This is a genomic window from Anaeromonas frigoriresistens (genome assembly GCF_016820655.1).
In the GTDB taxonomy this organism is placed as follows: Bacteria; Bacillota; Clostridia; order Tissierellales; family SIT17; genus Anaeromonas; species Anaeromonas frigoriresistens.
Map to the genome: position 1 here is coordinate 173014 of NZ_WSFT01000036.1, position 57671 is coordinate 230684.

Here is a 57671-nt window from a genome sequence, read left to right on the forward strand (position 1 = left end):
ATTAAGAATGGATGTGTGGCTGTAGGTGTGGGTGGCCAATTAACTGGTGGAGCTAAAACAGGAGATTATGAAAAAGTGACAGAGACTGCTAAAAAATTTGTTGAACAAGTAAAAAAAGCTAGAGCATAGGAGGAATTTAAAATGAGTAAAAAAGTAGTTACTATGGGAGAGATAATGTTAAGATTATCCACTCCAGGATATAAAAGATTTAATCAAGCAGAGAAATTTGACGTAACATATGGTGGAGGAGAGGCAAATGTTGCTGTATCCTTAGCAAATTATGGATTAGATCCATATTTTGTATCAAAATTACCAGGGAATCCTATTGGACAAAGTGCAGTTAATCACTTAAGAAGATTTGGAGTAAACACTGATTACATTTCTCGTGGTGGAGAAAGAGTAGGTATATATTACTTAGAGGCAGGAGCTTCTATGAGACCATCAAAGGTTGTATATGATAGAGCAAATTCTGCTATAGCAGAAGCAACTTTAGAAGATTTTGATTTTGATAGTATTTTTGAAGGTGCAGAATGGTTCCATTTTAGTGGAATAACTCCTGCATTAAGCAAGGAAGCTGCTAAATTAACTGAAGAAGCTTTAAAGGCAGCTAAAAAACATAATGTAACGGTTAGTGTGGATCTAAACTACCGTAAAAAACTTTGGACTCCAGAAGAGGCTAAAGAAACAATGTCAAGATTAATGGAATATGTAGATGTATGCATAGGAAATGAAGAAGATGCAGAAAAAACTCTTGGATTTAAACCAGGAGAAACAGATGTGACAAAAGGCGAATTAGAGCTTGATGGTTATAAGAGTATATTCAAACAAATGAAAGAGAAATTTAATTTTAAATATGTAGTTACTACATTAAGAGAAAGTTACTCTGCATCTGATAATGGATGGTCTGCGTTGATTTATGATGGAAATGAATTCTATCATTCAAGAAAGTATGATATTAGAATAGTAGATAGAGTAGGTGGAGGAGATTCATTTGCTGGAGGACTAATATATAGTTTAGTTGATGGAAAAGATTTTAAAGATGCCTTAGAGTTTGCAGTAGCAGCATCTGCTATGAAACATACTATTTCTGGGGACTTTAACTTAGTTTCTGTGGATGAGGTTATGACCTTAGTAAATGGAGATGCTTCTGGAAGAGTTCAAAGATAATAAATAAGTCAATTTAATATCCTTAATATATTTGGAGTAGATTTTAATCTACTCCTTTTTTTATGGTAAAATAAATTCGAGAGAAGTATTGATCTTAAGGAGTAGATAATATGATAAAGAAAAATGTAAGTCAAGTAGTATTTGATACGATAGAAGGAAAGATAATAAGTGGAGAGTGGAAATCGGGGACTAAGATAACTTCAGAACCTCAATTAGCTAAAGAATTGCAAGTTAGCAGAATGTCAGTAAGAGAAGCTATAGAAAAATTGGTTGCATTAGGAATATTAACAAAGAAAAGAGGAGAAGGTACCTTTGTAAATGAATTAAAGCCTTCCGTATATTTAAATAGCTTAATACCAATGATTACATTAGATAGGGATGATTTTTTAGAGATTCTAGAATTTAGACTTATAGTTGAGGTGGAAAGTATAAGACTTTTTGTGAAGAAAGCTAATAACCAAGATATCATAGAATTGAGAAAATATTATGATGAGATGGTAAAGTATAAAGATGATCCAGTGAAATTTGCAGAATCTGATACTAGTTTTCATATGAAAATAGCTGAAGGAACAAAAAACTCATTGATTAAAAAAGTTAACTCAGTTTTAAAGAAATTATTAGATTATCATCAACAGGGACTATATGAAAATCTAGGACCTAAGGGAGGACTTATAGAACATAAAAAAATTTTAGAATCTATAGAAAAAAGAGATGAAGAATTAAGTGTATTATTTATGAAGCGGCATATAGAAAGAACAATTAATGATTTATATAAAATCAGAGAACAAAAAAAAGAAGGTTGATCAACCTTCTTTTTTTATATATGTTTCATAATATGAAACATATATATTACGATGTGAAAAAATCCTTGACGATAAAAAACACATCTTGTATAATGTAGATGTCAGACAAGTGAAAATGTTTTCTTGAGATTTTTTGTATTGAAACTGTAATTTAAAGAATGGTATAACTGAAAATAACAAAATACATCAGACAACTGCAGAGAAATTATGAGGTGATAATTGTGTTAAAAAGTCAAGAGCTAAGAAAAAAGGCTCCTGAAATGGATCCGTTAAAAATAGGTATGGGATGGAAAATAGAAGATTTATCAAAACCCCAAGTAATTATAGAAAGTACTTATGGGAATAGTCATCCTGGGAGTTCGCATTTAGATTTATTTGTAGAGGCTGCATATAAAGGAATAGAAGAAAAAGGTGGCAAACCTGCGAGGTTCTTTGCTACAGATATATGTGATGGTCAAGCTCAAGGTCATGATGGAATGAATTATTCCCTGCCATCTAGAGAGTTTATAGCAAATATGATAGAGATACATATAGGTGCTACTCCCTATGATGCAGGAGTATTTATAGCTAGTTGTGATAAAGGAATGCCAGCTCATTTAATGGCAATTGCTAGAATGAATATACCATCAGTAGTTGTTACAGGTGGAATAATGAAAGCTGGACCAAATATGCTAACATTGGAACAAATAGGAACTTACAGTGCCAAGTATGAAAGGAAAGAAATAACAGATGAGGAGTTCACATATTTTAAACATAATGCCTGTCCTTCTTGTGGAGCATGTTCTTTTATGGGTACAGCATCAACTATGCAAATAATGGCAGAAGCATTAGGGTTAGCATTGCCGGGAACCTCTTTGATGCCAGCTACAGCTGAAGAACTAAAAGAAATGGCTGAAAAAGCAGGTAATCATGCTATGAAATTAGTAGATATGGATCTAAAACCTTCAGACATATTAACTAAAGAAGCTTTTGAAAATGCAATAATGGTACATGCTGCAATAGCTGGATCTACTAATTCTTTATTACATATTCCAGCTATTTCTAGAGAATTAGGAATTGAAATAGAACCCAATTTATTTGATGAGATCCATAGAAAAATACCATGGTTACTAAATGTAAGACCTAGTGGATTGTACCCAGGAGAATATTTCTGGTATGCTGGTGGAGTTCCAGCCATTATGGAAGAAATAAGAGAACACCTTCATTTGGATGTCATGACAGTTACGGGTAAAACCTTAAAGGAAAACTTAAATGAATTAAAGGATAATGGATACTATGAAAAATGTTATAAATACTTAGATAAATTAAATGTTAAGAAAGAAGAAATAATAAAAACTAAAGATAAACCTCTTCAAGAACAAGGAGCAGTGGCTATATTAAAAGGGAATATTGCACCAGAAGGAGCAGTAACTAAACATTCCGCTATATCAAAGGATATGCATCAAGTTACTCTTATAGCTAAGGTTTTTGATAGAGAAGAAGATGCGATGGAGGCTGTACTAAATAAAGATATTAAACCAGGAAATGCTGTATTTATAAGGTATGAAGGCCCAAAAGGGTCTGGAATGCCAGAAATGTTTTATACAACTGAGGCGATAGCTTCCGATGAAGAATTGATATCAACTACAGCCCTTATTACTGATGGAAGATTCTCAGGAGCTACAAGGGGACCTGCTATAGGTCATGTTTCTCCAGAAGCTAGTGAGGGAGGTCCTATAGCCCTAGTAGAAGATGGGGATTTAATAAGAATAGATATTCCTAATAGATCAATTAATCTTATAGGGATTGATAGAGAAGAAAAGACTGGTGAAGAGATAAAAGATATATTAGAAACTAGAAAAAATGATTGGATGAAACCTGAACCTAAATTTAAAACTGGAGTAATGGGACTTTATACAAGATTAGCAGTATCACCTATGAAGGGTGGATATATGGGATAGTTTCCCTGTGTCTTCTTAGAGTTACAAATAAAAATTAAAGGGGAGAAAAAACATGTCACAAACAGGATTGATATTAGTAACATTGGCATCAATAGGAATTTTATTATTTCTAGTATTAAAATTAAAAATACAAGCATTTATATCACTATTAATAACTAGTATGTTTGTTGGTATTGCAACTGGAATGCCGTTAAATGAAATTATTAGTAGTATTCAAAATGGAATGGGGGGCACCCTAGGATTTGTTGCAACAGTTGTTGGACTAGGTGCTATTTTTGGACAGATATTAGAAGCCTCAGGGGGAGCAGAGTCTTTAGCCAGTGCATTAATTAAGAAGTTTGGTAAGGAGAAGGCTTCATGGGCTTTAGTTTTAGCTGGTTTTTTAGTAGCTATACCGGTATTTTTTGATGTTGGATTTATTATTTTAGTACCAATAGTTTATGCTTTATCCAAAGATACAAAAAAATCAGTATTACATTATGGGATACCCTTACTTGCTGGTTTGGCAGTTACTCATAGTTTTATACCGCCAACACCAGGTCCAGTAGCGGTAGCAGAAATAGTTGGTGCAGACTTAGGATGGGTTATACTTTTTGGTGCTATAGTAGGTGTACCTACAGCAATAATAGCTGGTCCTATATTTGGTAAATATATAGGGGAAAAAATACACTTAGATCCTCCAGAATACATGATAAAAGATGCAGATGAAATGAAGAAAGATATTAAGGAACTACCTTCTTTTGGACTGATAACAAGCATAATAGGAGTACCATTAGTTTTGATTTTATTAAATACATTAACAGACGTATTAACAAAGAAAGGTATCATAGATGAAGGGCTTTTTGTGGAAATATTAGGTTTCTTAGGTCACCCCTTTGTAGCTCTTACAATAGCAACTTTATTGGCAGTATACTTATTAGGAACTAAAAGAGGATTTACAAAAGATGAGTTATTAGAACTTAGTACAAAAGCATTGGGACCGGCGGGATTAATTATACTAGTGACGGGTGCTGGTGGTGTATTTAAACAAATGCTTATAGATAGTGGTGTTGGTAATATGTTAGCTGATAATATTTCAAACTCTAGCTTACCACCAATTATTCTTGCATATATTCTAGCTGTAGTAGTAAGAATTACTCAAGGTTCAGCTACAGTATCTATGATAACAGCTGCAGGTATAATGGCACCAGTTATGGAAGCCTTTAACTTAGGAGGTCCAGACAGAGGACTTATAGTTATTGCTATTGCAGCAGGGGCTACAATATTATCTCATGTTAATGATAGTGGATTCTGGCTAGTAGGAAGGTACTTTGGTATGACCGAAGAACAAACTCTTAAATCCTGGACAATGATGGAAACTATTATATCGGTAGTTGGTTTTGCTATAGCTCTTATATTAAGTTTCATATTCTAAATAAAATATAAAAAATAAAAGAACCCTTAAGGGTTCTTTTATTTTTTGAAGAGAGTGGGGGAATTACTGGCTACTATACTAATTCAGTCAAGGATATCAGGAAAATGGTAGCCTATATATTATCAATATTGTTAATTTCAACTTTATATATATATGATAACATTTATATTTTTATCTTATGTTAAGATTGTGTGAAGTGTTATCAAAATCTATATTAACAGTTTATAAATTACTGAAATTAACAGAAGTATGTTATAAAAGCATAATATAAATGGCATATGCTATTTATATAGTTATAAAATATTAAAGGGTAAGATTAATGGAGAAAGTACAACATATCAATTCTATTATAAAGAGAAGAGGGGGTATAAGTTAACTAATCAAAGAAAGTCTATACTAAATATTTTAATTAACTTTTAAAAGCATATAATGGTTTCAGATATATACAAAAAGGTAAAAAATAAAGGTATAGGCTTAGCCACTATATATAGAACTTTAGAATTATTTGAAGAAATAATGATAATTAAAAAGATAAACATTGATGGGAAAATATACTATGAGATGAAAATTTTTAATGGAGATCCTTTACATATTCATTTTCTATGCAGGAAATGTGGTAGTGTAATAGACATTAATAATGATATAATATACTTTGAAATTAAAAAATATAGAAAAGTAGGATTTTTACCTAAAGTTAATCATTTCGGCCCTTTAGGTGTAGGAAAATGTAATATAGAGAGTTTAAATTTAAAAATCGAAGAATTAGAAGCTATAAGACTTAAAGATATATAAAGTTTGTCTCAAGAAGAATGTGGGAAAAAGAATAATCATTGAAGGTGGACATTATAGACATTCTAAGTGTAAATATAGATGTACCCTGTGCGGTAATTCTTACCATATTGATTTTAAAAATGACGAGGCTAATTGCCCAGAATGCGGATCTGAAAAGGTTAAGTGTAAAAAGAATCTAGAAGTTTGCAGAAAATTTTGTAAAAAACCTCTTGACAAATAATAAGATATAAAATAATATGTATACAAATCAAAAAACGTTATATAAAAAGCGTTGATGAGAAATAGTAAGGATATTATATTCTTTTACAGAGAGTACCCGGTTGCTGAGAGGGACATTAGAAAATATTCTGAACACATCTCTGAGCTAGACGTCGAATCCTTTTGGTAGTAGGTCGTCTTCGGTTTCCTGCACCCGTTATAGTGCTAGAGTATAAGCATTTGCCGTACTCGATAAGGTTGATACTGTAAAGTGTCGATGAATTTAGAGGTGGGACCACGAGATTAATACCCTCGTCCTCTAGCTTAGGCTAGAGGACGGGGTTTTTTTATATATTAAATCTTTTGCGCAGAAGATTGTATTAAAAGGAATTCCTTATTTAAAATATGAATATAAGGAGAGGTTAAAATGAAAAAAATATTAGTAATAGCATTATTATTAATGATGAGTTTAGGAGTATTTGCAGGGTGTGAAAATAATAAAGAAACAAGTGGTGATAGTTTTTCAGATATAAAGGAAAGAGGATATATAGTAATGGGTTTAGATGATACCTTTGCTCCTATGGGCTTTAGAGATGATTCGGGAGATATAGTAGGCTTTGATGTAGATTTGGCAAAAGAAGCCTTTGGGAAAATGGATTTAGAATTAAAACTACAGCCTATTGATTGGTCAATGAAAGAGACGGAGTTGAACTCTGGAAATATTGATTTAATCTGGAATGGTTATACCATTACAGAGGAAAGACAAGAAAAAGTTTCTTTTACTAATCCTTATTTAGCTAATAGGCAAGTGATTATTACTCTTAAAGATTCAGGTATTAATTCAAAAAAAAAGTTAGAAGATAAAAAAGTAGCAGCTCAAATGGGCTCTAGTTCAGTAGATGCAATAAATAATTTTCCAGACCTAGTATCTTCCTTTGATGGAGGAGAACCTATAGTATTTGATACAAATAATGAAGCCTTTATGGATTTAGAAGCAGGTAGAGTTGATGCAGTAGTAGCGGATGAAATACTAGCAAGGTATTATATCAGCAAAAGAGGAAAAGAAAAATTTAATGTGGCTGATGAAGATTTTGGCAAAGAAGAATATGGAATAGGTTTAAGAAAAGAGGATAAAGAGTTTCTTAAAGAATTAAATTCTACCCTAGATGAATTAAAGAAAAGTAATAAGGGGCAGGAGATATCAAGAAAATGGTTTGGAGAAAATATATTGAGATAGTAGGTGGAAAATATGCAAGATGTCTATAATGTTTTACCTTCTCTGTTAGAGGGATTAATAAATACAATTAAAATATTTTTATTAACATTGTCACTATCTATACCTTTAGGGATAATAACAGCCTTAATACGCTTATCTAGTAAGAAAGGGTTAGAGATTACAGTTAGATTATATATTTGGATAATGAGGGGTACGCCCCTCTTGCTCCAAATAGTGTTTATTTATTTTGGGCTTCCTATTATCGGTGTTAGTCTTAATAGGTTCACAGCTGTGATAATAGCTTTTGTCATAAACTATGGAGCATATTTTGCAGAAATTTTCAGGAGTGGTATTTCATCTATAGATAAGGGGCAGTATGAAGGAGCTAGAGTATTAGGACTTAACCCCATACAAACCTTTAGAAGGATTATACTTCCTCAAACAGTGAAAAGAGTTCTACCTCCAGTTGCCAATGAGACAATCACATTAGTAAAGGACACAGCCTTAGTATATGTGGTAGGTATAGGAGAACTTTTAAGAGCTGCAAAAATAGCTTCTAATAGAGATGCTACTTTGATTCCTTTAGTTACGGCAGCCCTTATGTATCTTATATTAACTGCTATTTTGAGCAAAGTATTTGGTAGATATGAAGAAAAATATGCTTATTATAGATAGGAGGTTAAAATGATTTTAGAAGTTAAAAATTTAAAGAAATCTTTTGAAAATAATTTGGTGTTAAATGATGTTTCTTTTACCATAAATCAAGGAGAAATAGTAACGGTTATAGGACCATCTGGAGCAGGGAAAACCACTTTGCTTAGGTGTATTAATGGATTGGAAGATGTTGATAAGGGTGAAATACAAATAACTAATAAGTGCTTAGTAAAGAAATATCAATCTGACTATAGGGCTAAAGGAAAGGAACTAATAGAGATAAGAAAAAATATAGGCATGGTATTTCAAAATTTCAACCTGTTTCCTCATATGTCAGTATTAGAGAATATTATTGAAGCTCCAATGAAAGTATATAATAGGAATGAAAAAGATACTATTGAAGAAGCTTACGATGTGTTATATAAATTAGGGATAAAGGACAAGGCTAATAATTATCCTTATGAATTATCTGGTGGTCAAAAACAAAGGGTTGCTATTGCCAGAGCCCTTATATTAGATCCAAGATTATTATCCTTTGATGAACCCACATCTGCATTAGATCCTGAACTTAGATTAGAAGTGGCATCTATAATTAAATCTTTAGTTACTAAAGAAAGGGCTGTGTTAATAATAACTCATGATATGGAGTTTGCTAAAAGAGTATCTACTAGAATAATATTTATGGATAAAGGATATATAGTTAAGGATGATAATATGAATAATTATTTTAATAGTACTGATAATAAAAGAATTATAGAATTCATAAGATAAGGACAATTTTTATAAATATATGATTAGTAATATCTTCAATACTATTTAGAATAGGTTTAGATTTATTGATTTTTAAAATAACAATTTTAAAATAATAATTATATATAGCATACTAGTATGCTATATTTTTTTAGTTTATAATGTAGGATAGAGGGGAAATGATTTTATATTTTATTAAATTGGGGGATGTATAACATGACAAAACAATTAAAGGCAGATATAGCACTGCTATTAGTCACAATAGGTTGGGGAGCGTCATTTATTTTAACTAAAAATTCATTAGCAGAACTACCTACATATAATTTTCTAGCTATTAGATTTTTTCTAGCCTTTTTTATATCAACAGCTATATATTATAAAAGAATGATAAGAATAGATAAGGATACTTTAAAATATGGACTTATATTAGGTGTATTGCTATATGCCCATTATGCTTTCCAAACAGTAGGATTAAATTATACTACAGCTTCAAAATCAGCATTTATTACTGGATTAAATGTAATACTAGTTCCTATTTTTTCGGCTGTATTATTAAAAAATATTCCTGATAAAAAAGTTAGAATAAGTGCTACTTTAGCTATGATAGGCTTGGCACTACTTACGCTGAATCAAAAACTTGGTGGGATAAATATAGGAGATATTTATACCCTTATATGTGCAGTATTATTTGCTTTTTATATAATACTAGTAGGAAAATATACAAAAGATGTAGACTCTGTAAGTATGGCTATAATTCAATTAGGATTAGTAGGTTTATTTAGTACTATAACTTCTTTTGTGTTAAAGGAAAATCTAACCTTAACTGTAAGTGTTGGAGGGTGGATTAATATTACTATTTTAGCAGTAGTGTGTACATCAGGAGCCTTTATTGTACAAAGTGTAGCCCAGAAATTTACAACTCCTAATCATACAGCCCTTATATACACAGGAGAGCCTGTATTTGCTGGGGTCTTTGGATTTTTGTTTTATGGAGAGAGGTTAGGAATAAAGGGAACTTTGGGAGCTTTATTGATAGTAAGCGGTATGTTAATGGCTGAAGTAGATTTTAAAAAGATATTTAGCAAAAATAAGAAAAATGAATCAACTGAATCAAATGAATCAACTGAATCAAATGAATTAACTGAAGGATAGAATATCTATCCTTTTTTTGTGGATTCATATAGAACTTTTATTAACTATAAGTATATATATATTGTTATAAAATATGAAAAAAATCCATATATAAATCAAACAAAACTAATACAACCATTGGAATTATCGCATAATATTTGTTTAATATATTAAACAAATATTTTATTGACACTAATCATATAATGTTATATATTAATAAAGGAAATATTTCGTTGATTTTTTGGAAAGGGGAGAGATGCAGATGAAAGAACAATTTAAGACCCCATTATTGGATGCTTTAAAAGCATATCATAAGCGTGAAGTTATTCCTTTTGACGTTCCTGGTCATAAGCATGGAAAGGGTATAAAGGAACTAACGGAGTTTTTTGGAGAAAAAATAATGCAAGTTGATGTTAATTCTATGAAACCTTTAGATAATATAAGTAATCCCATAGGAGTTATAAAAGAAGCTGAAGATTTAATGGCTAAGGCCTATGGAACTGATCATGCTTATTTTTTAGTTAATGGGACTACTAGTGCTGTTCAAGCTATGATAATGAGCGTATTAAATCCTAATGAAAAAATATTAATGCCTAGAAATGCTCATAAATCAGCAATAAATGCATTAATATTAAGTGGAGCTATTCCGGTATATTTACAACCAGAAATAGATGATAATTTAGGTTTTGCAGTAAGCGTAAGTGTAGAAGGTATAAAAGAAGCTTTAGATCAAAATGAAGATATAAAAGCAGTGTTTTTAATGAATCCTACCTATTATGGAACAGTATCTGATTTAAAAGAGATAGTGAAAATTTGCCATGATAGAGATATACCATTATTAATTGATGAAGCTCATGGAGCTCACTTTAAATTTCATGAAGATTTACCTTTAAGTGGAGCTGAAATTGGTGCAGATATGGTAGCTGTAAGTTTGCATAAGACAGGAGGAGCATTAACTCAAAGCTCAGCCCTATTAGTGAATGATGGATATCTAGATAAAAATAGAATTAGACATATAATAAATCTTACTCAAACAACTAGCGCAAGTTATTTACTAATGACTAGTTTAGATGTATGTAGAAAAAACCTTATGGTGAATGGGCAAGAAATATTAACTGAAGTAATAGAATTAGTTGAAGATGCTAGAATACGTATTAATAAGATAGATGGACTTTATGCCTTTGGTAAAGAGGTAATAGGTAAGAATTCGGTGATAGACTTTGATGTTACTAAGTTAGGTGTAAATGTAACAGGAATAGGTCTTACTGGATTAAAAGCATATGACATACTGAGAGATGAATATAATATACAGGTAGAATTAGGAGATATGTATAATATATTAGCTATAGTAAGTTTAGGAGACTCAAAGGAATCCTTAAATGCTCTAGTAGAAGCACTAGAAGATATGGCTGATAAATATAGAGATAGAAGTAAAAAGGTGTTGAAGGTATCCCTTAAAAATCCTGAAGTGGTGGTAAGTCCAAGAGAGGCTTTTTATTCAAAGACAGTAAGTTTACCTATTAAAGATGCAATTGGTAAGATTAGTGGAGAAGCAGTAATGGCCTATCCGCCAGGAATACCGATTATTTCTCAAGGGGAAAGAATAACACAAGATACTATACAATATATAGAGTTATTGAAATCTCAGGAAAGTATGCTCACTGGAACCAAAGATCCTTATGTAAATAATATTGAGGTTTTGATATAAATTTTTTTGTCAGTTAGTTTAGTATATATAAATAAATTATTTAAAAAATATAAACAATTTGTGGAGGTATGAAAAATGAAAATAGAACAATTAGGCAGACACATTTTAGTTGAATTTTACAACTGTGATAAAGAAATACTAAATGATCATGGGTTAATTGAAGAATATATGAAAAATGCAGCAATAGAAGCAAAAGCAACAATAGTTCAAAGTGCATTTCACATGTTTAATCCTTGGGGAGTGAGTGGAGCTGTTATAATTCAAGAATCCCATCTTACTATTCATACATGGCCAGAATATGGATATGCAGCAGTAGATTTATTTACTTGTGGAGATACAGTTGATCCATGGGTAGCCTTTGATTATTTAAAGAAAACACTTAAAAGTGATAAAACAGAGACTACAGAAGTAGTAAGAGGAGAAGCTGGTAGAATAAGACATTTCTCTCCTGAAAAATATGATCAAATACATTTCAAACCAGTAGAAGAACAAGAGAAGAAGTGCGTATAAGTTTTGGAGGTGTAAATCATGGAATTTTGGTATACAGAAGATCACACTGATGAGGTAAAATTTTCAATAAAAGTTGATAAGCATATATACTCAGAAAACAGCGATTTTCAAAGATTAGATATTTTTGAAAGTAAAGAGTTTGGTAGATTTTTAACCCTAGATGGTCTTATGATGGTAAATGAGAAAGATGAATTTATTTATCATGATATGATTTCTCATGTTTCCATGGCAGTAAATACTAATATAAAGAAGGTTTTAGTTATAGGTGGAGGAGATGGAGGAACAGTAAGGGAGTTAACAAGGTATAAAACCATTGAAAAAATAGATATGGTAGAGATTGATGAATTAGTAGTTAGAGCCTCTCAAAAATATCTTCATTATACAGCATGTAAATTAGAGGATGAGAGAGTAAATCTATACTTTGAAGACGGAATAGAATTTGTTAAAGGGAAAGAATCTGAGTATGATTTAATTATAGTTGACTCTACAGACCCTATTGGTCCTGGAGAAGGTCTATTTACTACAGAGTTCTATACTAATTGCTATAAGGCATTATCAGAAGAGGGGATCCTTATAAATCAGAATGAAAGTGCATACTATGAAACTAATGCAAGAGAAGCTAAAAGAGCTCATAATAAAATTAAAAATATATTTCCTATAGCTATGGCTTACCAATATCATATACCAACTTACCCAGCAGGTCACTGGTTGTTTGGATTTGCCTCTAAAGCGTTACATCCAATTGATGACTTAAAGGCAGAGGATTGGAATAGTCTAGGACTTAAAACTAAATATTATAATACTGAACTTCATAAGGGGGCTTTTGGGTTACCGAACTATATCAAGGAGTTGTTAGAAAGTGAATAAAAATATAAGTACTTTTATTGGCTTTGATTCAGAATATGAAGAGGCAGATATAGTAGTATTTGGAAGTCCATTTGATGGAACAACTTCTTTTAGGCCGGGAACTAGATTTGCTCCAGAGGCAATGAGGAGAGATTCTTACGGGTTAGAAACATATTCTCCTTACCAAGATAAGGATTTGGAGGATTATAAGATATATGATGGTGGAGATTTAGATTTTCCTTTTGGAAATCCTATAAAAACATTAAATATTATTGAAGAATATACTAAAAAAGTAGTTAATGAAAATAAAATACCCCTAATGATTGGTGGGGAACATTTAGTGTCCTTACCTGCTATAAAGGCAGTTTATAATAAATATAGTGATCTATGTATTATACATTTTGATGCCCATGCAGATTTAAGGGAAGATTATTTAGGAGAGAAACTGTCTCATGCTACAGTTATGAGAAGAGTGTGGGATTTTGTAGGAGATAATAAAATTTTTCAATTCGGAATAAGGTCTGGAGAAAAAGAAGAATTTAACTGGTCTAAAGATCATACTACCTTAAATAAATTTAACCTAGAAGGATTAGATCAAGTTCTAGAAGTTATAGGAGATAAGCCTGTATATATAACAATAGATTTAGATATATTAGATCCATCAATTTTTCCTGGAACTGGAACAATTGAACCGGGAGGAGTATCCTTTAATGAACTTTTAAGAGGGATAACAAAGTTAAGTAAATTAAATATTGTTGGAGCTGATATAGTAGAACTTTCACCCCATTATGATAACAGTGGTACATCTACAGCTGTAGCATGTAAAGTTCTTAGAGAGTTGGCTTTAGTTATAAAATAGAACAGAATATTCTGTTCTATTTTTCATACTATATATTATTAATCATGACTTATATTCGACTTATTATGAACTATATTATATAATATATATGTATAATTCGATTTTATTTCATTGGAGGGGTATAGATGATTTATGATGTAATTATTGTAGGGGCGGGTCCTTCTGGGATATTTACTGCACTAGAATTAATAAGAAAAGGTTATGATAAAAAAATATTATTAATTGAAAAGGGAACTAGAATTGAAAAGAGGAATTGTCCTAAAGATCAGATTTTAGAATGTGTTTCTTGTAAACCTTACTGCCATATAACTACGGGATTTTCAGGAGCTGGAGCATTCTCTGATGGAAAACTATCTTTAAGTTATGAAGTTGGAGGAGACTTACCAAACCTTATTGGCAATAGAGTAGCCCAAGAAATGATAAACTATACCGACGATATATATTTAGAATTTGGTGCAGATTCCAAGGTTGAAGGATTAGAAAACAATGAAGCCATTAAAGAGATAAGAAGAAAATCTATTGAAGCAGGATTGAAATTAGTGGACTGTCCTATTAGACATCTTGGTACAGAAAAAGCTCAAGAAATATACTATAAAATACAAGAATATTTAATAAAAAATGGTGTAGAAATAAGATTTAACACACTTGTAGAAGATTTAATAATAGAAAATAATACTATTAAAGGAATAATGACAATAGACTCTACTAGAAAAAAAGAAAGAGAAGAAATATTATCTAATAAAGTAATAATATCTACTGGTAGAAAAGGGGCAGATTGGTTAAAACGTATGTGTATAAACCACGAAATTAATCATAGTTCTGGTACTGTAGATATTGGAGTAAGAGTAGAAGTAAGAAATGAAGTGATGGAAAAAGTTAATAATGTATTATATGAATCAAAATTGATAGGTTATCCTGCGCCTTTTAGAAATAAGGTAAGAACCTTCTGCCAAAATCCAGGTGGATTTGTAAGTCAAGAAAATTATGATGATGATTTAGCTATAGTGAATGGTCATTCATATAAAGATAAGAAATCTGATAATACAAACTTAGCAATATTAAGCTCTCATAATTTTATAGAACCATTTAATCAACCTATTGAATATGGTAAAAAGGTATCGGAGTTAGTGAATATGCTAGGGGATGGGAAGATATTAGTACAGAGGTATGGTGATATATTAGATGGTAAAAGAACGTGGCAAGAGGAATTAAATAGATCTAATGTTAAACCCACATTACCAGATGCTGTAGCAGGGGATATAACTTCAGCTATACCTTATAGACCTATGTTAAATATACTTAATTTTATTCAATCGTTAAATATAGTGGTTCCTGGTTTTGCTAGTAGGGAGACTCTATTATATGGGCCAGAAGTTAAGTTTTATAGTAACAAAATAAATATAGATCAAAACTTTGAAACAAATATTAAGGGACTACACTCTTTAGGTGATTCTAGTGGCTGGACTAGAGGCCTGATGATGGCGTCAGTAATGGGAGTAATGATGGCGAGAAATATTTCGAAGTAAATGTATAGTTTCAACTATATTAGTTAATAATGGATAAGGATAACGCAAAGGTTATACATATTTGGACATAATTAACCTTGCTATCCCCCACCTAAAAGAAGTGACTCCTACAAAGGGGAGTCACTTCTTTTATTTTATTCTTCATCATAAAAATCTAGATAGGAGTACTTCCTATTATCTTTTTTCCAACCTAATACTCTATCCATATTCACATTCTCTGCTGACTTAAATATAGATTTATCTACATCAATAAAATTTTCTTTTAACTGTTTAATAAGATCTTTTATTTCATGTCTCTTATTTCCGATTTTTTTAGCTGCTACCATACATGCACAGTTCAAAGGCCATATGCCACTAGTTTCTGTAAATCTTTCTATATTTTCTTCTCTGATATAATACATTGGGCGAATAAGATCTATCCCTTCATAATTCTCAGATTTTAGTTTAGGTAGCATTGTCTTAAAGTTTCCAGAATATAAGATGTTCAGCATAGTGGTTTCAATTACATCATTAAAATGGTGTCCTAAGGCTAGCTTGTTACACCCTAACTCTAAAGACTTTCTATATAAAGCACCCCTTCGCATTCTAGCACATAGATAACAAGGGTAATCACTAGCTTTTTCATCAGCTATTTCAAAAATCTTTGATTCAAATATCTTTACCGGAATACCAAGGTATTCACAATTCTCTATTAAGAGTTTTTTTATATCAGGATGATATCCTGGATCCATAGCCAAAAACTCTAAATCGAATTTCACTTTACCATGTTTATGAAGCTCTTGAAACAGTTTGGCTAAGAGTAAGCTATCTTTACCGCCAGATATTGCTACAGCTACCTTATCTCCTTCGTTTAATAGTTCATAATTGCTTATGGCCTTAACAAATGGAGACCAAAGGTATTTTCTATATTTTTTGATAATATTTCTTTCTATTTCTTTTAAAGGTTTCTTATCTTCGGTAGGGATTAACTGATCACAGCCTTCTCCTGCTAATTTACTCATTGTACCACCTCTTTTTCTTTTGCAATAATTCTAGTATATTATAACATTAATCATGTTTACTTGTTAATTATTTATTCCAATGTTTGATCATAATATTTACTGATCTTTCCATTTCTTTAGCAAAATCAGATCCAAATTTTCTTGAATACGCTATTTGTCCTATATTTTTTGCATCAAAGGCATTATTAGGATTAAAATTCTTACTTATATGTTGAAACATATTATCAAAGTCTTCCCCGGAAAGTCTTTTATATTCTTCTTCAAAGACTATATATTCTTTACCAAATCTTGGTTTTGTGGTTTTATCCATTCCATCAGGATAATAACCAAGGGTTAGCATACCAATAGGAAATACTTTATCTGGTAGATTAAGCATTTCTTTATGGATTTCATAGTTTTCCATAATATCCCCTATATAACAGGAACCTATATTTAATGATTCTGCTGCTATTACAGCATTTTGAGCAGCTATTAGGGCATCAGATATTGATAAGAACAAATCACCATTAGTGGGACCATGATATTCCATCTCTTTTTCCTTACAGAATTTTTTAATATCACAATGTTGTAAATAATCAGTCCACCTTTGCATATCAGCTAAAAATATTAATACTAAAGGTGCTTTAGCAATAAAGGGCTGATTATCACAAGATTTACTTAGCTTTTCAATCTTTTCTTGATCCTTTATTACTAATACAGTATAAAGCATCATATTACCGGCAGTTGGTGCTCTCATGGTTGAATAGAGTATCTGCTCTAGATGATCTTCCGAGATAGGTTTATCTTTATATCTTCTTAAAGATATCCTATTATTTAATACATTTAACGTTTCATTCATATAAAAGTCCCCCTTTAATTTAACGTATATATAATACATTATCAATTATATTAAAAGTTCTATAAAAATATAAATTTATCCTTCTAATATTTCTAACATATTTAAGTGTGTTTGAGAGCAAACTAAAATATATATCATAAAAGGAGTGAAATTATGGATAACACTACTGAAAAATCTTTGAATAGTCTACTACAAGGAGAGTATATGGCAGTAGACTCTTTTAATATATTTATTTCTAAACTACAGAATCAAAAATATAGGGATGTATTTCAAGATGTTCAAAAACAACATAGGGATAATATTTCAACCCTAGCAGAATATATTCAAAATATTGGTGGGAAACCAGATGAAAATTTAGGGTTTAAAGGAAATATGGCAGATATTAAAATTAATTTTGATATGTATAAAAAAAATGATAATTATATAAAAAATAAAGCTATAGAAGGAGAAACAAATGGTATAAATATGACTGAAAAAATCATGAGGGGTAACCTTGATAATAAGTCTAGAGATATTGTAGGGGAAATTCTTCACCGAGATAGAAATAGTATTGAAAGATTAAAAGAATTAAATTAAGCCTCGGAATATTCCGAGGCTTAATTTTTGTTTATTATTTTAAATTGTCATACCTTTCATTAATATAATCCCAGTTTACAACGTTCCACCATGCTTCTATGTAATCTGGTCGTCTATTTTGATAATTTAAATAATATGCATGTTCCCATACATCTAATCCGAGTAAAACTTTCTCATTATTCATTACTGGAGAATCTTGGTTTGGTGTTGATGTTATTTTCAAAGAACCATCTTCTTTAAGAATTAACCATGCCCATCCACTACCAAATCTAGTTTTTGCAGCATTAGTAAATTCTTCTTTAAATTTATCGAAGCTGCCGAAGGATTCTTCAATTTTATTTGATAATTCTCCTTTGGGGTTTCCTCCGCCTTTAGGACTCATAGCTTTCCAGAAAATAGAATGGTTATAAAAACCTCCACCATTATTTCTAACTGCTGTTTTTATATCTTCAGGTAAGCTATCTATTGATTTTAATAACTCCTCTATATCTTTTCCTTGAAGATCTTTATGACCCTCTAAAGCATTATTTAACTTCTTAGTATATCCTGCATGATGCTTAGTGTGATGTATTTCCATAGTTTTTTTATCTATATGGGGTTCTAGGGCATCATATGAATAACTTAATTCAGGTAATTTAAATTGCATTCAAAATTCCTCCTTTAAATTTGATCTATATAAATTATACCCATGACTTTTAATGATAATCATTATCATTAAAGAATTTAGAGGGAAATTTTTTATAATGTAGAAAATATATTATAAAGGTTATAAAGGAGTGATAAATATGAGAATTACAACTATACTAAAAGAAATAGAACTACCAAAAGAGATAAACATAAAGGAATTTCATAATTGCTACTTCCCATATATACAAAATATATGTAAAGAAGAAGGTTGGTTAACCTTTGTAGAGAGAGAAGAGAAATCTATGAATGCATTTCTTAATTCAAATATATGTTTAGTGATATTAGATAACAAAAAAGTTATAGGATATTTAAGAGGTATTACTGATAAGCATATATCTACCTATATAGCAGAGTTATTAATTCAGAAGGACTATAGGGGTCAAGGATTAGGTAGTTTATTATTAGAAGTAAGTCATAGAATGTATCCAGAGTGTAGATTAGAGGTTCTAGCAACTTCTGGGTCTAAAGATTATTATGAATATAAAGGATTTAGACCTTTTTATGGAATGAGAAAAGGCTTTATATAAATTGTAGGAGGGATTTGATGATTATAGGGAAAAAAGTAATAATAAGACAGTTAGAGCTAGGAGATGAAGAGTACTTATATAAATGGTGGAATAATGGTGAATTAATGGCTCATGCTACATTTGAATATGGTTTATTACAAAGCAAAGAAGCTATAAAACAAAGTATACATAAAGAATCATCTTCTAACGATTTATTTCCTGCAAAGAAACGGTTTTTGATATGTAGAAAAGAGGATATGATACCTATAGGTGAGATGAGTTATGGTGATTGGGATAAGAGAAGTCAAAAAGCAGAATTTGGAATAAAGATATGCAGAGTTGAGGAGCAAGGTAAAGGATACGGGATGGACGCCTTATTTCATTTTATAGATTTTATGTTTAGGTCCTTAAACCTTAATAAAATCGAGTTAACTTCAATGATAGATAATAAAAGAGCTCATAATCTATATAGAAAATTAGGGTTTAAAGAAATAGGAATAATAAGACAAGGATTTTTTGATAGTAGATGGGGAAATTTTTCTGATGTAATGTATATGGATTTACTAAAAAGGGACTGGATAAAAATAAGAGAACATATTGAGTTGAGTATAACTAAATGATAATAAGAGAATATAGATCCTCAGACTTAAATAGTATGTTAAAGTTATTTTATGACACTGTTCATGAGATAAATATAAAAGACTACTCACGAGAACAAGTAAATGTATGGGCACCAAAACTTTTAGAAAAGGAAAAGTGGAAAGGCTTTTTTGAAGATAACTTTACTTATGTAGCTATTATTGAAGATAGAATTGTTGGATTTTCTGATTTGACTAATGAGGGGTACTTAAATACTATGTATGTACATAAAGACTATCAATCTAAAGGGGTTGGTACTAGGCTTTTAGATAGAATAGAAAAAGAAGCTCATGGATTAGGAATTATTAAGTTAATAACGGAAGCAAGTATTACTTCTAGACCTTTCTTTCAAAAAAGAGGGTTTGCTATAGTTAAAAAGCAAAATAAAAAACATAAAGATGAAGTTTTTATTAACTATATTATGGAAAAAAGTATCTAGTTTTAGGGTAAGCAAGATAGAGGATTAACTATAAGGATAGAATACATTATTTTATTAGGAGGCCTCTTATGAAAATAGTAAATGTAGTATTAGAAACCGATAGATTGTACTTAAAGGTATCAGATATTGATTTTGTAGAGAAAGTCCTTGATTTTCATAGAAGAAATAAAGAGTTCTTATCTAAGTTTGAGCCTATAAAAGAAGACGGATACTATACCTTTAATTATCATAAAAAACTTATACAAGATGAAATAATTAAAACAAGTAGTGACAGTATGAGAAAGTTTTATATATTTAAAAAGAACAATAATGATAAGATAATTGGTAGTATTGCTTTATCCAATATAGTAAGGGGTGGATTTCAATCTTGCTTTCTAGGATATAAAATAGATCAAGAGGAATTGAATAGAGGATATATGACAGAGGCTATAAATGGAGTTATAAAGCATGCTTTTAATGAAATGATGCTGCATAGAATAGAAGCTAATATAATGCCGAGAAATAAAGCTTCATTAAGAGTAGTAGGAAAATTAGGATTTATAGATGAAGGAATCTCCAGAAAATATCTACGAATAAATGGAGTATGGGAAGATCATATACATATGGTTATATTAAATAAGAAATTAGAATAGGTGTGTTTAAATGGAAAAATTATATACAGATAGATTGATTATTATGCCTCTTAAATATGAAATGATAGATATTATTCTAGATAAGAGATCAGCATTTGAAGATAGATACAATCTTAAGCTTTCTAAAGAATGGCCAATGGAAGCGATAAAAGGATTATTACCTAAATATATAAATGTTGTTAGACATAATCCTGAAGAAGCACAATGGGGAGTTTGGATAATGATAGATAAAAAAAGTAATTATATAATAGGAGATTTAGGATTCAAGGGTTCTCCTGATAATAATGGTATTATTGAAGTAGGGTATAGTATAGTAGAAAGTTATAGAAATAGGGGACTCACTTCAGAAGGGGTTGGTGAATTAATTAAATGGGCCTTCTTGAAACAAGAAGTAAATAAAATAACAGCTAGATGTTTAGTAGATAATTATCCTTCTATAAAGGTATTAGAGAGATTAAAATTTAAAAAAGTTGTTCATAAGGCTGATATAATCTATTGGGAAAAAAACAGACTTTAAAAATGATGGTTTCAACCATCATTTTTTTATTGAACATTTATACTAAAAGAAATATAATAATATTATTTGAATAAGATTTACCATCAGGAGGTGGTTATATGATAGAGAAGAAGAAATTAACTGAAGGAAGTATTATGGGTTCCCTTACTGCTTTGGCAGTGCCTATTATGGCTACATCTTTTGGACAGATGGCTTATAATATTACTGATATGTTTTGGATAGGAAGAGTTGGTAGTGATGCTGTTGCAGCTGTAGGAACTGCTGGATTTTTTACGTGGTTTGCTATGGCTTTTATACTGATATCAAAAATTGGAGCAGAAGTTGGGGTGGCTCATTCTATAGGAAAGGATAATACTGTTGAGGCAAAAGGGTATATAAGAACCTCCATTCAGATTAATATAATTTTAGGAATAATATATAGTTTAATATTGATTTTATTTAGAGGGAAACTTATAGGTTTTTTTAATATAGCAGAAGATAATGTAGTAGGTATGGCTAAAGATTACCTGATAATTATATCTTTTGGAATTCCATTTTACTTCATTAATCCAGTTCTTACTGGAATATTTAATGGAACAGGAGATAGTAAAACACCTTTTAAAATAAACATTATAGGATTAATATCTAACATTATATTAGATCCAATCTTGATTCTAGGATTAGTAGGAATGCCTAAATTAGGTGTAACTGGTGCAGCTATTGCTACTATTTTATCTCAGTTTGTAGTTACAATATTATTTATTTACAGTATAAAAGGTAGAATAGATATATTTAATAGAATAAACTTTTTAAAAGGCATAGACAAGATATATTTAAAAAAGATAATAAAAATGGGAATGCCTCCTGCAGTTCAGAGTGGGTTATTTACTGTATTTTCTATGTTGATAGCTAGAATTTTAGCTAATTGGGGTGCTGTTCCAATAGCTGTACAAAAAGTTGGTTCTCAAATTGAAGCCTTATCTTGGATGACAGCAGGGGGGTTTTCTAGTGCATTATCTGCATTTGTGGGACAGAATTATGGGTCTGGTAAATGGGATAGAATATACAAAGGTTACTTTTCTGGACTATTGTTAGTAGGAAGTATTGGAATTGGTGCAACTATTCTTTTTATGTTTGGTGGAGAGTTAATAATGAGACAATTCTTCAGTGAACCTGATGTAATCCATGAAGGAATAATATATTTGAAAATATTGGGAGTATCTCAATTGTTTATGACTATTGAAATAGCTACAGCAGGCGCATTTAATGGTTTAGGAAAAACTTTACCTCCAGCTTTAGTTAGTATAGTACTAACTGGTGCAAGGGTACCTATGGCTTTAGTATTATCATCACCTACCCTTCTAGGACTTAATGGAGTATGGTGGAGCATAAGTCTAAGTAGTGTGTTTAAGGGTATTGTTTTAGTAATATGGTTTATATTTATATTGAAGAAAGTAAATGCTACAAAATCAATGGAAATTGTTGAAGCTGTATAGTAATACAATGTGAAAATATTTATGCAATAAATCAATCTAAGTACTTGTCCAAACAATATTATTGTGATATGTTTAACATAAGTAGAAGGTTGATTTTGTGTCTATTTATAGAATATTCTTACTATTACATATTTATACCTTTTACCCTTGTTCATCTACATAGGGATGTGTATTAGGACAATTATTGCATGAAAGGATTATATTTATAAAATTTGGGTATAATCTATTATGGTATCAAATTAAATAAAAAGGAGTGGTTTTATGAAGTTCAAAATGCCTAGTGCATACAGTATTCTTATTGCAATTATAATAGTTGTAGCAATTTTAACTTACGTTGTTCCTGCTGGTGAGTATGATCTTAATGAAGAAGAAGCACCTATCCCAGGAACATATGAATCTGTGGATTCAACACCACAAGGGCCAGCTGCTGTAATGATGGCACCAATTCAAGGATTCTATGATGCTAAAGATGTGGCTTTATTTATTTTAGTAATTGGTGGATTCTTAGGAGTAGTTATGAAAACTGGAGCTATTGATGCTGGAATAGCCAAAGTAGTAGAAACCTTTAAAGGTAGAGAAAATTGGATGATAATTATCCTTATGGCCTTATTTGCTGTAGGTGGTAGTACTTATGGTATGGCAGAGGAAACTATTGCCTTCTATCCCTTGATTATACCGGTATTTATAGCTGCCGGATATGATGCTGTAACTGCAGTATCTGTTATCCTTTTAGGTGCAGGTCTAGGAGTGTTAGGTTCTACAGTAAACCCTTTTGCTACAGGTATAGCATCTGGATTTGCTGAAGTAGCCTTAGGTAGAGGTATAGGAATAAGACTTTTAATTCTAGTAGCTGGAGAAATAATAGGTATTCTTTATACTATTAGATATGCTAAAAAAGTTAAGGAAGATCCATCTAAGTCTCTTGTAGCTAATATGAGAGAGGAGAATAAGGAGCATTTCCTAGGTAAGCAAGATACAGATTCTTTCCCGGAATTAAATGGTAAGAGAATATTAATTTTAGTATTATTTGCTTTGACTTTTGTAGTTATGATCTATGGAGTATTACCATTAGAAGACTTTGGAGTAGAAGCAATACCAACTCTATGGTGGTGGTTCCCAGAATTAACAGCATTATTCTTAGTAGCATCAATAATCATAGGTGTTATTCATGCCATTGGTGATGATGAATTTGGTGAAGAAGAGTTTGTTGGTTCATTCGTAAATGGAGCTAGAGATTTATTAGGTGTTGCATTAATCGTTGGGGTTTCTCGTGGTATAACAGTAGTGATGAATGCAGGTAATATAACTGCTACAGTATTACACGCTGGAGAGACTACACTATCTCAAGCGGGACGTATACCATTTATAGTATTAACATATTTATTCTATATTCCATTATCATTCTTAATCCCATCTACATCAGGATTAGCTACAGTATCAATGCCTATAATGGCACCATTAGGTGACTTTGCTAATGTAAGTAGAGGATTAGTTATAACTGCATATCAATCAGCATCTGGTATAGTTAATTTAGTAACTCCTACTAGTGCGGTTGTAATGGGTGGTTTAGCTATAGCAAGAGTACCTTATGGAACTTGGATTAAGTATGTATGGAAGTTATTAGTTCTAGTATTTATAATGACTATAGCAGCTTTAGTAATAGGATTATATTTTTAATATATAAAAAAAGGAGCCTAAAAGGCTCCTTTTTATATTCTTCTAATTATACTTTAATAGTAGCAGAATAATACTACTAAAAGAAGGAAGAAGAATAGTAATTCAGAGTTACATCCGTCAAATAATCCACCAATACCTCTTCTATATCCAGACATACATATACCTCCTTTAATAATTGCTGTAGCAGTAACTAAAAAGAATAACTAAAAGAAGGAAGAAGAACAATAACTCAGTGTCACAGCCTCCTAATAATCCTCCAAGTCCTTTAACTTCTGACATATGATTACCTCCTTTTTCAGATTAATAATTCTAAATTAATAAGTAAAAATTCATTCATTTTTTATCTTTAGTCTAGTTTCTACTGCTAATATATTATATGAATTATTATTAAGTTGGTGATTATTCTAAACAGGAAAATTTGTTATGGTTGTATAAAAATTGATATTGGTATAAAATTATTTTAGTAGAATAGAAAGGAGTTTGTTAAGGTGGAAATAGAAGCGTTAATGGAAGAGTTTTCAGACGAAAAAGATTACATTATTGAATCTACCAAAAAGCAATCTCTATATTATAGTAAACATGCTATTGAGAGGATGTGCCAAAGAGGAATAGAAGTTGAAGATGTAGAGAATAGTGCTTCAATAGGTAATCCAATAGAAAAACAATATCATGGTAAAGATGTTAAATTCTTGTTCCAGGAACCAAGATCAGAAAGGCCTCAGTATTATTCAGTCGTAGCTCTAGCTATACCTCCACTGGTGATATCAGTATGTCAATTCAAGGAAGATGTATGGGAGATGGTAGATGGAATTATGAAAAGGAAGAGTGAAGATGGATAATAAATTAAGGTGTTTTTTATGCGGAGAAGAATTAATAGAAGGTACTTCTGATGTTAGAGCTGGGTGGGGAAGGTATAGAGTTAGGTTTTATGGAGTAAGGTCACTAATATGTGAGGGATGTGGAGATACTATATTTAGTAAGTATGATGTATTTATTATTCAAAGTCTTTCTAAATTGTTTTTAGAATTTCCTTTTGCCCAAAGACCTAAAAAGATGGATTTAACTAATGTATATGATTTGTTTATTGAAAATGAACAACTAATTTATAATATAGATATTAAAGAATTAAAATTATATGAAGATAAAGGTATATATAGTTTTAGTAGGGAAGAATTAATAATGTATACAGATAAAAAAATGATGCACGCTTAGTGCATCATTTTTTTAAAAGGTTTTATTCTCTTTGTTCAAAAATTCTATCGGTTATTATCCACTTATTATTTTTATAACTGAATTTTACAGTGAAAGTATATTTGCCTCTTAATTGATCTTCAGTTTTTTGAACTAAATGATATTCTTCATTATCTACTTTTTTTAATTCATAAGGTTTGTCTTCATAGATTCTAGTTGGGCCACCTTTTGCAATGATATACAAACCATCTTCCTGATTCTTATAATAATTATTTACATATGTTTTCACTAAATCTCTATTAGCAATTTGAGATATATGATTGATTAATTCTTCTTTAGAGTTAAAGTCCTTAACCTTCTGACTATCAGCTTCCCTTTGGGGGAAAAGTCTATCCATATATTCATTTTCTATAGATATTGCTTTTTCCTTAGTTAAGTCTGCACCATTATTGTTATCCATATCTATATTGAAAGAATTAACCATTTTATCTAACGTATATTTATTTTTATTGTAGTACTCAATAGAAGTTAAAGATATGAAATGATACTCTCTATTATTATTGATATAGACCATCTCATAATGATACTTATCATCAGTTTCTCCTTTTATAATAGTTGCTTCAATACCAGTATCAAGGATTATATCTTCTTTAATGAGATTTTTCTCGTCTGCATTTTTATAGGGGGTAGAAATATCCTTCATATAGTTTGAACCGTAAATTCTAATGTCTTTTGAATCATCTTTTTTAAAAAATGTTATTCCATCTCCATTTTGTGATTCCTCATAGGGCCATTTTTCAGGGTGCTTTATATTAAATTCAAACCTAGAGTTGTTATATGTTTTCCATGTAATTTCATTATTTTCTTCACTGTCCTTATTCTTGGAGTCTTTCTCTTCTGAGTTATTATCCTTTGGGTCATTATTCTCATCAGGTTGTTCTTCAGTTTGACTATCATCAGGCATATCTACGTCATCTTCAGCATTACAACCAATAGTTATGGATAATAATATTATGAATATAACTGTTAATAATGTTTTTTTATATTTCATCAAATGCCTCCTATATAGTAGTTATATTATTTTCTCTCTTATTCAACTTATACCCAATACAAATTATTTTAAAAATTTATGGGATAATAGGCTTTAATGATATAATAATAAATAATACAAAGGAGAGAGAATATGATAAGAGTAAATGAAATTAAATTAGATATAAACGAATCTATTAATGAATTACCAAAAAAAATTGCTAGAGCGTTAAAAGTTAATGAAAATGAAATAGTAGACTATTCTATATATAGAGAATCTATAGATGCTAGAAGAAAAGGAAAGCTTTTTTTTGTTTATACTGTTGATGTAGAATTAAAAAACGAAAAAAATATTAGGTTCAAAAGAAACGTTTCAAAAACTCCTGATTATAGTTATAAAAATGTAGAGTCTGGGAATAAGTCTTTGAAATATAGACCAGTAATAATTGGTACGGGTCCTTCTGGGTTATTTGCTGGGTTACTGTTAGCCCAAAGAGGGTATAAACCAATTTTAATTGAAAGAGGTAAGGATGTAGACGGTAGAAGTGAAGATGTAGAGAGGTTTTGGAATAAAAGAGAATTAAACACTGAATCAAATATCCAATTTGGGGAAGGTGGAGCCGGAACATTTTCTGATGGAAAGCTTACCTCTAGAAGTAAAGATTTGAGAGCGAGAAAAGTAGTAGAAGAATTAGTGATAAGCGGAGCTCCTAAAGAAATAATATATTCCCATTTACCCCATGTAGGTACAGATATATTAAAAGAAGTAGTAAAGGATATAAGAAAAAGAATAGAAGAATTAGGAGGAGAAATTAAGTTTAATACTAAATTAACTAGTATTGAACTTAATAATGAATCTTCTGTAGAAGGAATTATTATTAATAATGAAGAAACTATTAATACTAATGCTTTATTTTTAGGAATTGGTCATAGTGCTAGAGATACTTATGAAATGCTATATAAAAAGGGGTTAAAAATGGAATCAAAGCCTCTTTCCATAGGAGTTAGAATAGAGCATCCTCAAATAATGATAGATAAAGTTCAATATGAAGAATTTTATGATAATCCTAGATTAGGAGCAGCCAGTTATAGGCTTAGTCATAGGGCCTCTAATGGTAGAGGAGTGTACACCTTTTGTATGTGTCCTGGAGGGATGGTGGTAGCTGCTGCTAGTGAGGAAAATATGGTGGTAACTAATGGAATGAGTGAGCATAAAAGAGATAAGGACAATGCTAATAGTGCATTATTAGTACAGGTTTCTCCTGAAGATTATGAAGATGATAATCCATTATCAGGAATAAAGCTTCAAAGGGAAATAGAAAAAAGAGCCTTTGAAATCGGGGGAAAGAATTATAATGCTCCTATTCAGTTAGTAAAAGATTTTTTAGATAACAAAAAAACGAATAAAATAGAAGGGGTAAATCCATCATATCTACCAGGAGTTACTTATTCGAATCTATGGGACTGTTTACCTCATTATATATGTACTGCTCTTAAGGAAGGTATAATAGATATGGATAAAAAGTTAAAAGAATTTGGGCGAGGAGATGCTATACTAACAGGTGTAGAAACTAGAAGTTCATCTCCTGTTAGAATTATTAGAGATAAAGAATCATTACAAAGCATAAATATAGAAGGAATATATCCCATTGGAGAAGGAGCAGGGTATGCTGGCGGAATTATTTCTGCTGCAATAGATGGTATAAGGGCTGCTGAAAAAATAATTGAGAATTATAAACCTTTTAATTAATTTTCATTAATGTATTTTTATTTTTGGGGAGGGGAAAAGATGATCGAAGTTAAATCATTAAGAAAAGTCTATAAGTTGAGCAAAAAACAAATGTTAAAAAACAATACAGTAGAAAGAAAAAAGGTAGCAGTAGATAATATTTCTTTTGTTACTAATAAAGGTGAAATATTTGGTCTATTAGGACCTAATGGTGCAGGCAAAACTACTACCTTAAGATGTATATCTACTCTTATAAAACCTACACAAGGAGAAATTTTAGTTGATGGGTTAAATATAAATAAACAAGCAGAAGAGGTTAGAAAGAAAATCTCCTTTTTAACTAATGAACTAAAGCTAGACACCCATTTTACTCCGAAATATACAATGGAGTACTTTGGGAGTTTTTATGGATTATCTAAAAGAGAAATAGAAGAAAGAACGGAATATTTGTTCCAAGAATTTGGCATAGATAACTTTGCTTATACGAAGATAGAAGAATTGTCTACGGGTATGAAACAGAAATTATCTATTGCAGTAAGTCTTATTCATGATCCAGAGTTGGTTATTTTTGATGAACCTACTAATGGCTTAGATATAATTACTGCTAGAGCGGTTATGAATTATTTGCAAAAATTAAGAGAACAAGGCAAATCTGTTATTATATCTACCCATATTATGTCTGTAGCTTCAAAACTATGTGATAGAATAGCTATATTAATTGATGGTAAAATTAGAGCAAATGGAACTGTTCAAGAAATACTATATAAAACAGGAGCAGATGATCTAGAAGATGCATTTTTCAAACTATACAATAATGTTAGTATTGGAGAGAAGATATGAATAAAAATTTAAGTGTAATTATAAAAAAAGAACTTAAAAGGGTATTTACAGATAAAAGAATAGTTTTTACTGCATTCATTCTGCCTGCTTTAAGTATAGCATTAATATATTCTATAATGGGAGTTGCATTGGGGAATATGATTGAGGATAGAGAAGAGTATATTCCTAAAGCTTATGTACGAAATATGCCCCAAAAATTTGAGAATTTAATTTCTAATGAACCCTATAATGATATGGTTGATATTGAAAAAATATCGGATGATAAAGAATTAGAAAATATAAAAGAAAAAATTAAATTAGGAGAAATAGATATATTAGTAGTTTTTGAAAAGAATTTCGAAGAAAAATTAAAAAACTATGAAAATAAAGAGAAACCTAGTATCAAAACTTTCTATAATTCTTCTGAAGATTATTCGTCAGATGCTAGATTTGGATTATTTAATCAATTGTTCAGTCGCTATGAAAATATGGTAATTGGTGAAAGGTTAGGTAATATTGAATATACTAGTGCTTTTAATATTGACATCGGATCCGAAATAAATGATTTAGTTGATGAGAAAGAAGCAACTGGGAAAGGTTTAAGCTTTTTAATGCCAATGCTTATATCAATATTTTTATTTGCGGGAGCAATGGGAATAGGTATGGATTCCATTGCAGGAGAAAAAGAAAGAGGAACTATGGCTACTCTTTTAGTCACTCCACTCAAAAGAGAAACTATAGCCTTTGGCAAGATAATTTCTTTGAGTATCATATCTATTATAAGTGCTTTATCATCTTTTATAGGGATAATAGTATCTTTTCCTTTTTCTAAAGCAGTTTTAGGTGGAGATAAAGATATGAATTTAACTAATCTGAAATTTGGGGCATCTGACTTGGGAAAACTATTTATTATAATGATTACCCTGGTAGGAATCTATGTGGGACTTATATGTCTTTTATCAATTATAGCAAAAACAGTAAAAGAAGCTGGAACTTATATAACTCCAGTTTATATGATAGTTATGGCATCTAGCTTTATGAATATGTTTAGTAATAGTGACCCTGAAATGTGGCAGTTCTTGATACCTATTTATGGTAGTGTAGTAGCTATTAAGAACATACTCATGTTTCAATTAACTTGGACCCATGTATTAATATCTGCTTCTGTGTCAGTAGTATCAACGATTTTTTTAATATATCTAATTAAGAAAATGTTCAATAATGAAAAAGTTATGTTTGGATAATTATCAAAAATATTGTTTAGGATGGGTTTAGTGATTTGTTTTTAGGACATATAAACTATTGACAGTTAACATCTTTGATAGTAATATTGTATAAATATTACTTTGAGGAGATTAGCTATGGGATATACTATACTAGACATATTAGATAAATTAATACAAGTAGAAATTAATATAAAAAACGTTTATTTAGAAGTTGCTAAGATAACAAAGTTTAGAAGAGTAAATATAGTGGCCAGGATATTATCAAAAGATAAAGAACGCCATATAGAATATTATAAAGAGATAAGGGAAGAAAATAGTTTTGAACTGGAGGAAGATATACCTTTTGATATATATGATAAAATATCATTTTTAGTAAATCAATTTAAAACTCGAATTAGAATTGAAAACTTTAATACATTAGATGAATTGTTGGATTATGCATTAGAATATGAAGAGATGAACAAAGCATTACTTATTGATATGCAGGGAAGATTATTAAGAAAGAAAGAAGATAATAATACTGTAGCTTATAAAGTATTACTAGAGATAATTAGAGAAAGACAAAAGCATATAAGTAACATTCAGAATTTTATTAAGCCTAAAAATAAATAAAATCAGAACTGGAAAATCACTGGTTCTGCTTTTTTATTTCTAATTTTATTATACCGTGATATACTATATTTTAATATTGGATATTGAAGGGAGCTTGTGAATACTATGAATAATTTTAAGAAGAGAGGATATATAGCTCTAGCAGATGCAGCCGCTTCCCAATTCTTCCTAGGATATATAATTGAAGGTTTTAGGATAACGTTATCAGTGGTAATATTTCCTGTTCTTCTTTATTTATATAAAGAACTTAATCCTATAATAACTGCATTATTTACGGGTATTATAGGAGTAATAATAAGAAGTATATTTATGGTGTTATCTGGATACACATTTATGGAAGGTTTATACCATAGCTATCCAGAGATAGTATTTTATATTGTATATGGAATTCTTTATTACTTCTTGTTATATAGAGTCAAAGAATCAAGTAAATCTCAATGGCTAATTAGTATTATAATATGTGACTTTGCATCTAATTTATCAGAGGTTATTTTTCGAATAATTATAATAGGTGGAAGAGACTTTAATCATATAATAAGATCTTTATTAATCATAGCCTTGTTAAGGGGAATCTTAGCGTTTCTAATATTAATATCAATTAATTACTATAAATTTTTAGCTGTAAAAAAGGAACATCAAGAAAGATATAGAAGACTAATAGATCTTTCGGTAGACATTGAAAGTGAAGTATATTATATGAATATGAATATTGATTATATTGAAAAGGTAATGACTAATTCTTATCATTTGTATGAAAAATTAGATGATGAGAATAAAAAAGAAGAAAGAGAGATAGCACTTCAAATAGCTAAAGATGTACATGAGATAAAGAAAAATTATATTCGAGTAATAGATGGTATAGAAGGAATAATGGAAAATAAAATAAGATATGTTAGTATGACTTTAGAAGATATAGTGGGTATTTTGAGAAAGAATATAGACTCATATATTCAAAGAAATAATTTAAATACCAGGATAACATATGATATAGAAGGAAATGTATCAGTTTCAAAACATTACTACCTGATGTCAATATTAAGAAATTTATTGATGAATTCTTTGGAATCAATAGATAACGATCTTGGAGAAATAGATTTGGTCTATAAAACTCAAAAAAACAACCACATATTTTTAATTAAAGACAATGGCAAGGGTATAAAAGATAAAAATATAGATTATATTTTTCATCCTGGGTTCTCTACCAAATTCAATCAGGATTCAGGAGCTATAAAGCGAGGAATTGGTTTAACATTAGTAAAAGATATAGTAGAAAAAATTTTCAATGGTAAAATATTTGTAGAATCTAACACTGAAGTTACTGTATTTAGGATAGTTATACCTATTGGGAAATTGGAGGAAAAGTAATGTTGAAATTGTATATAGTGGATGATGATATAGCGGTTATAAAATCTTTAGAGAATATTATTGAGGATAATGATTTAGGAAATATCGTGGGAGCTTCTTCTGATGGGGAGGAAGCAATTGTCGAGATTAAAAGGATGTTACCTGATATTGTAATAGTTGATTTACTCATGCCTATGGTAGACGGTATTGAATTAGTTCATAGAATAAAAACAATAGGTATAGATGTTAAATTTGTGATGATATCCCAAGTGAATTCAAAAAAAATGATAGAGAAGGCATATGACAAAGGTATAGATTTTTTTATAAGTAAGCCAATAAACATCATAGAAATTATAAGAGTATTAAAAAATGTTTCTGAAACTATAGAGTTAAAGAAAAAATTAAAGACTATTGAGAATGTATTTAAAGATACGTCTATACAGATGAATTATACCAACTCTAAAACTGACGAACTACAGGACATTAAAATTATATTAAATAAGCTAGGCATTATGGGAGAAAAGGGAGCAGAAGATATAATTGGTATATGTTCTTATTTAATAGAAACTAATTCTAGCATATTTGATTATAAAATAAAAGAAATATGTAATGAAACTACAGAAAACTCTACAGCAGCGGAACAAAGGATAAGGAGAGCAATAAACAAAGGACTATCTAATATAGCTCATTTGGGGTTAGAAGATTATATGAATGAAGTTTTTACTAGATATTCTAATACATTATTTAATTTTGAAGATGTAAAAGCTGAAATGGACTATATAAGAGGAAAAAAGAAATCGGGAGGAAGAATTAGTATAAGAAAGTTTATCGATAGTTTGATGACCGAAAAATATATGAATATAAACTAATGATTAAGAAATTAGGACATTCATTTTATACATATGTGTAAGCAAAACTTAGTAGAATATTTAGCAATATATTTGTATAAATATAACTTTCTGAAAATTCCAGTACTTTTTATGATTAATTATAAATTTTTTTGTATTTTTTTAAATTCCCTTTATTATAATATATTTATAAAATATTAAGGGGGATTTACATGTCAGATGATCATAATAGTACCAAAAAAATGACTTTTGGTTTGGCAATGATACCAGTATTATTTTTAATAGGATCATTGTTTGTAGCATTACAGATTTATGGAGCCGATCCACATATACCTTTGATTCTTTCAACAATTGTGGCGGCAGCTATAAGTATTAAAGTAGGTTATAGTTGGAATGAAGTGGAAGAAGGTATGATTGATTCTATAAAAATGTCTATGCAAGCAATATTAATATTAATGATTATTGGTATGCTGATAGGTACTTGGATATTATCAGGAGTAGTACCTACAATGATATATTATGGATTACAAATTTTATCTCCAGGTATATTCTTGATAGCAACCACTATACTTGCTACTATTGTAGCATTAGCTACAGGAAGTTCTTGGACAACTGCAGGAACTGTAGGTATTGCACTAATTGGTATAGGAGAAGGATTAGGAATACCATTACCTATAGTAGCAGGAGCAATAATATCTGGTGCATATGCAGGGGATAAAATGTCACCATTATCAGATACTACAAATTTAGCACCAGCTATGGCAGGATCCAATCTTTTTGATCACATAAAACATATGGTATATACGACTGGACCTAGTTATGTAATAGCACTAATATTATATGGAATTATCGGTATGAGATATTCTGGAGCAGAATCTAATGTCAACACAATTAGTAATATATTAGAAGGATTATCACAACAATTTACTATATCACCAATTTTATTATTAGCACCAGTAGTAGTAATAATGTTAGTAATATTTAAAATACCAGCGATACCAGGACTTATTGGAGGAGTATTTATTGGTGCGATATTTGCCTTTACATTACAAGGAGCGAATCTAGGTGAAGTTATAGGTGCAGCTCATTACGGATTTGAATCTACATCAGGAATAGAATCAGTTGACGAATTGTTAAGTGGTGGAGGATTAGATGGAATGATGTGGACTGTATCTTTAATACTCGCAGCAATGAGTTTTGGGGGAGTAATGGAGAAAACAGGAATGCTTTTTGCTATTGCTGAAAAAATATTAAAGGTTGCTAATAGTACAGGCTCATTAGTATTATCCACTATTTTAACTGCTATTGGAATAAATTTAGTAGCAGGAGATCAATATTTATCAATTGTTATTACAGGAAGAATGTATAAAGATGTATATGAAGAGAGAGGATTACATCCGAAGAACTTATCTAGAGTTTTAGAGGACTCAGGAACCCTTACATCACCACTTGTTCCTTGGAATACTTGTGGTTCGTTTATGCACCAAGCATTAGGCGTTCATCCTTTTGCCTATGCACCTTTTGCTTTCGTAAACTTGCTTAACCCATTGATATCTATATTCTATGGATATACTGGTATAACAATGGAGAAGATAGACAAAGTTGAAATTAAGAAGAAAGAAGTTAAAACTATAGCATAAAGATAGACACCCATTGGGTGTCTATTATATTATTTCTTTTTTCCATTCCATCATAAAATGCTTCATGGCTTGAAGTGTAGCATCTCCAGCTATTTCTTTTTCTCGATTTTTAGTCATACTCCAATCTTTGGTATCATTATTAAACTCTACTTCATCAATTAATTCTTGAAGTTTAATAATAGTCAAATTATCTTGATTTTTTCGTTTTAATAAATCACTATAAACTTTTTCATAAATCTCATCATATTTATATTGTTCTAAAGTATCATATCCCATAAATAAGGCCCCCTAATATATTTTAGTAATTAAAATATCAATTATTTTATATATTCCCTTCAATTGTATGATGAAACATTTCAACACTATGACAAGGGAAATATATATTATAGATTAGTCTAGATAAAAAGTATATAATATAATGAGATATTAAATTGTGTTAGGGATGTGGAATCATGATAAGAAGTTTATTTTTTGATAAAGAGTTTTATAAGAAGTTAGTATCAATTGCATTGCCTATTTCATTGCAAAACTTAATTTCTTCTTCACTAAATATGGTAGATACGGTTATGATAGGTCAATTAGGGGAGACTTCTATTGCCTCTGTAGGTATTGCTAATCAAGTATTTTTCTTTTTTGTATTATTATTATTTGGATTAAATAGTGGATCAGCAATATTTATCTCCCAATATTGGGGAAAAAGAGATATTATAAATATTAGACGGGTCTTAGGATTTGCTGTGGTAAGTGGTGTCTTTATATCAGTAATATTTACGGTAGCAGCCTTATTTTTTCCAGAGGAAATACTAAGTTTGTTTTCAAAAGATAACTCGGTTATAGAACTAGGTAGACAGTATTTAGTAATTATATGTTTTAGCTATATAATAACGTCGATAACATTCTCCTATTCATTTGCCTCTAGAAGTATAGGTAAAGCGAAACTACCAATGATAGTTAGTGCTATTTCTTTAGGATTAAATACATTACTTAATTATTTATTGATATTCGGTAATTTTGGATTCCCTCAATTGGGAGTTAAAGGGGCTGCAATAGCTACCCTTATAGCAAGAACAGTTGAATTGGTTTTATTGCTTTCAATTATTTATTCTAAAGGTTTTGTCTTAGATGCTAAAATTAAGGAGATGTTAGACTTATCAAAAGAATTTATTAAAAAAATACTTAAAACTACAACACCTGTAATTTTAAATGAGGCATTTTGGTCTCTAGGTATAATTACATATTCAGCAGTATATGGAAGAATAAGTACTGAAGCATTTGCATCAGTTCAGATATCTAATACGGTCCAGCAAGTATTTATGGTGGTTTCTATGGGGGTAGGGAATGCTTGTGCAGTAATGATAGGAAATAGTATTGGGGCTAATGAAGAGTCATTAGCAATTGATTATGCTAAAAGGTTTTCATTTATTACCCCTATAATTGGAATTATAATAGGAGTTTTTATTGTAGCTTTCTCTCCTATTATTTTAGGTTTTTTCGATGTATCCCCTGTAGTAAGATCCAATGTGGAAAAAATATTGATAATATTTGCCATATTTATGGCTTTCAAAGTATTTAATACAACCTTAATAATAGGAATACTCCGGGGAGGAGGAGATACTACCTTTTCTTTATTTTTAGAAGCTGGAAGTGTATGGATTGTAGGAGTACCATTGGCAATTATAGGAGGTCATTTACTACATTTGCCAGTATATTGGGTAGTAGCTCTTGTATCATTAGAAGAATTTGTTAAAGCTTTAGTAGGTATACCAAGAATTATATCGAAAAAATGGCTTAGAAATGTTATTGAAGATATATAAAACTAAGTAATGAATATATATTATGACAAATTTTTCATCTTTAGTTAACAATTAATACATGATTTTTGAGTAAATTTGTGCTACAATTGAATAGTCAATAAAAAAAGGGGTAAACTTAACAGTTGCTCCTTTTTAAATTGTTAGAAAATATCAAAAAGTCATTTAAATAGACTTTTCACAATTTAAGGAGGGAAAATTATGGCAACAAAGGTTAAAAAGAAAAGCTTTTTTAACAAATTCCTAGATGGAATTGAAACAGTGGGAAATAAGCTACCACATCCAGTGACATTATTCTTTATTTTTAGTTTAGCAGTGGTAATTATATCTCATATAGCAGCAAAAGCAGGCGTTTCTGTTGAATTCAACATGCTTGATAGATCAACTCTAGAAAGTAAAATGACTACGATAGAAGCAGTTAGTCTTCTAAATAAAGAAGGTATTAGATTTATGTTCTCAGAGGCGGTTTCTAACTTTACAGGATTCGCACCATTAGGAACAGTTTTAGTAGCTATGTTAGGTGTAGGAGTAGCAGAAGGAACAGGACTTATATCAGCATTATTAAGAAAATTAGTTATGAGTACTCCTAAAAGACTTATTACTGTAGTTGTAGTATTTGCAGGTATCATGTCAAATATAGCTTCAGATGCTGGTTACGTTGTTTTAGTACCATTGGGAGCAATCGTTTTCCTAAGTTTTGGTAGACATCCATTAGCCGGGTTAGCTGCAGCTTTTGCCGGGGTATCTGGTGGATTTAGTGCTAACTTACTTATAGGTACAGTCGATCCATTGCTTGGAGGTATTTCTACAGAAGCAGCAAAGATTATTGATCCGAACTACTTTGTATTTCCAACTGCTAACTGGTATTTTATGATAGCATCTACTTTCTTAATTACTATCTTAGGTACAATTGTTACAGAGAGATATGTAGAGCCTAGATTAGGTCAATATAAAGGTGATAGCAAGATAGAGGAAATAGGAGATATTAGTGCTCAAGAGAAAAAAGGACTAATATTTGCAGGAATATCATTTGTAGTATTTATTGCAATTATACTTGCGTTAGTAGTACCAGCTAATGGTATTTTAAGAGCAGATGATGGAACAATAATAGGACATACTCCATTTATGGATGGTATAGTTCCAATTATTATGTTATTCTTCTTAATTCCTGGATTATTCTACGGAATAGGAGCAAAAACTTTAAAGAATGACAAAGATTTAGCTAAAACTATGGGACAATCTATGGCTACAATGGGTGGTTATTTGGTATTAGCATTTGTTGCAGCTCAATTCGTACAATATTTTGCTTATACAAATCTTGGTACTATTTTAGCTGTTAATGGAGCTGCTTTCCTTGAAGCTACAGGACTTACTGGCTTACCATTAATTATAGGATTTATCATAGTATCAGCATTTATTAATCTATTCATAGGATCAGCTTCAGCTAAATGGGCTATCATGGCTCCAGTATTCGTTCCTATGTTAATGCAAGTAGGTAAAGGGTATTCACCAGAGTTTACTCAGGTAGCCTATAGAATAGGTGATTCAACTACAAACATAATATCACCATTAATGCCTTACTTTGCAGTAATAGTTGCATTTGCACAGAAGTATGATAAAGATACTGGTCTAGGAACATTAATTTCTACTATGCTTCCTTATTCATTAGTATTCTTAGCAGGTTGGGTAGTTTTACTATTAGTTTGGTTCTTAATAGGAGCGCCAATCGGACCAGATGCATTTATATTCTTAAATTAAATAATTTAAACTCCATCATTTGATGGAGTTTTTTCTTTTTATTGGGTAAAATATAATTGGAGGGATGAATATGAAAATTGTTAATATGTTAAATGATATTAATAGCTTTATTGATAATAATACAATGTCCTTAATAATGTTTTCTACTGATACCTGTTCTGCTTGTGTAGACCTAACACCTAAAATAGAGGAGTTGGTTAAACAATATCCTAAATTAGAAACAATAAAAGTAGATATGAATGAACTTACAGAAGCAGCAGGAGAATATTCTATTTTTACTATTCCAACAATATTATTATATATTGATGGCAAAGAAACCATTAGAAAAGGAAGATTTATTAGTATTGAAGATTTAGATGTTAATATATCTAGGTATTATGAAATGGTATTTAATTAGAAGATTAGTTCAAGGTCTTCTAATCTTTTTTTTATTTGAAAGAATATTTTCTCTTCTTCGATTAAAGAATCTGCTTCAAAGGTAACGGAAAATCGAAGATAGCCTCCTGCATTATCCCATGGAACAGTAGAAATCAATGCTTTTTTTAATATATATTCTGATGCTTGATGGGCATTTTTGAATAATATATTATTTTTAGTTCCTTTAGGAATTTTAGTATAACAATAGAAAGTGCCCTTAGGCATCTCAATATCAAAACCTATATCTTTTAATATATTTACTAAATTTATCATTCTTCTCTTATATCTTTTTAGATTATCATATATTATAGAGGGATTTTTTAGAGCCTCTATTGATGCTTTTTGTATAGGGAGAAACTGACCAGAATCAGAATTTTGTTTTACTTTTGCATATAGTTTGATTGCTTCTTTGTTTCCTGCAATAAATGCCATACGCCACCCTGTCATATTAAAAGCCTTAGACATAGAGTGAACTTCTACAGAAGTTTGTTTGGCATTGTTTATAGATAAAATACTTAAGGGGCTATTTTCATATACTAATGGACCATAGGCTAAATCTGATACTATTAATATATTATTTTTCAAACCAAAAGATACAATTTCCTCGTAAAAATCCTTATTTGCTACAGCTCCAGTAGGATTATTAGGATAATTTATATAAAAAATTTTAGCTTTTTGACTTACTTCATTTGGTATTTTATTTAGGTTAGGCAGAAAATCATTCTCTTTTAATAATGGTAAGTTATACACTTGTCCATCTAAGTATCTTGTATATGAGGACAAAACAGGGTAGCCAGGAACAGTATTTATAATATAATCCCCTTTATCTATAAAGCATAGAGAGAGATAAGCTAATATAGACTTAGATCCTATACCATGAAGAATTTCTGTATAAGGATCTATATTATCAACATTATATAAATTTTTAAGATATTCTGATGCAGCAATACAATAGTCAATAGAACCATTATCAGCATATTTTCTATTCTCTTTTTTTAAGCATTCTGTCTTTAATACTTCGCCTACTATAGGAGATGCTGCTTTGTCTGGTTCTCCTATACCCAAATCAATTATAGTTTTAGTAGGATTTGTGTTTATAACATATCTTTTTAAATCCTTAATCTTACCAAACTTATAATTATTAGAGCTATTCATCATACGATTAGATGCAATATTATTAATAAATGACATAAAAAATCTCCCCTTAACATTAGAATGGGTACAATATATGATATTCCATATATACATTAAATGTTAAAGGGTTTGATATAAGAATTTATCTTCTTTTAAATGTTTTTCTATCAAAAGCTAAAGTAGCATTCAATTCTCCTCCGATTAGTATAATTATACTACTGATATATAACCATATCAGTAGTATAATTATACCTCCTAAACTACCATAGGTTTTAGTATAGTTACCGAAATTATTTATATAGTAGGAAAATAACAAGGATATTATTATCCAAGCTGAAGTTGTAAATATGGAGCCTGGTAAAACTTCTTTAAAGTGTAACCTTTTATTAGGGGCATATTTATAAAAAAGAATAAAGACAATTATAAGTAAAAAAACTGGTGATAAAAGTCTTACAAATCCCCAGAACACCTTAAATATGTCTGAAAGTCCAAAAATGCTAAAAATATAATTACCTAATATTTCTCCAAAAACTAATAATACAAGAGCTAATACAATTCCCAAGGATAAGAATATCGTTATCAATATGGCAAAACCTCGTAGTTTGAAAAAAGATCTGTTTTCACTTTGATCATATGCTTTATTAAGTCCTTTTATTATTGCAGCTACTCCATTAGATGCAGTCCATAATGTACCTATGATACCAAAGGATAATAAGGATGTACTTCCATTTTCAATTACATCATTAATTGTACCTGAAACGAGTTCAAAGGATTGATCAGGAATTATAGTAGACAATCTTAACATAATATCTGCCGAAGATAAGGAGGTATGGCTTAAAATAGTTAGCAAAAATATTAAGAAGGGAAAGAAAGCTAATATTAAATAATATGTAAGTTGGGCTCCTAATGCAGGAACTTCATCATCTTGAATTCTAGATTTTAGTCTTTTAAATAATCTGATAATTTTCTTATTATCTAAATTTATCATACAATTACCTCCATTATATAAGTAGAAAAGATATTCTTAATATATATATAACCAAATAAGCAATCTAACTAACAACAATATAACCAATGTAATTATAGTATACCCATTGTTTAAATCTCCTCTCATAGGATATATATGTATTAAAGAGATGGAATATTTTAAATATTCCACAAATAACAATGTGAGGTGAATAATATGCTAAGATGGGCAGTGATATTTTTAATAATAGCCTTGGTAGCAGGTATATTTGGATTTTTTGGAATAGTAGAGGCGGCAGCAAGTATAGCTAAAGTGCTTTTCTTTATATTCCTAATATTATTTGTAATAATGTTAATAACGGGAAGAAAGTCAATTTGATAATTTACTTATGAAAGGAGAGATATAATGGCTGAGTTAAATAAGCCAATTAATGAAGAGGAAGTTGAAGATATGGAAAAACTTATTAAGGTTAATGATCTTGAAGGTTATGAAGTTAAAAATTTAGATAATGATAAATTAGGCAAAATAGAAGATATAGTAATAGATTATCATAATGGTGTTATAGCCTACGGAATATTATCTGTTGGAGGATTTTTAGGAATAGGTGATGACTTATATGCAATACCGTGGAGAGCTTTAACTTTAGATCCTAAAGAAGAAAAATTCATTTTAGATGCTGATAAGGAAAAGTTAAAAGATGCTCCTTCATTTAAAAAAGAAAGATGGCCTGATATGGATAAAAGAGAATGGCATACAAACATACATACATATTATTCCATGCAACCTTATTGGCGATTTGCAGGAAGTATGATAGATCAGGATACTCAAAGTAAGGATAAAGATCCACAACCTCGTATGAATGATACTTATCTATAAAAAGATTGCTTAAGCAATCTTTTTATTTTTCATAAATGAGTGTACCATAAGTGTATAGTTTATTGATTTAATCATGGGGTATAAAAAGTTATAGAAGAAAAATAAATTAAATACTTTAGGAGGTATATAATGGATTTATTAACAAGAGATGAATTAAGAAATCTTATTGAAAAAGAAAGCAAATGTTCGGTGTCAATTTATATACCAACAGTACAGGCTAGGATAGATGCTAAACAAGGACAAGTAAAATTAAAAAATGCTTTAAGAGAAGCTGAAAATCACTTAAAAGATTATGGATTAAAAGAAAAAGAAATTAAAGAATTGTTAAGTCCAGCAGGGAAGTTTGTAGAAGATACAAATTTTTGGTTAAAACATACTGATGGATTAGCCATATTTATATCAGATAATACTTTTGATTATTATAGATTACCTATAGAGTTTAATGAAACAGTAGTAGTTTCTGACAAATTTCATATCAAGCCCTTACTACCTTTATTTACTGGTGATGGCCTATTTTATATATTAGCAGTTAGTCAGAATAATATAAGATTATTACAAGGTACAAGAGATAGTATTAGTGAATTAGATTTAGAAAATGTCACTACTAGTCTAAAAGAAGCATTAAAATATGACGAATTTGAGAAACAGTTACAATTTAATACAGCAGGTAATAGAAATAATGGATCTGATTCAGTAGTTTACCATGGCAATGGAGCAGGGGATCAAGATGAAAAGAATCAATTATTAAGATATTTTCAGCAGGTAGATAAAGGACTTAGAGACTTCTTTGGTGATGAAAATTATCCTTTAGTATTTGCAGGAGTGGATTATTTATTCCCAATATACAAAGAAGCGAATCATTATAATAACTTTATAGAAAGAAATATATCAGGGAATCCAGAGCATAAAACAGATAAGGAACTTCACAAAGAAGCGTGGAAAATACTAGAGCCTATATTTAAAAATGAACAAAGAGAAGCTCAAGGACAATTTAAAGAATTAGAAGATACAGAGAAAACTTCTAAAAATATTAGAGAAGTTGTACCAGCAGCATATTTCCAAAAAGTAGATACATTATTTGTTTCAGTTAGTGATAAAGTATGGGGTGAATTCCATCCAAAATTCAATCAAGCAAATATTCATGATGAAGAAGGAGACAATAGTGATGAGTTACTAAATTTCGCTGCAGTTCATACTATTTTAAATGGTGGAAAAGTATATGCAGTAAATTTTGGTCAAGTTCCAGGTGGAGAAAAAATAGCAGCAATATATAGATATTAGGCATAAAGAAAGGAGCTCTTAAGAGTTCCTTTCTTTATGCCTAATATTATTCAGTTTCTTCTTCTGTATTTTCTGTATTGTCCATATTTTCTTCAGTTTCTTCTGAGTCCTCAGGCTCATCAATATCTTCTTCTAATTCCATATCTTCAGTACCATCCATATCTTCACCATCATCACATGCTACAACACTAAAAGTAAGAACTAGAGCTAATAATAATAACATTAATTTCTTTTTCATTTGTAAATCATCTCCTCATAATCTTTAGTATTTTTAATTGGTTAAACAATTACCTTGCCTATTTTTAAAGCTAAATTCAATCTAATAATAAATGAAACTATTATCTGTCACTAGAGTTACCGATAGGCTCATGAGTTTCTTAAGTCTAACGGACAATATCATATTTTCAATAACCTATCACCTCCTAGACACACTATGATATAGAAAAGCTTTTCAATATATATTTGCCCTGTACCTAAAATTTTAAACATAAATTCAATAGTATTATAGAACTATATAAAGGTAAAAGAGGTTGAAATCAATATATATATAAGAAATAACTAGATATATATATATATAAATAATTTTACAATTTCTTAATTATTTAGAATATTGATAAAAATGGGACGATTTAAAATGGTTTTTATTATATAATTAAAAATATAGATTTAATTATAGAAAGGTAGGGATTAGATGAATAAGATACCTAGTGATATTGATATTGCAAAGGCAGCAAAAATCAAACCTATATTTGAAATAGCTAAAGAATCAGATTTAATGGAGGATGAACTAGAACTCTATGGGAAATATAAAGCAAAAATTTCTTTAGATATTTTAGATAGACTTGAGAGTAAACCTAATGGAAAATTAGTTTTAGTTACTGCTATTAATCCGACACCTGCAGGTGAAGGGAAGACTACTACTAATATAGGACTTTCTATGGGTCTTAATAAAATAGGAAAAAAAGCCATAACTACTTTAAGGGAACCTTCTTTAGGTCCTTGTTTTGGTATAAAGGGTGGAGCAGCTGGTGGAGGATATTCTCAAGTATTACCGATGGAAGATATAAACCTTCACTTTACTGGGGACATCCACGCAATTACGACAGCCCATAATTTATTAGCAGCATTATTAGATAATCATATTCATCAAGGAAATGATCTTAATATTGATACAAGGAAAATAGTATGGAAAAGAGTACTAGATATGAATGATAGAGCTTTAAGAAATATTGTGGTTGGTCTTGGTGGTAAGTCTAATGGAGTACCTAGAGAAGATGGATTTGATATAACAGTAGCCTCAGAAATAATGGCTATATTATGCTTAGCTACAAGTCTTGAGGATTTAAAAAATCGTCTCTCAAAAATGATAGTAGCCTATACATATGATAAACAGCCTATAACTTGTGATGACTTAAAAGCAACTTCATCATTAGCTATATTACTAAAAGATGCGATAAAACCTAATTTAGTACAAACAATTGAAAATACCCCAGCTATTATTCATGGTGGACCTTTTGCAAATATTGCTCATGGATGCAACAGTGTAATGGCTACAAAAATAGCCTTGAAACTCGGGGAATATACAATAACAGAAGCTGGGTTTGGAGCAGATTTAGGAGCGGAGAAATTTTTTAATATTAAGTGTAGATATGCTGATCTTAAGCCTGATTGTGCAGTTATAGTAGCCACTATAAGAGCCCTAAAAAGTCATGGTGGTGTAGATAAAACTGAACTTAATCACGAAAATCTACAAGCTTTAGAAGAAGGGTATAAAAATCTTCAGAAGCATATAGAAAATATAAAGAAATTTGATGTGTCGGTAGTAGTAGCTATAAATAAATTCCCATCGGATACAGAGAAGGAATTAGAACTTTTATACGATAGGTGTAAAGTGGAAGAAGTACCAGTAGTAATATCAGAGGTATGGGAAAAAGGTGGAGAAGGTGGAATGGATCTAGCTAAAAAGGTTGTAGAGATAGTAGAAAATACAACCTCTGAATTTAGTCCTTTATATAGTGAAAATGAATCAATTAAAGATAAAATAGAAAGAATAGCTCAAGAAATTTATGGAGCAGATGGTGTTGAATACACCAAGGCTTGTGAAAAACAAATAAAGGAAATAGAAAATTTAGGATATGATAAGTTGCCTATATGTATGGCAAAAACGCAGTCTTCATTATCAGATGATCCATCTTTAAAAGGATGGCCTAAAGGGTTTAAAATAACAGTTAGAGAAATAAAGGCATCAAATGGAGCAGGATTTTTAGTTGCCCTTACAGGAAATATAATGACAATGCCTGGACTTCCTAAGATACCAGCAGCTAACAATATGCATATCTCTGATGAAGGCGACATTAGTGGATTATTTTAATTTTATTTAAGTATATTAAAGGGGGAATTTAATTGCTAAATAATATAGACATATCTAATTCTATGGAAATAAAATTAGATATTAAGGAGCTACCTAAAAAAACAAAATTTATTGAAGGAATAAGAAGAGCACCAAAAAGAGATTTTAATCTAAGTCAAAAGGATACAGAGCTAGCCATAAAGAATGCTTTAAGGTATATCCCGGAAAAGTTGCATAAGGAATTAGCAGAAGAACTTTTAGAAGAATTAGTTACTAAAGGTAGGGTTTATGGTTATAGATTTAGACCAGAAGGAAATCTAAAAGGGAAACCAATAGAAGAATATAAAGGGAAATGTATAGAAGGAAAGGCATTTCAAGTTATGATTGATAATAATCTAGATTTTGATATCGCTCTTTATCCTTATGAGTTAGTTACCTATGGAGAGACTGGACAGGTATGTCAAAATTGGATGCAATATAGACTTATAATGAAATATTTAGAGGAACTGACTGTAGATCAAACTTTAGTTATAGAATCTGGTCATCCTTTGGGGTTATTTAAGTCCTCGCCAGAAGCTCCTAGAGTCATAATAACTAATGCTCTTATGATAGGTATGTTTGATGATCAAGAAAACTGGCATAGAGCAATGGCTCTAGGCGTGGCTAATTATGGACAAATGACTGCTGGAGGATGGATGTATATAGGTCCTCAAGGGATAGTACATGGTACATATAGTACCATACTTAATGCTGGTAGAGATAAACTAGGTATACCGGAAGATAAAGACTTATCTGGCCATTTATTTGTAACCTCTGGGCTAGGTGGAATGAGTGGAGCTCAAGGAAAAGCTATTGAGATAGCTGGAGGAGTAGGTATAATAGCAGAAGTGGATGAATCTAGAATTAAAACAAGATATGATCAAGGATGGGTAACGGAGATTATATGTGATCCTAAAAAAACCTTTGAAATAGCCAAAGAATATAAACAAAAGAAAGAATCAGCTGCTATTGCATTCCATGGTAATATAGTAGACTTATTAGAATATGCCGCAGATAATGATATAAAGATTGACATGCTATCAGATCAAACATCATGCCATGCGGTATATGATGGTGGATATTGTCCTGTAGGATTGACTTTTGAAGAAAGAACAGAGATGTTAGGCAATAACAAGCAGAAGTTTAAAGAGTTAGTAGATAAGACACTAAAAAAACATTATGAAATGATAAAAAAATTAGTTAATAATGGAACTTATTTCTTTGATTATGGAAACAGCTTCATGAAAGCAGTATATGATGCTGGAGTACAGGAAATATGTAAAAATGGTGAAGATGAGAGAGATGGATTTATTTTCCCATCTTATGTTGAAGATATAATGGGTCCAGTATTATTCGATTATGGATATGGTCCCTTTAGATGGGTTTGTTTAAGCGGTAAGCATGAGGATTTATTAAAGACAGATAAAGCTGCTATGGGTTGTATAGATCCTAATAGAAGATTTCAAGATAGAGATAATTATATGTGGATAAAGGATGCAGATAAAAATGAATTAGTAGTGGGAACTCAAGCAAGAATCCTTTATCAAGATGCCTTAGGAAGAATGAATATAGCTCTCAAGTTTAATGAGATGGTTAGAAAAGGCGAGATAGGACCTATCATGCTAGGAAGAGACCATCATGATACGGGAGGAACAGATTCCCCATTTAGAGAAACTTCTAATATTAAAGATGGTAGTAATATTATGGCTGATATGGCTACTCAATGTTTTGCCGGTAATGCAGCTAGAGGCATGAGTTTAATAGCCCTACATAATGGTGGGGGAGTAGGAATAGGTAAATCAATCAATGGTGGGTTTGGCTTAGTACTAGATGGAAGTCAAAGAGTAGATAATATTATCAAGAGAGCAATTCCTTGGGATGTTATGGGAGGGGTTGCAAGAAGAGCTTGGGCCAGAAATGAAAACTCCATAACTACTTGTGTTGAATATAATGACATGAGAAAGGGAGAGGACCATATAACGATACCATATATTGCCAATGAGGAACTTGTTAAGGATTTAGTGGAAAGAGTATTTAATAAAAAAACTAATAGGGGGATGAATTAAATGAAGAAAATAATTGAATGTGTACCTAATTTTAGTGAAGGAAGAGATTTGGATAGAATAGAGAAAATAGTTTATCCATTTAGGGGAAAGGATGGAGTTAAACTACTAGACTATCAAAGGGATGAAGATCATAATAGAATGGTGGTAACTTTAGTAGGAGAACCAGAAAAAGTTAAAGAAGCAGTAATTGAAGCAATGGGAGTTGCTATAGAAGAAATAGATATGACTAAACATGAAGGTCAACATCCTAGAATGGGAGCTATTGATGTTGTCCCTTTTATACCTATAAAGAATGTTACAATGGAAGAAGCTATTGAATTATCTAAAGAGGTGGCTAAAGAAGCTGCTACAAAGTACAATCTTCCTATATTCTTATATGAAGAAAGTGCATCAGCTAGTCATAGAACAAATCTTGCCAAGGTAAGAAAAGGACAATTTGAAGGAATGAAAGAAAAAATAAAACAAGAAGAATGGAATCCTGATTTCGGACCTTCCGATATTCATCCCACAGCAGGAGTAACAGCAGTTGGAGCCCGTATGCCTTTAGTGGCATTCAATGTTAATTTAGACACAGATAACATTGATATAGCAAATAAAATAGCAAAGCAAGTAAGACATAGTGGTGGTGGATTAAGATATTGTAAAGCTATAGGAATAGAACTAAATGAAAGAGGAATAGTTCAAGTCTCTATGAATATGACTAATTTTACAAAAACAGCTTTATATAGATCATTTGAATTAATAAGAGTAGAAGCAAGGAGGTATGGAGTTAATGTGGTTGGTAGTGAAATAATAGGATTAGTTCCTATGGAAGCCTTAGTTGATACTGCAGTATATTATTTAGGAGTAGAAGATTTTTCTATGGATCAAGTCTTAGAATCTAGAATGATGGAGTAAGTATAAGGGACTTTTTAGTCCCTTATACTTATTATCTCAAAGGAGGGAAAAGATGAGTAAAAGACTTCTAATAAAAAATGTAAATGAGATAGTCACGTGTAGTGGATTTAAACAAAAAAAAGGAAAAGAAATGTCTGATTTACATATTATTAATGATGGAGCTATATTAATAGAGGATGGAATCATTAAAAAAGTGGGGAATAATGAAGCAGTATTAAAGGAAATAGATACAAGTGAAATTGATATAATAGACGCTAAGGATAGATGCGTATTACCGGGATTTATTGATCCTCATACTCATTTTGTATTTGGAGGTTATAGAGCAGAAGAATATGGGTGGCGCCTTAGAGGAGTCAATTATATGGAGATAATGAATCGTGGTGGTGGGATAGTAAATAGTACTAATTCTACAAAAGAAGCTACATTAGAAGAATTAATAGAGGCAGGAATGAAAAGACTAGATTCAATGGTATCCTTTGGAGTGACCACTGTAGAGGGTAAAAGTGGATATGGTCTAGATTTAGATACTGAGATTAAGCAATTAGAAGCTATGAAAAAATTGAACGAAACACATCCTTTAGATATCTCAACTACATTTTTAGGGGCCCATGCTGTTCCTAAAGAATATAAAGGGCGAGAAAATGAGTTCATAGATTATATAATAGAGAAGGTTCTTCCAGAAGTGGCAAAAAGAAATTTAGCAGAGTTCTGTGATATATTCTGTGAGGATAATGTCTTTTCTATAGAACAATCTAGAAAATTATTAAGCAAAGCTAAAGAATTTGGACTAAAACCGAAACTCCATGCTGATGAAATTGTACCTTTAGGAGGGGCAGAATTATCTGCAGAATTGGAGGCTATATCAGCAGATCATCTATTACAAGCATCGGATGAAGGAATAAAGTTAATGGCAAAAAATAATGTAGTAGCAACATTATTACCAGGTACTGCCTTTAGTTTAAAAGAAAAGTATGCCAGGGCTAGAGATATTATAGATGCAGGATGTGCTGTTGCACTAGCAACAGATATGAATCCGGGAAGCTGCTTTACAGAGTCTATACCATTAATAATAGCTTTGGCTACATTATATATGAATATGACTACAGAAGAGACTATAAATGCATTAACAATAAATGCAGCTGCTGCTTTAGATAAAGCTGATAAAATTGGGAGTATAGATGTTGGAAAAAAAGCAGATTTAGTCATACATGAATTTCCTTCATACAACTACATTCCTTATCATATTGGAGTGAGTACAGTAGAAAAGGTGATAAAAAATGGTAATATAATATATAGCAAAGAAGACAAAGGAGGATTATTATGTTACAAGATTTAAACTTAAAAGATTTTTTAGAAAAAACAGGTTCAAACTCACCTGTCCCGGGAGGAGGAAGTGCAGCGGCATTAACTGCTTCTTTATCTGCTAGTTTAGTTGAAATGGTATCTAATCTTACAGTAGGTAAGAAAAAGTATGAAGAAGTTAATGAAGAAATGGAAGAAATAAAAAAAATTGCAATGGAAATGAGAAAGAAGTTTCTAAATGATATAGATCGTGACTCAGAGTCTTTTAATGGAGTGATGGCTGCTTTTAAATTGCCTAAGGAGACTGATGAAGAAAAAAATACTAGGAAAGAACTAATTCAAAAGGAATTAAAAAATGCAGCTCTAATTCCTTTAGAAATAGCTAAAAATTCATATAAAATTCTTGATATATCAGAAAAAGTAGTTATTAAGGGCAATCAAAATGCAGTAACGGATGGTTTGGTCGCAACAATGTTAGCAAGGACGGCTGTATTATCGGCATTGTATAATGTGAAGATTAATTTAATATCTATAAAAGATGAAGAATTTATAAAACAAGTAACAGAAGAAATGGATAAGCTCTCAGATGTAAACAAAAGAGAAGAAAGTATATTGAAAAAAGTTGAATTATAAAAGGAGGCTATTAGGCCTCCTTTTCATAATTATATACAATGTTTTCGATCACAATATTTTTTTCTATCATCAAATCTATTAATGTATTAGTAGATAAGAGTTCTATCTTTGGTCTTAATGGAAATCCGCTAGTTATATCTTTAACTACACCAATATTTTTGTTACTTAATTTTACCATTGTGCCTATAGGGTAGGGAATGATTCTATTAGAAAATTTCTTAACTAATTTCATATCGAATTGAGTAGAACAATTACCATATAAATATTCTAATGCTTCATTAGGACTCATAGCTCTTCTATAAGGTCTATCAGAAGTGAGAGCATCATATACATCAGCAATTGCAACAATCTTAGAAAGCATATATATTTCGTCTTCTTTTAGTCCATTAGGATATCCAGAACCATCTATTTTTTCATGGTGTTGGATTGCTATAACTCTAGCTGGAGAAGGGATATCTTTACTTATTTTAAGGTAATCATAACCTTTTTTAGTATGGGATTTCATTGTTTCAAATTCTTCATCAGTTAAGGGTCCTTCTTTCAACAAAATACTTTCAGGGATTAAAGTTTTACCAATATCATGAAGTAAAGATCCTATGGCAAGGTGTTTGAGATGTTTAGTATCTAACTTTAACTCTAAACCTAAAATTATTGAAAGTATAGATACATTAAGACAATGTTGATAAGTATAATTATCAGTGCTTTTTATATCTATAAGATTAACAACTACATGCTTTTGGGACAATATGTCATCAAGAATATCTTCAGCAACTGAAGATATATCTGAAATATTTTCATTAGCTTCTTGTACAGATTTCTTTGTATAAGAATCATCTTGAGAATAGTTTTGTTGAAAATTATGGTAGGTTTTCTTTAGAGTAATAATAGCTTTACTTCTTATTTGAGGGGTAATTACATCGTTAAGTTCAACATTTGAATATTCATCCATTATATATATAGAGTATATACCTAATGACTTAATTTTTTTTATATATCTATCTCTTAATGCCGTTCCTTTTGATAATAAAATTCGTCCTTTTTCATCGTATATATCTTTTCCTAATATTGTTCCTTCTTTGACGAAAGATATTGGCATAAATCTCAACCAGATTCCCCCTTTAATAGCAATATAACGAGAGCCTAAGCCCTCGTTATATTATACTACAATTATGTAGTTGATACTAACTAAAATATTCCAGATCCAAAAATAAGAGCTATTACAAATAAAATCACAAATATAATAAATAATATTTTAGCTATTGAAGCAGAAGTACTAGCTACACCTCTAAAACCAAATAATCCTGCAATAGCTGCAACTATTAAAAATATTAATGCCCATTTTAACATCTACTACACCTCCTACGAAATAAACAATAATAATCTATTTAAATCGATTTAAATATTTCAATGTGTTAATAAATATATAACCAAAAAAAATAATTTTAAACAAGAAGAAAATATTATGAGTAAATAATTTGTTTTGATAAAAATTAATTTATCTAATACAATTATAAATATAAAGTTTGGGTAAAAATATATAGTAGAAAACGAGGAGGTATATTATGGATTATAAAAAAAGAGTAGAAGAACTAAAAGATGAGATGATAGACTCAATTATTAAAGTTGTAAATATTCCAAGTGTTAAGGACGAAAATAGTAAAGAATATCCTTATGGAGAAGACATTGATAAAGCACTAAAGAAAACATTAGAGATATGTGAAAGCTTAGGATTTAAAACTCACTATGATGAAGAAGGATATTATGGATATGCTGAAATAGGAGAAGGAGAAGAAATGCTTGGAATATTAGGGCATTTAGATGTAGTTCCTGCTGGAGAAATTACAAACTGGAACTCTGATCCTTTTAATGCAGAAATTAGAGAAGGAAAATTATATGGTAGAGGAACTCAAGATGATAAAGGACCTACCCTGGCAGCAATATATGCAGTTAAGGCATTGATGGATTCAGGAGTTAAATTTAATAAGAGAATTAGATTCATTTTTGGTACAGATGAAGAAAATCTTTGGGGTGGAATAAGCAAATATATGGATAATGAAGAGATTCCTACATTTGGATTTACTCCTGATGCTGAATTTCCGATGATTCATGCAGAAAAAGGTTTATTACAAGCTAAGTTAGTATCCGATGTTGGTTCAGATGTGAATCTATCATCAGGAAATGCGTTTAATGCAGTACCTGATAAAAGTAAATATAATGGAAAAGATAAAGGTGAACTTAAAAAGGAATTAGATAAATTAGGTTTTGAATATGAAGAGGATGAAGAGTCTATATATGTTATAGGAAAAGGAGCCCATGCTTCTCAACCACATAATGGAATAAATGCTATAGCTAGATTATGTATTGCACTAGATAATATAGGCATTAATAGTAAAGCTATTAAATTTATAGCAGAAGTAGTTGGTGAAGATTATAATGGCAAGAATATATTTGGCAACTGTGAAGATGAGCCTTCTGGAAAAATTACATTTAATATAGGAATGATAAACCTTGATAAGAATATGGAAGAAGTATCTGTGGATATTAGAATTCCAGTTACGAAAGAAAAGAGTGATATTGTAGAAAATATCAAAGAAAAAATAAAGGATTATGATCTTAAATATGAAGAGTTTGATTACTTAGATTCTCTATATGTACCAAAAGATCATGAATTAATTAAGACATTAAGAAAAGTGTATGAAGAAGAAACCGAATTGGACTCTACACCATTAGTTATAGGAGGCGCTACATATGCTAGGTCAATGGATAATTGTGTAGCTTTTGGAGCAATATTCCCAGGACAAGAAAAAGTAGAGCATCAGGCTAATGAATATATAGAAGTAGATAGACTTATGGATGTAACAAAAATATATGCAAAAGCAGTTTATGAATTGACTAGATAAATTTGTGAATTATATATAAATTTATTATGCAATATTCATAATTTCCCTAAAATAAGAGCATAAGACATAAACTTTATGATAGAATAAATAAAAGAAAATTATCTTATGGGAGGAGATTAAATGAGAAATTTGGAAGTAGAATTAAAAAATGAAACTGGGTTACATGCAAGACCTGCGAGTCTATTTATACGAGAATCTTCTAAATATACTTCTGATATCGTAGTAATAAAAGATGATACAGAGTATAATGGTAAGAGTATAATGGGCATATTGAGTATGGGAGCTACTCAGGGAGATAATCTTACAATAAGAATTGAAGGCGATGATGAAAACGAAGCATACGAAGGATTAAAGAATTTATTTGAAAATGATTTAAAATAATTATAGAAAAATATAAACCATTCTTTCAACAAAGGAATATGATGAAATATATGACTTTGTTTGAAAGGATGGTTTATTTATATGTATACAATAAAATACACAGTGAAACCAGGAGATAGTATATATACAATAGCTAGGAGGTTTGGAATATCAACTAGAGAGCTTCTTAGAGCTAATAATTTGAGTAGTCCTGATATATTTCCAGGACAGATTTTAGAAATACCTATCACATACTATACAGTAAAATCTGGAGACAGTTTATACTCTATATCTCAGAGACTTAATGTACCTATAGAAAGTCTTATAGAATTAAACAATTTGGAGAGCACAAATCTCTCAATAGGTCAGAGATTAGAAATACCATTTTATACAGAAGTAATAGTGAAAGCTGATGTAGCTAATATAAGATTAGGACCTGGAACAAACTTTGATATAATTGCTCAAATGGTAGAAGGTGCACCTCTGCCAGTAATAGACATAAACGACCAGTGGACAAATATTGAATTATATGATGGTAGAGAAGGATGGATATCTAACGACTTAGTTAATAGAAATGTATATGGAAGAGAGAAACCTATAATTGCTCTATTAGGATATTATACTTTAGAAGAAGGACCTACCCTTCCTAGCTCTTATGATTCTTTTGTAGCTCACAAAGAAGATTTAACAAATGTTCCCATGTTTCTTTTCCAAATAAGCGAAGATGATCCTACTACAATAGTAAAATTTGGTGAATTTACAAATCAATATGTGAAGGATGTAATAGAGATAGGTCATAGAAGTAATGTTAAAATGTTAGCATTAATTCATAATCTTCTATATCCAGGGGGAGTAGAGAAAGCTAAAGAAATAACTAGCAATATGTTAGCTACCGAAGAAACTAGAGGTACTTTCATTGAAAATACAATAGAACTTATAGAAGGTTATGGATTTGACGGTGTAAATATAGATATAGAAGATGTAGCTATTGAGGATAGTGAAAAACTATCACAGTTCTTTATAGAATTAGGAGAAGCTTTATCTGAGAGGGGCTACTATTTAGCAGCTTCTGTCCCATCTAGAGTTAGTGATGAACCTTTTAATCCATTTTCAGATCCTTTTGATTACGGAGTGATAGGTAAAGCTGTAGATGAATTTGATGTAATGTTATATAATGAGCATGGTTGGCCAGGAAGTGGGCCAGGACCAGTTGTTTCTATTGGATGGATGGATAGGGTGCTAAAATATACTATAACTAAAATGCCTAAAGAGAAGATTATGGCAGCAGTATCTGTCTTTGGGTTTGATTTTAATCTGACTACCGAAAAAAATGCTTATGTAACTTATGATAGGGCAATGCAACTAGCAGAAAGATATGATAAGGAAGTAATATTTGATGAAGAAACTCAAACACCATATTTTGCTTATACAGACGAAGACGGTAATGAACATGAAGTGTGGTTTGAAAATGCCCAAAGTATAAAGGCTAAAATAGATCTTGCAAGTGAGTTAGGCATTAAAGGGATAGCCCTATGGAGATTAGGCATGGAAGATGAATCCATGTGGAATATGATAATAGAAGATGTAGTAATCAAGAGATTTTAGAGGGGATGTATATCCCCTTTATTTTTTTGGAAACTTACTTATAGTATATGTTAAAATATACACATGAGATTATTTGGGAGGTAAATTATGCTTAAAGTGAAAGGGTTACTTAAGGATTATAAGAATGTAAGAGCAGTAAATGATATTTCTTTTGATTTAGAAGAAGGTGATATAGTAGGGTTATTAGGACCAAATGGAGCAGGGAAAAGTACTACAATAAAGACTATAGCAGGACTTTTAAGGGCTACATATGGAGATGTTACAATAAATGGACATAAAAACACTTCGGTTGATGCAAAGTCTAATTTTTCCTATATTCCAGAAATGCCAGAACTTTACGAAATGCTAACAGTATGGGAACACATAAAATTCATTGCTTATGCTTATAAGGTAAGTAATTGGGAAGAAAAAGCAGAAAAATTATTAAGACGGTATGATATGTGGGATAGAAAAGATAAATTGTCTAAAGAACTCTCTAAGGGTATGAAACAGAAGGTATCAATTTGTTGTGGACTACTACCGGATCCAGGACTATATTTATTTGATGAGCCAATGATTGGATTAGACCCTAAAGCAATAAGAGAAACAAAAATTATATTTAAAGAATTAAGTGAGAGGGGGAAAACAATATTTGTTAGTACCCATCTACTAGATAGTATAGAAAATCTATGTAAAAGAGTTTTAGTTATGAAATCAGGGACTATTATTGCAGATGAATCAGTAGATAATTTAAAGAAAAAACTAGGAAATAATACTGATGTATCTTTAGAGGATGTATTCTTAGAGGTGACTAAGGATGAGTAGTATGAAACTATTATTAAAAAGGGATCTGTGGGCTATAAAAAATCATATAGTAGAAATAAAAAGAAATCCAAAAAGATTAATTATTTATCTTCTTTATATATTATGGATAGGTTCATTAGTTTTTAATTCAATTATAGCCAATGATAATGCTGGAGGATTTGATATTCCGAGACAAAATGCTATAGAGTATATTTCTGCTGGGTATTTTGTATTGATATCTATATTATTCATATATAACTTGATTAAAGGATTACATGAGTCTAGTACGTTTTTTAATGTGGGGGATATAAACTTTCTGTTTCCTGCTCCAGTCTCCTCAAAGAAAATATTGTTATACAATATTATAAGAAAGACTTTATTAAATTTAATATTAGTTGGGTTTATAGTAATAGGTGTATTACCTCTTATTATTCAAATGGTAGAAATAGAAATTGAGTATTTACCTTATTTATATATGAGTTTAGTAGGATTTGCATTAACCTTAGAACCTCTTAAATTTGCACTGTTTGCCCTATCTACTAGATATAATAAAAAGACACTAATAAATAATATAGTTTATTTATTATTATCAATTTTTATAGGGTTCATTTTAATAGGTACTTTTAGAGAAGGAAATTTATTATCAAATATTCTAGATACATTAAATGATAGTAGACTAGATTATATACCTATTCTAGGATGGAGTAGACAAGCATTTTTGATTCCTATTGTAGGCTATTCTTTTACTAGGATGTTATATACCATACTTATTTATTTAGCTGTAATTATCTTAATATTCTTAGCCTATATATTAGGAGATGATTATTATGAAGATGTAGCTGATATCACCAGGGAAAGAGAAGCTAAAAAGAGAAGGAAAAAAGGATTAGATAAAGGTAATAATAAAATAAAATTCTTCAACAAAAAAGGAAATATAAATGTAAAGGGAAGAAAAAATGGAGTATGGTCATTGTTATGGAAAAGTAAGGTAGAATATAAAAGATCAGATATCCATGAATACTTAAGTATTACCTCCTTAGCATTTTTAGCATTAGGTATAGGTATTGGACTTTATACCCAATTTAGAAGTGGTGGATTTCTAATCCCAACATTAACTGGTGGATTAGCATATTTTATGTTCCTTATGTCAGCTAGAAGAGCTCGAGATAGTGAGTTATCTAAACCTTATATATATTTAATACCTGGTAGTTTTATATCAAAGATTTTAGCAATAAGTTCCTTAGACTTTATAAGAATGATGATAAATGGAGCATTATTATATGTACCATTAATATTAATTACAGATTTACCTTTTATGAACGGATTTATATATTGGTTATTTTTAATAAGTTTTTATGGTTTAAATTTAGCTTCAAATTTCTTAATAAGAGTATTATTTCCTGATAGTCTAGATAAAAAAGCATTATTCCCACTTTTTTTAATGTTACAAACTATTGTATTACTAATACCAGGGTTTATAATAGGGGGAATATTAGCAGCGATTTTTGGAGGTGTTTTATACATGTATCTAGGTTTCTTTATATCTAATGCAA

58 protein-coding genes and 1 other annotated feature (2 of these 59 only partly in view) are annotated in these 57671 nt (G+C 30.4%); of the genes, 48 read left to right on the top strand and 10 right to left on the bottom strand.

Going from position 1 to position 57671, the window contains the following annotated elements:
• From GOQ27_RS09345 to GOQ27_RS09420, 15 genes are all read left to right on the top strand, one after another.
• Nucleotides 1–129 carry the 3' portion of a bifunctional 4-hydroxy-2-oxoglutarate aldolase/2-dehydro-3-deoxy-phosphogluconate aldolase gene (locus GOQ27_RS09345; protein WP_203366584.1) on the top strand. It extends 516 nt beyond the left edge of the window, so only the last 129 of its 645 coding nucleotides appear in the window; its start codon lies off the left edge, out of view; its stop codon occupies nucleotides 127–129.
• Between the two features lie 12 nt (nucleotides 130–141).
• Nucleotides 142–1167 (top strand): sugar kinase, encoded by a 1026-nt coding sequence (locus GOQ27_RS09350; RefSeq protein ID WP_203366585.1) that lies wholly within the window; start codon nucleotides 142–144, stop codon nucleotides 1165–1167.
• A 110-nt stretch (nucleotides 1168–1277) separates the two neighbouring features.
• Nucleotides 1278–1970, top strand: a complete 693-nt coding sequence (locus GOQ27_RS09355) for a FadR/GntR family transcriptional regulator (RefSeq protein ID WP_203366586.1) — start codon at nucleotides 1278–1280, stop codon at nucleotides 1968–1970.
• Nucleotides 1971–2191: 221 nt separating this feature from the next.
• Nucleotides 2192–3910: a dihydroxy-acid dehydratase gene (gene ilvD, locus GOQ27_RS09360; protein WP_203366587.1), complete on the top strand. Its 1719-nt coding sequence runs from the start codon at nucleotides 2192–2194 to the stop codon at nucleotides 3908–3910.
• 52 nt (nucleotides 3911–3962) lie between these two features.
• On the top strand, nucleotides 3963–5324 hold the full coding sequence (locus GOQ27_RS09365; RefSeq protein ID WP_203366588.1) for a GntP family permease: 1362 nt from the start codon (nucleotides 3963–3965) through the stop codon (nucleotides 5322–5324).
• Nucleotides 5325–5753: 429 nt separating this feature from the next.
• On the top strand, nucleotides 5754–6116 hold the full coding sequence (locus GOQ27_RS17610; RefSeq protein ID WP_484477116.1) for a transcriptional repressor: 363 nt from the start codon (nucleotides 5754–5756) through the stop codon (nucleotides 6114–6116).
• 262 nt (nucleotides 6117–6378) lie between these two features.
• Nucleotides 6379–6637 (top strand) — a binding site (T-box leader).
• Nucleotides 6638–6741: 104 nt separating this feature from the next.
• On the top strand, nucleotides 6742–7551 hold the full coding sequence (locus tag GOQ27_RS09380) for an amino acid ABC transporter substrate-binding protein (protein WP_203366589.1): 810 nt from the start codon (nucleotides 6742–6744) through the stop codon (nucleotides 7549–7551).
• Nucleotides 7552–7563: 12 nt separating this feature from the next.
• Entirely contained in the window at nucleotides 7564–8205 is a 642-nt protein-coding gene (locus tag GOQ27_RS09385; RefSeq protein ID WP_203366651.1) for an amino acid ABC transporter permease, read from the top strand.
• A gap of 9 nt (nucleotides 8206–8214) precedes the next feature.
• Nucleotides 8215–8955 carry an amino acid ABC transporter ATP-binding protein gene (locus GOQ27_RS09390; RefSeq protein WP_207751291.1) on the top strand — a complete coding sequence of 247 codons (741 nt, stop codon included), beginning with the start codon at nucleotides 8215–8217 and terminating at the stop codon, nucleotides 8953–8955.
• 195 nt (nucleotides 8956–9150) lie between these two features.
• A complete protein-coding gene (locus tag GOQ27_RS09395) occupies nucleotides 9151–10086 on the top strand; it encodes a DMT family transporter (protein ID WP_203366590.1) in 936 nt (311 codons plus the stop codon).
• Between the two features lie 241 nt (nucleotides 10087–10327).
• On the top strand, nucleotides 10328–11773 hold the full coding sequence (locus GOQ27_RS09400) for an aminotransferase class I/II-fold pyridoxal phosphate-dependent enzyme (protein ID WP_484477117.1): 1446 nt from the start codon (nucleotides 10328–10330) through the stop codon (nucleotides 11771–11773).
• Between the two features lie 75 nt (nucleotides 11774–11848).
• Complete coding sequence (gene speD / locus GOQ27_RS09405; protein WP_203366592.1) at nucleotides 11849–12283, top strand: adenosylmethionine decarboxylase; 435 nt, start codon at nucleotides 11849–11851, stop codon at nucleotides 12281–12283.
• A gap of 18 nt (nucleotides 12284–12301) precedes the next feature.
• The gene (speE, locus tag GOQ27_RS09410; RefSeq protein WP_203366593.1) at nucleotides 12302–13150 is read left to right on the top strand and encodes a polyamine aminopropyltransferase; all 849 of its coding nucleotides are present in this window, start codon (nucleotides 12302–12304) and stop codon (nucleotides 13148–13150) included.
• Nucleotides 13143–13988, top strand: a complete 846-nt coding sequence (gene speB, locus GOQ27_RS09415; protein WP_203366594.1) for an agmatinase — start codon at nucleotides 13143–13145, stop codon at nucleotides 13986–13988. Before speE ends, speB begins: the two co-directional genes overlap by 8 nt.
• 125 nt (nucleotides 13989–14113) lie before the next feature.
• Nucleotides 14114–15514 (top strand): NAD(P)/FAD-dependent oxidoreductase, encoded by a 1401-nt coding sequence (locus GOQ27_RS09420; RefSeq protein ID WP_203366595.1) that lies wholly within the window; start codon nucleotides 14114–14116, stop codon nucleotides 15512–15514.
• 134 nt (nucleotides 15515–15648) lie between these two features.
• On the opposite strand, the gene GOQ27_RS09425 is transcribed toward GOQ27_RS09420, so the two are convergent.
• Both GOQ27_RS09425 and GOQ27_RS09430 read right to left on the bottom strand, forming a co-directional pair.
• A complete protein-coding gene (locus tag GOQ27_RS09425) occupies nucleotides 15649–16515 on the bottom strand; it encodes a tRNA 2-thiocytidine biosynthesis TtcA family protein (RefSeq protein WP_203366596.1) in 867 nt (288 codons plus the stop codon).
• A gap of 67 nt (nucleotides 16516–16582) precedes the next feature.
• Nucleotides 16583–17353 carry a nitroreductase family protein gene (locus GOQ27_RS09430; RefSeq protein ID WP_203366597.1) on the bottom strand — a complete coding sequence of 257 codons (771 nt, stop codon included), beginning with the start codon at nucleotides 17351–17353 and terminating at the stop codon, nucleotides 16583–16585.
• Between the two features lie 153 nt (nucleotides 17354–17506).
• Between GOQ27_RS09430 and GOQ27_RS09435 the strand changes: the two genes are divergently transcribed.
• Complete coding sequence (locus tag GOQ27_RS09435; protein WP_203366598.1) at nucleotides 17507–17929, top strand: DUF2383 domain-containing protein; 423 nt, start codon at nucleotides 17507–17509, stop codon at nucleotides 17927–17929.
• A 34-nt stretch (nucleotides 17930–17963) separates the two neighbouring features.
• Here GOQ27_RS09435 and GOQ27_RS09440 read toward each other — a convergent pair whose 3' ends face one another.
• Nucleotides 17964–18575 (bottom strand): superoxide dismutase, encoded by a 612-nt coding sequence (locus GOQ27_RS09440; RefSeq protein ID WP_203366599.1) that lies wholly within the window; start codon nucleotides 18573–18575, stop codon nucleotides 17964–17966.
• Nucleotides 18576–18714: 139 nt separating this feature from the next.
• On the opposite strand from GOQ27_RS09440, the gene GOQ27_RS09445 reads away from it, so the two are divergent.
• From GOQ27_RS09445 to GOQ27_RS09485, 9 genes are all read left to right on the top strand, one after another.
• On the top strand, nucleotides 18715–19143 hold the full coding sequence (locus GOQ27_RS09445) for a GNAT family N-acetyltransferase (protein WP_203366600.1): 429 nt from the start codon (nucleotides 18715–18717) through the stop codon (nucleotides 19141–19143).
• Nucleotides 19144–19160: 17 nt separating this feature from the next.
• Complete coding sequence (locus GOQ27_RS09450; RefSeq protein WP_203366601.1) at nucleotides 19161–19742, top strand: GNAT family N-acetyltransferase; 582 nt, start codon at nucleotides 19161–19163, stop codon at nucleotides 19740–19742.
• A complete protein-coding gene (locus GOQ27_RS09455) occupies nucleotides 19739–20200 on the top strand; it encodes a GNAT family N-acetyltransferase (protein WP_203366602.1) in 462 nt (153 codons plus the stop codon). Before GOQ27_RS09450 ends, GOQ27_RS09455 begins: the two co-directional genes overlap by 4 nt.
• A 68-nt stretch (nucleotides 20201–20268) precedes the next feature.
• A complete protein-coding gene (locus tag GOQ27_RS09460) occupies nucleotides 20269–20832 on the top strand; it encodes a GNAT family N-acetyltransferase (RefSeq protein ID WP_203366603.1) in 564 nt (187 codons plus the stop codon).
• A 10-nt stretch (nucleotides 20833–20842) separates the two neighbouring features.
• On the top strand, nucleotides 20843–21349 hold the full coding sequence (locus GOQ27_RS09465) for a GNAT family N-acetyltransferase (RefSeq protein WP_203366604.1): 507 nt from the start codon (nucleotides 20843–20845) through the stop codon (nucleotides 21347–21349).
• Nucleotides 21350–21447: 98 nt separating this feature from the next.
• The gene (locus GOQ27_RS09470) at nucleotides 21448–22824 is read left to right on the top strand and encodes an MATE family efflux transporter (RefSeq protein WP_203366605.1); all 1377 of its coding nucleotides are present in this window, start codon (nucleotides 21448–21450) and stop codon (nucleotides 22822–22824) included.
• A 261-nt stretch (nucleotides 22825–23085) separates the two neighbouring features.
• Nucleotides 23086–24501, top strand: a complete 1416-nt coding sequence (locus tag GOQ27_RS09475) for a YfcC family protein (RefSeq protein ID WP_207751292.1) — start codon at nucleotides 23086–23088, stop codon at nucleotides 24499–24501.
• 488 nt (nucleotides 24502–24989) lie between these two features.
• The gene (locus GOQ27_RS09480; protein WP_203366606.1) at nucleotides 24990–25340 is read left to right on the top strand and encodes a DUF4258 domain-containing protein; all 351 of its coding nucleotides are present in this window, start codon (nucleotides 24990–24992) and stop codon (nucleotides 25338–25340) included.
• A complete protein-coding gene (locus GOQ27_RS09485) occupies nucleotides 25333–25713 on the top strand; it encodes a hypothetical protein (protein WP_203366607.1) in 381 nt (126 codons plus the stop codon). Before GOQ27_RS09480 ends, GOQ27_RS09485 begins: the two co-directional genes overlap by 8 nt.
• Before the next feature lie 22 nt (nucleotides 25714–25735).
• Here GOQ27_RS09485 and GOQ27_RS09490 read toward each other — a convergent pair whose 3' ends face one another.
• Complete coding sequence (locus GOQ27_RS09490) at nucleotides 25736–26743, bottom strand: hypothetical protein (protein ID WP_203366608.1); 1008 nt, start codon at nucleotides 26741–26743, stop codon at nucleotides 25736–25738.
• A 132-nt stretch (nucleotides 26744–26875) separates the two neighbouring features.
• Between GOQ27_RS09490 and GOQ27_RS09495 the strand changes: the two genes are divergently transcribed.
• The 7 genes from GOQ27_RS09495 to nhaC all read left to right on the top strand — a co-directional run bounded on the left by GOQ27_RS09495 (nucleotide 26876) and on the right by nhaC (nucleotide 34939).
• A complete protein-coding gene (locus GOQ27_RS09495; RefSeq protein ID WP_203366609.1) occupies nucleotides 26876–28471 on the top strand; it encodes an NAD(P)/FAD-dependent oxidoreductase in 1596 nt (531 codons plus the stop codon).
• Nucleotides 28472–28510: 39 nt separating this feature from the next.
• A complete protein-coding gene (locus GOQ27_RS09500) occupies nucleotides 28511–29290 on the top strand; it encodes an ABC transporter ATP-binding protein (protein ID WP_203366610.1) in 780 nt (259 codons plus the stop codon).
• Entirely contained in the window at nucleotides 29287–30513 is a 1227-nt protein-coding gene (locus GOQ27_RS09505) for an ABC transporter permease (RefSeq protein ID WP_203366611.1), read from the top strand. Before GOQ27_RS09500 ends, GOQ27_RS09505 begins: the two co-directional genes overlap by 4 nt.
• A gap of 117 nt (nucleotides 30514–30630) precedes the next feature.
• Complete coding sequence (locus GOQ27_RS09510; protein WP_203366612.1) at nucleotides 30631–31107, top strand: ferritin family protein; 477 nt, start codon at nucleotides 30631–30633, stop codon at nucleotides 31105–31107.
• Nucleotides 31108–31212: 105 nt separating this feature from the next.
• Entirely contained in the window at nucleotides 31213–32472 is a 1260-nt protein-coding gene (locus GOQ27_RS09515) for an ATP-binding protein (RefSeq protein WP_252187798.1), read from the top strand.
• The gene (locus GOQ27_RS09520; protein WP_203366614.1) at nucleotides 32472–33320 is read left to right on the top strand and encodes a response regulator; all 849 of its coding nucleotides are present in this window, start codon (nucleotides 32472–32474) and stop codon (nucleotides 33318–33320) included. Before GOQ27_RS09515 ends, GOQ27_RS09520 begins: the two co-directional genes overlap by 1 nt.
• A 191-nt stretch (nucleotides 33321–33511) precedes the next feature.
• A complete protein-coding gene (gene nhaC, locus GOQ27_RS09525; RefSeq protein WP_252187791.1) occupies nucleotides 33512–34939 on the top strand; it encodes a Na+/H+ antiporter NhaC in 1428 nt (475 codons plus the stop codon).
• Between the two features lie 24 nt (nucleotides 34940–34963).
• Here nhaC and GOQ27_RS09530 read toward each other — a convergent pair whose 3' ends face one another.
• Complete coding sequence (locus GOQ27_RS09530) at nucleotides 34964–35215, bottom strand: hypothetical protein (RefSeq protein ID WP_203366615.1); 252 nt, start codon at nucleotides 35213–35215, stop codon at nucleotides 34964–34966.
• Nucleotides 35216–35391: 176 nt separating this feature from the next.
• Between GOQ27_RS09530 and GOQ27_RS09535 the strand changes: the two genes are divergently transcribed.
• The 3 genes from GOQ27_RS09535 (at nucleotide 35392) to GOQ27_RS09545 (ending at nucleotide 38905) form a co-directional block, all read left to right on the top strand.
• Complete coding sequence (locus tag GOQ27_RS09535; protein WP_203366616.1) at nucleotides 35392–36753, top strand: MATE family efflux transporter; 1362 nt, start codon at nucleotides 35392–35394, stop codon at nucleotides 36751–36753.
• A 198-nt stretch (nucleotides 36754–36951) separates the two neighbouring features.
• A complete protein-coding gene (locus tag GOQ27_RS09540) occupies nucleotides 36952–38508 on the top strand; it encodes an AbgT family transporter (RefSeq protein ID WP_203366617.1) in 1557 nt (518 codons plus the stop codon).
• A gap of 70 nt (nucleotides 38509–38578) precedes the next feature.
• Nucleotides 38579–38905 carry a thioredoxin family protein gene (locus GOQ27_RS09545; RefSeq protein WP_203366618.1) on the top strand — a complete coding sequence of 109 codons (327 nt, stop codon included), beginning with the start codon at nucleotides 38579–38581 and terminating at the stop codon, nucleotides 38903–38905.
• Here GOQ27_RS09545 and GOQ27_RS09550 read toward each other — a convergent pair.
• Both GOQ27_RS09550 and GOQ27_RS09555 read right to left on the bottom strand, forming a co-directional pair.
• Complete coding sequence (locus GOQ27_RS09550; RefSeq protein WP_203366619.1) at nucleotides 38902–40116, bottom strand: aminotransferase class I/II-fold pyridoxal phosphate-dependent enzyme; 1215 nt, start codon at nucleotides 40114–40116, stop codon at nucleotides 38902–38904. The two genes, GOQ27_RS09545 and GOQ27_RS09550, sit on opposite strands and share 4 nt — an antisense overlap.
• 85 nt (nucleotides 40117–40201) lie before the next feature.
• Entirely contained in the window at nucleotides 40202–41047 is an 846-nt protein-coding gene (locus GOQ27_RS09555; RefSeq protein WP_203366620.1) for a YihY/virulence factor BrkB family protein, read from the bottom strand.
• 195 nt (nucleotides 41048–41242) lie between these two features.
• Here GOQ27_RS09555 and GOQ27_RS09560 point away from each other — a divergent pair, with 195 nt between their 5' ends.
• The 3 genes from GOQ27_RS09560 (at nucleotide 41243) to GOQ27_RS09570 (ending at nucleotide 43183) form a co-directional block, all read left to right on the top strand.
• A complete protein-coding gene (locus tag GOQ27_RS09560) occupies nucleotides 41243–41404 on the top strand; it encodes a DUF1328 domain-containing protein (protein ID WP_203366621.1) in 162 nt (53 codons plus the stop codon).
• Nucleotides 41405–41431: 27 nt separating this feature from the next.
• Nucleotides 41432–41902, top strand: coding sequence for a PRC-barrel domain-containing protein (locus GOQ27_RS09565; RefSeq protein ID WP_203366622.1), 471 nt, complete (start codon nucleotides 41432–41434; stop codon nucleotides 41900–41902).
• Between the two features lie 129 nt (nucleotides 41903–42031).
• Nucleotides 42032–43183, top strand: a complete 1152-nt coding sequence (locus tag GOQ27_RS09570; RefSeq protein ID WP_203366623.1) for a baeRF7 domain-containing protein — start codon at nucleotides 42032–42034, stop codon at nucleotides 43181–43183.
• A gap of 46 nt (nucleotides 43184–43229) precedes the next feature.
• On the opposite strand, the gene GOQ27_RS09575 is transcribed toward GOQ27_RS09570, so the two are convergent.
• On the bottom strand, nucleotides 43230–43421 hold the full coding sequence (locus tag GOQ27_RS09575; protein ID WP_203366624.1) for a hypothetical protein: 192 nt from the start codon (nucleotides 43419–43421) through the stop codon (nucleotides 43230–43232).
• Between the two features lie 453 nt (nucleotides 43422–43874).
• On the opposite strand from GOQ27_RS09575, the gene GOQ27_RS09580 reads away from it, so the two are divergent.
• From GOQ27_RS09580 to GOQ27_RS09600, 5 genes are read left to right on the top strand one after another with little or no spacing between them, the layout of a single operon-like run.
• Nucleotides 43875–45554 (top strand): formate--tetrahydrofolate ligase, encoded by a 1680-nt coding sequence (locus tag GOQ27_RS09580; RefSeq protein ID WP_207751293.1) that lies wholly within the window; start codon nucleotides 43875–43877, stop codon nucleotides 45552–45554.
• Between the two features lie 32 nt (nucleotides 45555–45586).
• Nucleotides 45587–47638 carry a urocanate hydratase gene (locus GOQ27_RS09585; protein ID WP_203366625.1) on the top strand — a complete coding sequence of 684 codons (2052 nt, stop codon included), beginning with the start codon at nucleotides 45587–45589 and terminating at the stop codon, nucleotides 47636–47638.
• Complete coding sequence (gene ftcD / locus GOQ27_RS09590) at nucleotides 47639–48535, top strand: glutamate formimidoyltransferase (protein ID WP_203366626.1); 897 nt, start codon at nucleotides 47639–47641, stop codon at nucleotides 48533–48535. It abuts the gene before it with no gap.
• 52 nt (nucleotides 48536–48587) lie between these two features.
• Nucleotides 48588–49871, top strand: coding sequence for an imidazolonepropionase (gene hutI, locus GOQ27_RS09595; RefSeq protein WP_203366627.1), 1284 nt, complete (start codon nucleotides 48588–48590; stop codon nucleotides 49869–49871).
• Nucleotides 49856–50470, top strand: coding sequence for a cyclodeaminase/cyclohydrolase family protein (locus tag GOQ27_RS09600; protein WP_203366628.1), 615 nt, complete (start codon nucleotides 49856–49858; stop codon nucleotides 50468–50470). Before hutI ends, GOQ27_RS09600 begins: the two co-directional genes overlap by 16 nt.
• 10 nt (nucleotides 50471–50480) lie before the next feature.
• Here GOQ27_RS09600 and GOQ27_RS09605 read toward each other — a convergent pair whose 3' ends face one another.
• Together GOQ27_RS09605 and GOQ27_RS09610 are read right to left on the bottom strand one after the other, a co-directional pair.
• The gene (locus tag GOQ27_RS09605) at nucleotides 50481–51566 is read right to left on the bottom strand and encodes an HD-GYP domain-containing protein (RefSeq protein ID WP_252187799.1); all 1086 of its coding nucleotides are present in this window, start codon (nucleotides 51564–51566) and stop codon (nucleotides 50481–50483) included.
• 89 nt (nucleotides 51567–51655) lie between these two features.
• Complete coding sequence (locus GOQ27_RS09610) at nucleotides 51656–51817, bottom strand: DUF1328 domain-containing protein (RefSeq protein WP_203366630.1); 162 nt, start codon at nucleotides 51815–51817, stop codon at nucleotides 51656–51658.
• Nucleotides 51818–52032: 215 nt separating this feature from the next.
• On the opposite strand from GOQ27_RS09610, the gene pepV reads away from it, so the two are divergent.
• The 5 genes from pepV to GOQ27_RS09635 form a co-directional block, all read left to right on the top strand.
• Complete coding sequence (pepV, locus tag GOQ27_RS09615) at nucleotides 52033–53370, top strand: dipeptidase PepV (RefSeq protein ID WP_203366631.1); 1338 nt, start codon at nucleotides 52033–52035, stop codon at nucleotides 53368–53370.
• Nucleotides 53371–53490: 120 nt separating this feature from the next.
• Nucleotides 53491–53751 (top strand): HPr family phosphocarrier protein, encoded by a 261-nt coding sequence (locus GOQ27_RS09620; protein ID WP_203366632.1) that lies wholly within the window; start codon nucleotides 53491–53493, stop codon nucleotides 53749–53751.
• Between the two features lie 81 nt (nucleotides 53752–53832).
• On the top strand, nucleotides 53833–55335 hold the full coding sequence (locus tag GOQ27_RS09625) for a LysM peptidoglycan-binding domain-containing protein (protein WP_203366633.1): 1503 nt from the start codon (nucleotides 53833–53835) through the stop codon (nucleotides 55333–55335).
• A gap of 87 nt (nucleotides 55336–55422) precedes the next feature.
• Complete coding sequence (locus GOQ27_RS09630) at nucleotides 55423–56139, top strand: ABC transporter ATP-binding protein (protein ID WP_203366634.1); 717 nt, start codon at nucleotides 55423–55425, stop codon at nucleotides 56137–56139.
• A 1-nt stretch (nucleotide 56140) separates the two neighbouring features.
• Nucleotides 56141–57671, top strand: the 5' portion of a protein-coding gene (locus GOQ27_RS09635; RefSeq protein ID WP_203366635.1) for a putative ABC exporter domain-containing protein. The gene runs 62 nt beyond the window's last position; 1531 of the gene's 1593 nt are visible here — the first part of the coding sequence; it begins with the start codon at nucleotides 56141–56143; the stop codon falls past the right edge of the window.

What these genes read in the sequence shown, in the direction of transcription:
- GOQ27_RS09350 (WP_203366585.1), top strand. Translation starts at nt 142, where the DNA reads ATGAGTAAAAAAGTAGTTACTATGGGAGAGATAATGTTAAGATTATCC.
- GOQ27_RS09355 (WP_203366586.1), top strand. Translation starts at nt 1,278, where the DNA reads ATGATAAAGAAAAATGTAAGTCAAGTAGTATTTGATACGATAGAAGGA.
- GOQ27_RS09365 (WP_203366588.1), top strand. Translation starts at nt 3,963, where the DNA reads ATGTCACAAACAGGATTGATATTAGTAACATTGGCATCAATAGGAATT.
- GOQ27_RS17610 (WP_484477116.1), top strand. Translation starts at nt 5,754, where the DNA reads ATGGTTTCAGATATATACAAAAAGGTAAAAAATAAAGGTATAGGCTTA.
- GOQ27_RS09380 (WP_203366589.1), top strand. Translation starts at nt 6,742, where the DNA reads ATGAAAAAAATATTAGTAATAGCATTATTATTAATGATGAGTTTAGGA.
- GOQ27_RS09385 (WP_203366651.1), top strand. Translation starts at nt 7,564, where the DNA reads ATGCAAGATGTCTATAATGTTTTACCTTCTCTGTTAGAGGGATTAATA.
- GOQ27_RS09390 (WP_207751291.1), top strand. Translation starts at nt 8,215, where the DNA reads ATGATTTTAGAAGTTAAAAATTTAAAGAAATCTTTTGAAAATAATTTG.
- GOQ27_RS09395 (WP_203366590.1), top strand. Translation starts at nt 9,151, where the DNA reads ATGACAAAACAATTAAAGGCAGATATAGCACTGCTATTAGTCACAATA.
- GOQ27_RS09400 (WP_484477117.1), top strand. Translation starts at nt 10,328, where the DNA reads ATGAAAGAACAATTTAAGACCCCATTATTGGATGCTTTAAAAGCATAT.
- speD (WP_203366592.1), top strand. Translation starts at nt 11,849, where the DNA reads ATGAAAATAGAACAATTAGGCAGACACATTTTAGTTGAATTTTACAAC.
- speE (WP_203366593.1), top strand. Translation starts at nt 12,302, where the DNA reads ATGGAATTTTGGTATACAGAAGATCACACTGATGAGGTAAAATTTTCA.
- GOQ27_RS09420 (WP_203366595.1), top strand. Translation starts at nt 14,114, where the DNA reads ATGATTTATGATGTAATTATTGTAGGGGCGGGTCCTTCTGGGATATTT.
- GOQ27_RS09425 (WP_203366596.1), bottom strand. Translation starts at nt 16,515, where the DNA reads ATGAGTAAATTAGCAGGAGAAGGCTGTGATCAGTTAATCCCTACCGAA.
- GOQ27_RS09430 (WP_203366597.1), bottom strand. Translation starts at nt 17,353, where the DNA reads ATGAATGAAACGTTAAATGTATTAAATAATAGGATATCTTTAAGAAGA.
- GOQ27_RS09435 (WP_203366598.1), top strand. Translation starts at nt 17,507, where the DNA reads ATGGATAACACTACTGAAAAATCTTTGAATAGTCTACTACAAGGAGAG.
- GOQ27_RS09440 (WP_203366599.1), bottom strand. Translation starts at nt 18,575, where the DNA reads ATGCAATTTAAATTACCTGAATTAAGTTATTCATATGATGCCCTAGAA.
- GOQ27_RS09445 (WP_203366600.1), top strand. Translation starts at nt 18,715, where the DNA reads ATGAGAATTACAACTATACTAAAAGAAATAGAACTACCAAAAGAGATA.
- GOQ27_RS09450 (WP_203366601.1), top strand. Translation starts at nt 19,161, where the DNA reads ATGATTATAGGGAAAAAAGTAATAATAAGACAGTTAGAGCTAGGAGAT.
- GOQ27_RS09455 (WP_203366602.1), top strand. Translation starts at nt 19,739, where the DNA reads ATGATAATAAGAGAATATAGATCCTCAGACTTAAATAGTATGTTAAAG.
- GOQ27_RS09460 (WP_203366603.1), top strand. Translation starts at nt 20,269, where the DNA reads ATGAAAATAGTAAATGTAGTATTAGAAACCGATAGATTGTACTTAAAG.
- GOQ27_RS09465 (WP_203366604.1), top strand. Translation starts at nt 20,843, where the DNA reads ATGGAAAAATTATATACAGATAGATTGATTATTATGCCTCTTAAATAT.
- GOQ27_RS09470 (WP_203366605.1), top strand. Translation starts at nt 21,448, where the DNA reads ATGATAGAGAAGAAGAAATTAACTGAAGGAAGTATTATGGGTTCCCTT.
- GOQ27_RS09475 (WP_207751292.1), top strand. Translation starts at nt 23,086, where the DNA reads ATGAAGTTCAAAATGCCTAGTGCATACAGTATTCTTATTGCAATTATA.
- GOQ27_RS09485 (WP_203366607.1), top strand. Translation starts at nt 25,333, where the DNA reads ATGGATAATAAATTAAGGTGTTTTTTATGCGGAGAAGAATTAATAGAA.
- GOQ27_RS09490 (WP_203366608.1), bottom strand. Translation starts at nt 26,743, where the DNA reads ATGAAATATAAAAAAACATTATTAACAGTTATATTCATAATATTATTA.
- GOQ27_RS09495 (WP_203366609.1), top strand. Translation starts at nt 26,876, where the DNA reads ATGATAAGAGTAAATGAAATTAAATTAGATATAAACGAATCTATTAAT.
- GOQ27_RS09500 (WP_203366610.1), top strand. Translation starts at nt 28,511, where the DNA reads ATGATCGAAGTTAAATCATTAAGAAAAGTCTATAAGTTGAGCAAAAAA.
- GOQ27_RS09505 (WP_203366611.1), top strand. Translation starts at nt 29,287, where the DNA reads ATGAATAAAAATTTAAGTGTAATTATAAAAAAAGAACTTAAAAGGGTA.
- GOQ27_RS09510 (WP_203366612.1), top strand. Translation starts at nt 30,631, where the DNA reads ATGGGATATACTATACTAGACATATTAGATAAATTAATACAAGTAGAA.
- GOQ27_RS09515 (WP_252187798.1), top strand. Translation starts at nt 31,213, where the DNA reads ATGAATAATTTTAAGAAGAGAGGATATATAGCTCTAGCAGATGCAGCC.
- GOQ27_RS09520 (WP_203366614.1), top strand. Translation starts at nt 32,472, where the DNA reads ATGTTGAAATTGTATATAGTGGATGATGATATAGCGGTTATAAAATCT.
- nhaC (WP_252187791.1), top strand. Translation starts at nt 33,512, where the DNA reads ATGTCAGATGATCATAATAGTACCAAAAAAATGACTTTTGGTTTGGCA.
- GOQ27_RS09530 (WP_203366615.1), bottom strand. Translation starts at nt 35,215, where the DNA reads ATGGGATATGATACTTTAGAACAATATAAATATGATGAGATTTATGAA.
- GOQ27_RS09535 (WP_203366616.1), top strand. Translation starts at nt 35,392, where the DNA reads ATGATAAGAAGTTTATTTTTTGATAAAGAGTTTTATAAGAAGTTAGTA.
- GOQ27_RS09540 (WP_203366617.1), top strand. Translation starts at nt 36,952, where the DNA reads ATGGCAACAAAGGTTAAAAAGAAAAGCTTTTTTAACAAATTCCTAGAT.
- GOQ27_RS09545 (WP_203366618.1), top strand. Translation starts at nt 38,579, where the DNA reads ATGAAAATTGTTAATATGTTAAATGATATTAATAGCTTTATTGATAAT.
- GOQ27_RS09550 (WP_203366619.1), bottom strand. Translation starts at nt 40,116, where the DNA reads ATGTCATTTATTAATAATATTGCATCTAATCGTATGATGAATAGCTCT.
- GOQ27_RS09555 (WP_203366620.1), bottom strand. Translation starts at nt 41,047, where the DNA reads ATGATAAATTTAGATAATAAGAAAATTATCAGATTATTTAAAAGACTA.
- GOQ27_RS09560 (WP_203366621.1), top strand. Translation starts at nt 41,243, where the DNA reads ATGCTAAGATGGGCAGTGATATTTTTAATAATAGCCTTGGTAGCAGGT.
- GOQ27_RS09565 (WP_203366622.1), top strand. Translation starts at nt 41,432, where the DNA reads ATGGCTGAGTTAAATAAGCCAATTAATGAAGAGGAAGTTGAAGATATG.
- GOQ27_RS09570 (WP_203366623.1), top strand. Translation starts at nt 42,032, where the DNA reads ATGGATTTATTAACAAGAGATGAATTAAGAAATCTTATTGAAAAAGAA.
- GOQ27_RS09575 (WP_203366624.1), bottom strand. Translation starts at nt 43,421, where the DNA reads ATGAAAAAGAAATTAATGTTATTATTATTAGCTCTAGTTCTTACTTTT.
- GOQ27_RS09580 (WP_207751293.1), top strand. Translation starts at nt 43,875, where the DNA reads ATGAATAAGATACCTAGTGATATTGATATTGCAAAGGCAGCAAAAATC.
- ftcD (WP_203366626.1), top strand. Translation starts at nt 47,639, where the DNA reads ATGAAGAAAATAATTGAATGTGTACCTAATTTTAGTGAAGGAAGAGAT.
- hutI (WP_203366627.1), top strand. Translation starts at nt 48,588, where the DNA reads ATGAGTAAAAGACTTCTAATAAAAAATGTAAATGAGATAGTCACGTGT.
- GOQ27_RS09600 (WP_203366628.1), top strand. Translation starts at nt 49,856, where the DNA reads ATGTTACAAGATTTAAACTTAAAAGATTTTTTAGAAAAAACAGGTTCA.
- GOQ27_RS09605 (WP_252187799.1), bottom strand. Translation starts at nt 51,566, where the DNA reads ATGCCAATATCTTTCGTCAAAGAAGGAACAATATTAGGAAAAGATATA.
- GOQ27_RS09610 (WP_203366630.1), bottom strand. Translation starts at nt 51,817, where the DNA reads ATGTTAAAATGGGCATTAATATTTTTAATAGTTGCAGCTATTGCAGGA.
- pepV (WP_203366631.1), top strand. Translation starts at nt 52,033, where the DNA reads ATGGATTATAAAAAAAGAGTAGAAGAACTAAAAGATGAGATGATAGAC.
- GOQ27_RS09620 (WP_203366632.1), top strand. Translation starts at nt 53,491, where the DNA reads ATGAGAAATTTGGAAGTAGAATTAAAAAATGAAACTGGGTTACATGCA.
- GOQ27_RS09625 (WP_203366633.1), top strand. Translation starts at nt 53,833, where the DNA reads ATGTATACAATAAAATACACAGTGAAACCAGGAGATAGTATATATACA.
- GOQ27_RS09630 (WP_203366634.1), top strand. Translation starts at nt 55,423, where the DNA reads ATGCTTAAAGTGAAAGGGTTACTTAAGGATTATAAGAATGTAAGAGCA.